Source organism: Nocardia sp. NPDC047654 (genome assembly GCF_043205035.1).
Taxonomy (GTDB): Bacteria; Actinomycetota; Actinomycetes; order Mycobacteriales; family Mycobacteriaceae; genus Nocardia.
Genome location: NZ_JBIDDF010000005.1, coordinates 57672 through 115016, shown reverse-complemented (window position 1 = coordinate 115016; position 57345 = coordinate 57672). Strand labels below are relative to the sequence as shown.

Sequence of the window (57345 nt, the reverse complement as noted above, 5' to 3'; positions counted from 1 at the left end):
TTGCCACTCGGGTCGGTGATCGACACGATCGTGTTGTTGAACGTGCTCTTGATGTGCGCGTGGCCGTGCGGGACGTTCTTCTTTTCCCGGCGACGCGACTTCTGGGTCTTCTTGGGGCCGGAGGCCCTGGACTTCGGAGGCATCGGTTATCCCTACTTCTTCTTGCCGGCGACGGTGCGCTTCGGGCCCTTGCGGGTGCGCGCGTTGGTCTTGGTGCGCTGGCCACGCACGGGCAGGCCACGACGGTGGCGCAGGCCCTGGTAGCAGCCGATCTCGATCTTGCGGCGAATATCGGCCTGCACCTCACGGCGCAGGTCACCCTCGACCTTGAACTCCGAAGCCTCGATGTAGTCACGCAGCTTCGTCAGATCGTCGTCGCTGAGATCCTTCGAACGCAGGTCCGGGCTGACGCCGGTGGCGTCGAGGATCTCCTTGGAGCGGGTACGGCCAATGCCGAAAATGTAGGTCAGTGCGATCTCCATGCGCTTCTCGCGCGGGAGGTCGACGCCCATGAGACGTGCCATCTGGCAGCTTCCTTAATCGTTGCGGAGGTCTGCTCCCTGTCCGTCCCCTCGTCTTGGTGGGGCACCGGCCTCCGAACCGGTGGTAGGCGCACACGCCCAGGGCGAACCCTGATATCCGCAGCGTGCGGCTGGTGCTGGGAGTTCTTCTTGCCAATCCGAACTGCGGTTCGGTGCTTGGCTGGTGTCGCGTCGAGCGGCGCCTTCGGCAAGCCTCGGGCGGGTGGGACGAGGTCTCCCTCGCCTCCGCTCAGCCCTGGCGCTGCTTGTGGCGCAGGTTGTCGCAGATCACCATGACCCGGCCGTGACGGCGGATCACCTTGCACTTCTCGCAGATCTTCTTGACGCTCGGCTGAACCTTCACGTCCGTCCAATCTGTTGTGGTTCACAGGGGTGTGAACACAGTTTTTCCCCAGTCGGCGACTGGGGAAGTTCTGTAGCGAGTCTTTCGACTCGGCCCCGGCTCACGCCGGGACTGCCGGGTTCGCATCGACCCGATCGCGCCGGGCGCGATCACTTGTAGCGGTATACGATCCGGCCGCGCGACAGGTCGTAGGGCGAGAGCTCGACGACAACGCGGTCCTCGGGCAGGATGCGAATGTAGTGCTGCCGCATCTTCCCGCTGATGTGCGCGAGAACCTTGTGCCCGTTCTCGAGCTCGATCCGGAACATCGCATTGGGCAGCGGTTCGACAACTCGACCCTCGACCTCGATGGCCCCGTCTTTCTTCGCCATGTCCTCCGCGATCCCGGTTACGCTCAACCTGGTTTGTTTGCCTGAGTCTGCTCGGATGGATCGACCGCCGGAGCGGACCGCTCGCACACAAACAGGCGGCGCGTAGGTGCACCGCCGCTCCAGCTTACCGATCCGTTCCGGATCGGGCAAAAATGCCTCCCTGTATACCCGTGTCGCCTGGGGTTTCGCAGCCGCCTTCCCACTCCTGGCGGGCCTCGGGCGCTGCGCCGCGACGGGGCCGGGTTGTCGCGTAAACTGGCCGCTGTCCAGGTATTTGGGTCGAGCAGATCGAGGGGGATGCGTGAGCCGGCGCAGCGAGCGAGCTACCGGCGGAGGCGCCCTCGGTCAGGGTCGAAGCGAGCGGCAGGGAGGCGAGGCCGTGAGTAAGCGTAGCGAGCGAGTCACCGGCAGAGCGCCCCTGGCCACGACCGAGCCGAGCGGCAGCGAGGGAAGTCGTGAGTGAACGCAGCGAGCGAGTCGTCGGCACGCCGAGCGGCAGCGAGGCGCAGTCGTGAGCCGTAGCAACGACGGCCTGCCCATGCTGCCGCCCTGGCTGTCGGAGAGCGAGGTCGGCCGGAGCGGCTACGAAGCGCCGGTACAGAACCTTCCGCACGAAGAACTCATCGAGGAAACCCCCGGCCGCAGGCGCGGACGTTTCAAGAACCGCGCGCCAGAGGCGGACCGCCCGGACGCCGCGCGCCCCGAGAAGCGCCGCAAAGGCTGGCGCCGCGACAAGCACGAGGGGGCCGCCGACGAGGAACAGCTTCAGAGCGAGGCGAACCGCGCGCCCGCGCCGGTCCCGGACGAGCCCGTGCCGGCTCAGGTCCCGCCCGAGTCCTGGCAGCACCCCGGCTACGACCGCACGCCCCCGGCGCAGGACAACTCGTGGCAGGCGCCGCCCCAGCCCGACCACACCCCCCAGCGCGACAACACTCCGCAGCACAGCCTGCCCACCCGCAACCCCTCACAGCCCTCCCCCGGTTTCCAGCCGCTGGGCAGCAGGGCCACGAACCCGGCCGGGTCGAATGACCAGCAGGCCGGCAGGCCGGATCTGCCGCCACCGCCACCGCCGCCGCGCCGATCGGCCGACGAGCGGCCCGGTCCGGCACCGGCCGACCAGCACGCCCGGCCCTCGCGGGGCGAGAGCGCGCCCGACCAGGCCGCTGCCGGCCGGCCTCCGCTCGGTCCACAGAACGGCGGATGGCCCTCCACCGGGAACCCTCGGCTCGACGCCGCGCTGTCGGCGGTGCGGCCGAGCCAGTGGCCCGCGTCCACGCCACCGGGCCAGACCCCCGCCGCGCCGGCGCCACCGGCCGAGGCGCCGCAGCCGGGTACCGAGTCTCGGGACATCCCGCCGACCGGCCCGAATCAGACGTGGCCGACCGGCCACCAGCCCGCGGCTCCTACGAGCAGCGACATATCCGCTCCGCCGCCGCACGGCGGATACCCCGCCGCGTCCCCGTCCGCCTCGGACAACATGGCATGGCAGAGCGGGTACTCGTCGACGCCGACGAGCGCACAACCCACGCCACCGCCCACCGTCGACCCGGCGACGGCACCCACCGGCGAAAGCCCGGCCGAGCGAGCGCACGACCAGGACACGGCGGCTCTGCCGATCCCGAGCACGTCACCGGTTCAGCACCCGACGGCATCATCGAGCGGCCCCACACCGGGCGCGAGCGACGCCACGCCCCCGATCGATGCCCACCAGACGCTCCGAGGTGACCGTCCGGCGCAGACCCCGCAGGCCGCGCCACACGGGCCCACCGCGGTAACTCCGGATGGGCCGCCACCCTGGCTCGGCGCGCCGCGGCCCGAGCAGGCCGAGGCATTCGCGACGGACACACCACACCGTCTTCCACCGCTGCCCGATCCGCCCGCGCCGCACGAGCGACCGCACAGCGGCGCGTCCGCACCGGCTCCGGCACACGACGAATACCGGTCGCCGCGCGGCACGGACGGCCCGCCACCCTGGCTCGGTCACACCGCGGCGGAACAGACCGGTCGTCCGGGTCGGCCCGGTCTCCCGCCCGCGCCGAACGACGCTGCGGCACAGATCGACAGCGCCGCGAAGGAATCCCGTCCGTCGGCCGATTCCGCACCGGCATCGCACCGGCGGCCCGCGGAGCACGGTGTCGTGGAAACCGCCCCCGCGCCGGCCGCGACCGGACCGCACGCCGAACAGGGTGGGGCAGTCCCGGTTTCGCCCGCACCACGCAGCGCCGCCGCGATCGGCGCTGCGCCTATCTCCGCCCCCGCGCCGGAAAGCGCCACGCAACCGGATGCGGCCGGGTGGGCGAACACGACTCGCGTCCAGGGTGATCCGGGCGCTTCGACCCCGAACTGGACCAGTGCGACCGAAGTAGGTCCGGCGTCGGCGCGCCCCGTGGCCGGCGGCGGGCGGCACCGGCTGTCCGCCGAGTCCAACGACCCGGCGGTTCCGCAGGCGCCGGTGGAACACGCACCGAACGTCGACCAACAACCGGTTCCGCAGCACCAGCCGGATACGGCCTACCACGCGGGCGCCCCGCACGCGGCGAGCGACATATATGCCGGTCCGCCAACGCAATTCGCGAGTGGTCAGGCGCCGGGTCTCCCACCTCGGGCCCCCGCCGCCCAGTGGGGCAATGCCGCCGCACCGGCCCCTGCACCCGAATCGGGTCCGGTAGGCCCGCATTCCGCGCCTCCGCAGTATCACCCCGAACATCAGGCAGCTGGGCAACCGGTACCGCAGCCCGGACAGTGGGGCACGCCGCCGGGCTACCCGCAGCCGCAGGCGCAGCCACCGGGCGCGCCGTTCCAGCAGCCCTCGCTCGACAACGTGCCGCTGCGCCGGGCCAAGAAGGCGCCGGGATCCGGGTGGCGCAAGGCGGTGCACCACGTGTCCGGCGGCTCGATCAACCCCGGCATGTCCGCCGAGGAGCGCAGACTCCAGGAACTGGTCGCGCGGATCAGGCAGCCCGTCCGCGGCGACTACCGGATCGCGGTGCTCTCGCTCAAGGGTGGTGTCGGAAAGACCACCACCACAATGGGTATCGGCTCCATCTTCGCCTCCATCCGGGGCGACCGCGTGATCGCGGTGGATGCCAATCCCGACTTCGGCACCCTGTCGCAGCGGGTGCCGCTGCAAACCAGGTCCACCGTGCGCGACCTGCTCCTGGATTCGTCCATCCAGCGCTATTCGGACGTGCGCAGGCACACCTCGCAGGCGACGAGCCGACTGGAAGTACTGGCCAGCGAACGCGATCCGGCCGCGTCGGAGGCGTTCAGCGAAGACGAGTACCGTGCGGTCGCCCGGATCCTGCAGCGGTTCTACAACATCATCCTCACCGACTGCGGTACCGGACTCATGCATTCGGCCATGGCAGGCGTACTGGACCTGGCGCACTCGCTGGTGCTGATCTCCTCGCCGGCCATCGACGGAGCGCGCAGCGCCGCAGCGACGTTGGACTGGTTGTCGCTGCACGGCCACGACCACTTGGTGCGCAACGCGGTGGTGGTGATCAACTCCCCGCGGGCCGGATCGCCGAATGTCGGTATCCAGCAGCTACGGGAGTACTTCCTGTCCCGGTGCCGCGCGGTGCACATCATCCCGTTCGACCCGCATATGTCCGAGGGCGCGGAGATCGATCTGCACCGGCTGCACAAGCAGACCAAGCGGGCCTACGTCGAGCTGGCCGCGACCGTCGCGGACGACTTCGCCACCGATCACCGCCGCTACCAACCCTGACACCCGCCGGGCCGTGGCCCGGCGGGCAAGAAGGGCGAACGGATCAGCCGCTCACCACTCGGGCAGACGCCGCCTGCCCGCCAGGACGTCGCGCACCAGATCGTCGTAGGCGTCCGCGAGTTCGGCGAGATGATGCCATGCGTTGTGCAACAGCTCGTCGTGTGCGTTCAGAGTCATCAACGCGTGGTGCGCGCGCACCGACGACTCGGCGAGGCGATCGATCACCGCGCCCACCGTTTCGGTGTGCAGCGTGGCGCCGAGCCGATGCTGCGGCACGCTGCGCATCACCCAGTCGTCGATGGCCATCACCAATTCGACTCTGCGACGCTCGATTTCGCGGATCACCGCCACGGCGGTATCCACCGATCCACCGCGGCCGACCAGGCGGCGCTCATGGAGCACTGCCAGATCACGAGCGAACCACAGGAGCGGGCCACCGACTACCCGGTGCCCGCGACACGCCCGGACCAATAGGTCGGACGTGGGAAGCAATCCCGGTGCCGGAGAGCGCACCGAAGGATCGACACACCTCGGTGTGCCAGGGAGGGTCATTACGACCGTTGTATCCGAACCTGCCACGTTGCCTCGCCGTCATCGCCGCACAACACCGGATCAGGACTTCATTACAATAAACCTCTGAAGGCACCTGTCAAGCGTTACCCGGCCGTAGGGAGTCACGGAGAGTACACTTCGTTACCTGCATGACCAACCGAGGAGCATGATGGCGGACGGTCCGACGTATCACCGGATCGCAGACCTCCTCCGCGAGGAGATCCGCGCAGCGAAGTGGAAACCGGGTGACCGACTGCCCAGTCATTCCGAGCTTGCCGATCAAATGCAGGTCTCGATAACCACCGCTCGCAACGCGATCCAGGTGCTGGTGACCGAAAATCTGGTCTATACAGCTACTTCCCGCGGGACGATCGTTCGAAACCAAGAAGTTCTGGAATCCGTGGTCACCGACTCTATCCGTCCCGACCGGCCGCAGACACCGCACGACATCTTCGAGGAGATCGCGCGGGCCGCGGGCCGGGAACCGTCGAAGGAGTTCAGCGCGAAGATGGAACCGGCCAGCCCCGAAGTCGCGAGTTGGCTGGGTATACCGCCCGAGTCCTGGGTGCTGGCCAGGACCGTTGTCCAGTTCCTCGACCACGAGCCGTGGTCGTGGGAGGTCAGCTTCTATCCCCGGGACCTGGCCGAAGCCACCGGGATCGACTCCCCGCACGACATTCCGGAGGGCACCACCCGCCGCCTCGCCGACCGGGGGCATGCCGAGACCGCGCACCGCGACACCCTCGTCGCACGGCCTGCCAGTGCGGAGGAAGCCTTGGTGCTCGGCGTCGCCACCGGCACCATCCTGCTCGACCACCTACGTATCGGCGCCACCCACGAGCGGGTCACCCGGGCCACGCGGCATCGCTCGCTGGCCACCGGCAATCGGCTCGCCTACGAACTCGGCGATGCCGAGGGCACCGCGGTCATCCGGAACACGCTGGCCAATCCGCCCGGGTCCGGTTCGGCCTAGCCCATGACGATCGTGCTGCGCCAGGCGACAATAGGAGATCTCGGCATGATCTGCCGCCTGCGCGTGCAGCGCACGGCATGGCTCACCGCGCGCGGCTCCGACCAGTGGACGGTCGCCGGACGCGGCCTGCCCATCGAGATCTTCGCCCGCGCCGTCGGACGCTCGCTGGACGCCGGTGAGACCTGGATCGCCGAGATCGCGGGCGAGCCGGCGGGAACCATCACGGTCAACGACCGCGCCGATGCCGGTCTGTGGTCGCGGTGGGAACTCGACGGCGCGGTGATCGTCCATTTCATGATCGTGGACCTGCGTTTCGCGGGCCATCGTGTCGGTCACCGGATGCTCGCCCACGCCGGCATGCTCGCCCGTCACCAGCAACGCGAGTGGGTCCGGCTGGACGCCTGGACCACCAATACCGACTTGCACGATTACTACCGCTCGGCGGGCTTCCGCTTGGCGCGCATCGCGGGGCCGCTCGCGGTGGGACCTTCTCGCGCGCTGTTCGAACGGCGGGTCGACAGCTGGGACGACGAACTGCCCGTGCCGGTTTCGGCGGTGGCGCATGCGGCACCCTCGGCGTTCCTGCGCACACCGCGGCCGAACAACTGACTCGAATGCGCGGGCCGTGCGCACGCGCTCCGGGTCATCGCGCGCCCGATGGTTGTCCAGGGCGCCATCAGATCCCGGGTCTTGCGGGCCACCTCGGCGCCGGCCTGCTGCGCGGCGTCGGTGATCGCCTTGGCGATCTCGGCAGAGCCGAGGTCTTCGATGTTCGGCCCGAATCGGCTCTCGATGACCGTGTTGTCGGCGTTCACGACCACCGTCACCCGCTTGCCGCGCACCGTCGCGCGGCCGGTCAACTCGGCGCGCTCCTGCTGCGACCGTGCGATGATCCGCATCTGCTCCTGGACGCCGTCGAGGATGTCGGCCAGATCCGGTTCACAACTCCAGCATGACGGTGACCGGGCCGTCGTTCACCAAGTCGATGTGCATGTGCGCGCCGAATCGCCCCGTAGCGACTGTTGCGTCGAGTTCGCGCAGCGCGTGCGCGAAGACGTCGACAAGAGGTTCGGCGATCGCGCCGGGAGCGGCCGCCGACCAGGACGGGCGCCTGCCTTTCTTCGTGTCCGCGTACAGCGTGAACTGGCTGACCACCAGGATCGGGGCGCGCAGATCCGCGGCCGAGCGCTCGCCGTCGAGGATGCGTAACCGCCACACCTTGTCGGCCAGGGCCCTCGCGGTCACCTCGGTGTCGGAGTGCGTCACGCCGACCAGGGCGACCAGGCCGTGCGGGACACCGTCGGCCGCCGGGTCGATCCGGCCGACGACCTGGTCGTCGACAGTCACCCGCGCCGAACTCACGCGCTGCAATAGGGCTCGCACAACCCTCGATCATGCCTGCCGCCGCGCCAGTAGCCGCCGCACGGGTGGCGGTCCGCCGAACGACCCCGCCTGCCTGGCCGGATACAGGTGCGCGCAGGCGGCAAGCGTGACAAACTCGGTGCGCAGAAGGTTATGTTGCGCGGTTGCCGCGCGTTGGCGGAGGATCATGCTGGAAACGAGGAGCGCGATGGATCTGGACGCGATGGAGCGCCAGATCGCCGCGGATCGGTATGCGGCACTCGACCGTACGGTCGAATCCGAATTGCGCTTGGCCACTTCCCTCGGCGAACTCGCCAAGGGACTGATCGCCACCAAGACCAATGGTTCGATGCGTGATCGCACGCGGGAGGCGCTGGCGCCCGCCGAGGAAGCGGTGGCGATCCGCTTGCGCCTGCTGTCCAGGGGCCAAGTGCTGACCGCCCGCCTGGCGGGTGAGTTGAACGACGCCCTGCGCTCCTTCGAGCAGGCGGCACGGCACAGCGGCCGCAGGGAACTGGCCACCACGACGATCCGTCGTGCCTGTGACGTCTACCGTCAAGTGGCGCGCGAGCATCCCGAGGTCGCGGGCCCGTGCGCAGACGGTCTGTCCAAATGCGGCGTCTGGCTGGGCAGGCTGGACCAGGACGCCGCCGTCGCCGCGACCGAGGAGGCGGCCCGCATTCGCGCCGCCCTGGCCGCGGCGAACCCGGAACTGTCCGGCAAGTACCTGGCCAGTTTGAGTACGCTGCTGCGGACGCTCATGGTCGGCCGGTCGCGCAAGCAGGCCATCGCCATGTACCGGGAGCGGTACGCCGCGTTCACCTCGACCACCATGTCGATCCGGCTGCGCGCGTGCGGTATCCAGGACCTCGATCTCACCCCGAAGTCGCACCGGGCGCTGGTGGAACTGGGCTGCCGCACGCTGGAACAGGCGGGACGGCTCACCCAGCAACAGGTCATGTTCAAGTCCTCCGGCGACCTGTCGACCGTCGAGGAGATCAACTGGAAGCTGGCCCTGGTCGGCCTGCGCCCGCTCGCGCCCGGTACCGAACAGGATCAGCCGGCCACGCCCGTGCAGATCGGCTCCACCTTCGGCGCGCTGAGCGTGTACTTGCCTGCACGAGACGCCATAGCCCAGGTACGCGCCGCGATCATCGCGGCCTATGCCGTCGACGACGCCTACCCCCTCGACCGGGAGAGTTACCTCGGTACGCACGAGTCGAAGTGGAAGATCCGCGAGCCCGAGCTGAACACCTCCCCCACCCTCGGCGACGACATCGTGCTGATCGACCAGCCCTACGGCGGCTGGGTGACGGTCATGAGCCTGAACTGGGAACTCACGCCGGTGGCGAAAAACCCGCTGGCACTGCGCCTGTCCCAGGACTGGCCGGTCGCGGCGATCACGGTGACCGAGAACGTGGCCTATGAGCTGTGCTGGTACGAGCACGGCGCGGCCACCCAGTACGCCGCGCTCGGCCGTCCGGCCGGGCAAGCGCCCCTCGAGAAACCGCTCGCGCCACTGAACTTCGAAACGCTGGCTCTGTACAACCCCGACCGGGCGACCGAGAGCAAGCTGCGCGCGGCCTTCGGCAACACCAAGGTGTTCGCCAACCTCACCTATCTGCCGGACTGTGGCCTGCGCCAGATCAGTGTCGACACGCCGCTGTCCGAGCACGGCGACCGCGTGCTGTTCTTCCGTACGACACCCTGAGGCCGGCTCCGGATACGCCTGTCGCGGCGCAGATTTGCGGCAAGGTAGCACATGCGTCCGCTGCGGCGGTGAACAAAATACCCGGCGCCCCGACCCCGCATCGCCACCGGTCATTTGACCAGGTCATGCGTATGCCGAAGTGAACGGGGAGCTGTGCCGCGCCCTCGGCCGGTCACCGCACCCGCCGGTAACCAGCACGCAAACGAATTTCTGGAGAACTAATTGAACGGAATGTTTGATCCGCTCCATGGAGTGCTCTACTGAAACAACGCTCGCACGGTGTACCGGATCACAGCACTGATGCCGCAGTACCGTCCGAGCGGCTTGGAAAAAGTCACCCGAAGCTACCCGAGGGCCCCATGGACCAACTGGCGTTGGCGGACACCCCGACCGCCCGATGCGCCTTCTATCGACACACCTGCGACCTGCCCGCCGGAGTTCATCCGGAGATCGGCCGAATCGTCTTACGCGCCGGATTCGTCGGCGCGATCACGATGCCCGCCGCATTGGGGCAGCGAGTGCGCGACGATCTCACCCATCGACGAATCGGTCTGGGTCCGATCATCTCGCACGTCCGGTCCAAACGGTGGACCTTTCTGACCCGCCCCGATCTACCCGACGACGTCCGGCTGTTCGCCGAGCTGTTCCGCCTGAACGTCTCGATCGTGCCCAGCGGCGGTGAGATCGCCCTGCCCTCCCCCGCTGCTGCCGACTCCGACTACCGGCACTGGATCGTGGCTCCGCAGAACGGTTTCCGGCCTTCCGGCTCGTCCATCGTCGACACCGTTCGTTCCTGCACGAGAACGGCTGCACGATGACGACCGGGGCACTGCCCGCCAAACATCAAGTACTGCAAGCCTGCCGAGGCGAACTGCCGGAGAGCAACCCGCTGCTGCGCAGTGCGCACGAACTCACCACGCTGCACGAACGCAGGCTCGGCGCGGCACAAGATTCGCTCGACGAGATAGACGCGTTGCGCGCGAGCTTGATTCGTGACATAGATCGCTGGATCACGGTGCAGCTGCCGCCCGCACATGGGGCGGCACACGTGCATACCGAGACCGTCGGCGCCGTGATCGACCGGCTGGCCCAGTTCACCGCGAACGCCTATGCGGCGCTGGCCAGCGCCTCCGAATGGGATCTGTGGGACGCCTGGCAGCGCTTGGCCGAACTGGCCGTCGGATACGACGACCTGGCCGCCGAAGTCTGCGCGGGCGTGCGCAGACTCCCTGGCGCATCGTAGGTTCCGCCGCGGCTCCCCATCCGTAAGCTGGGACGGATGGGGAGTCCGGACGACCATGCCGATGAGGCGCTCGCCCTGCACAACAGGAGGGCGGGTTCCTTCGGCGCTCGTGCCGCGGCCTACGCGGAGCACCGGCCCGACTATCCGGCCGCGGCTATCCGCTGGGCTTTGGCTCGCGTCGCCGATCGGAGACCACCGGTCGTCCTCGATCTCGGCGCGGGCACCGGCAAACTGACCCGCGGTCTTCTCGCCATCGGTGCGTCGGTGATCGCGGTGGAACCCGACACGCACATGCTCGCCGAACTGATCCGCCGGTGCCCGGACGTCACCGCACACACCGGTACGGCCGAAGCCATCCCGCTCCCGGATGATTCGGTGGACGCGATCATGGCCGGGCAGGCGTTCCACTGGTTCGACTTGGACCGCGCCTACCCGGAATTCCTCCGGGTGCTGCGGCCGGGCGGCGTTCTCGCGGCCCTGTGGAACACCGCCGACGACTCGGTGAAGTGGGTCGCCGGGCTGAAAGAGGTCGACCGGTCGAGCGTGTCGGAGGCCCAGCCACCGAGCGGACAAATCGTTCTGCCCACGCACCCGCTGTTCGATGAGCACGGGTTCGAACGATCGACATTCCCGCATCGGCATCGGCGCACGGCCGAGTCCCTGACGGCGACGATCGGCACGCAATCGCACACATTGGTGCTCCCGCCCGGGGAACGGGCCGAATTGCTCGACCGGATCATGGACTATCTGCGCAGGCAGCCGGAGACAGCAGAGGGCGAATTCGACCTGCCCATCGTCACTTCGGTACTGCGAACCACCCTGCGCACCGCGGACTGAACGGCTACTTACGCAGACGAAACGCCCAGGCCACAACGCTTCCGCCCGCCTTGCGGAGGCGACGAACCGGCCCGATCGCATCGAACTGCGGCGCGCGCCAAGCCGATTCGAGTAGCGGCCTACTCACGTCCGCGCCACCCGCACGGCCATACGCTGACGGCATCGTTCAGAACAGTATCGAACCAAGGAGAAAGTAACCGTTCCACCCCGCACGGGCCCCGCCTCGGGTCCACCGCTTCGGCTCAACGCGCAGGACGCGGGTGCAAGGAACGACGTCACCGATCCAGCGAAAGCTGGGTATCGCCCGATGGGCGTGTCGGCGCAAGGTGTCGACACGCGGAGACGCGGCGAGATCGACCAGGAAGCCTGGCGTCGGTGCGGCTCGTTTCCTCGCCGCGCAGTGTTACCGAACCGGGCCGCCCGACGGCCGCCCACCGTGCGCTACTCCGGACGCAGCGTCAGGATCCGGGGTCCGTCCTCCGTGACGGCGACAGTGTGCTCCCAATGTGCCGCACGACTGCCGTCCACGGTGACCACGGTCCAGTCGTCGTCGAGCACCTTCGTCTGGGTGGTGCCGAGCGTGAGCATCGGCTCGATCGCGAGCACCGACCCGACCACGAGCTTCGGGCCCTTACCCGGCTCGCCTTCGTTGGCGAGGAACGGGTCGAGGTGCATCTCGCGGCCGATGGCGTGCCCACCGTAGCCGTCGACGATGCCGTAAGCGCGCCCGTGCTCCTTCTCGGCCGCCCGGGTGCCGAGCTCGATCGCGTGCGAAACGTCGGTCAGCCGGTTACCGGGCAGCATCGCCGCGATTCCCGCCTCCATCGACGACTTGGTCGCCTCGCTGAGCAGGCGGTCGGCCTCGATGATCATCCCTACACCGAAGGTCCAGGCCGAATCACCGTGCCATCCGTCGAGAATCGCCCCGCAGTCGATGGAGACCAGGTCGCCTTCGGTGAGGATCTCCTCCGCCGTCGGGATCCCGTGCACCACGCGATCGTTCACCGACGCGCAGATCGACGCGGGGAAGCCGTGGTAGCCCTTGAACGACGGCACCGCGCCCGCGTCCCGGATCACCTGCTCGGCGACCTCGTCCAGTTCCAGGGTGGACACCCCGGGCTTCGCGGCCGCGCGCACGGCTACCAAGGCGCGGCCGACGATCGCGCCGGCCGCCGCCATGGCATCCAGTTCGCCTGCCGTCCGGAACGGCACGACCTTCTTCTTACGGTTGAAGACCATCCCGCCTCAGCGCTCCATCGTGAGCTGACTCAGTGGCCCAGCGCGCGAAGCGCCCGCGCGTTGACGTCATCGACCTCGCCGACGCCGTCCACCGAGACGACCAGGCCGTCGTAGTGCTCCAGCAGCGGTTCGGTCTCTTCGCGGTACACCCGCAGGCGGTTGCGGATCACACCCTCGTTGTCATCGGTGCGGCCACGGGCGAGCATCCGCTCGACCACGGTGTCCTCCGGCACGACGAAGCGCAGCACCGCGTCGAGCTTGGTGTTCATGTTCTTGAGGATCTTCTCCAGCGCATCGGCCTGATCCACCGTGCGCGGGTATCCGTCGAGTACGAACCCGTTGGCGGCATCGGGCTCGTTGACCCGCGCCTCCACCATGCGATTGGTCACATCGCTGGGCACCAGGTCGCCCGCGTCCATGTACTTCTGCGCCTCGCGGCCCAACGGGGTCTGCTGGCTGATATTCGCGCGGAACAGGTCCCCGGTGGAGATGTGCGGAACGCCCAGCTTCTCCGACAGCAGGACAGCCTGGGTGCCTTTACCGGCGCCCGGCGGACCGAGCAGTACAACTCTCACTTGAGGAACCCTTCGTAATTTCGATTCATCAGCTGGCTCTCGATCTGCTTCACGGTGTCCAAACCGACGCTCACCATGATCAGCACCGCGGTACCGCCGAACGGAAGGTTCTGGGTACCACCGGAGGCGCCGATGTCGAGGAACAGGTTCGGCAGCACAGCGACCAGACCGAGATAGATCGAGCCGGGGAGGGTGATACGGCTCAGGACGAAGTTGAGGTAGTCGGCGGTCGGCTTGCCGGGCCGGTAGCCCGGGATGAAGCCGCCGAACTTCTTCATCTCGTCGGCGCGCTCCTCCGGGTTGAAGGTGATCGCGACGTAGAAGTAGGTGAAGAACACGATCAAACTGAAGTAGATCGCGATGTACACCGGGTTGCCCGGGTTCACCAGGTATTTCTGGATGATCTCCTGCCACCAGCTCGGGTTCTGGTTGTTCTGCGCGCCGGTCAGCTGCGCCACCAGGTTCGGCAGATACAGCAGCGACGAGGCGAAGATGACCGGGATGACACCCGCCTGGTTCACCTTCAGCGGCAGGTAGGTCGAGGAGCCGCCGTACATCTTGCGGCCGACCACACGCTTGGCGTACTGCACCGGGATGCGGCGCTGGCCCTGCTCGACGAAGATCACCGCGGCGACGATCGCCAGCGCGGCGACGCACACCAGGCCGAATACCAGACCGCCCCGGCTGTCCAGAATCGCCTTGCCCTCGCTCGGGATGCGAGCGGCGATACCGGCGAAGATCAGCAGGGACATGCCGTTGCCGATGCCGCGCTCGGTGATCTGCTCGCCGAACCACATCACCAGCGAAGCGCCCGCGGTCATCACGAGCACGATGATGATCATGCCGAAGATGCTGGTGTCGGCCAGGATGTCCTTCTGGCAGCCCTGCAGCAGCTGACCGCGGGCCGCCAGTGCGACCAGACCGGTGGCCTGCAGGATCGCCAAGGCGACCGCCAGATATCGGGTGTACTGCGTCATCTTCGTCTGGCCTGCTTGGCCTTCCTTGCGCAGTTCCTCGAACCGCGGGATGACGACGGTGAGCAGCTGGATGATGATGCTCGCGGTGATGTAGGGCATGATGCCGATCGCGAAGACCGACAGCTGCAGCAGCGCACCACCGGAGAACAGGTTGATCAGCTGGTAGATGCCGCCCGATTCACCACCGGAGACCAGGTCGATACACTCCTGGACAGCCTTGTAGTCGACGCCGGGGGACGGCAGCGAGGCACCCAGCCGGTACAACGCGATCAACCCCAGCGTGAAGAGAATCTTCCGCCGTAAGTCCGGAGTCCGGAAGGCCGATACGAAGGCGGAAAGCACTGATCCTCCTGGCGAACGACATGGTCATGACATGGATGTTCAGCGATGTCCCTGCTCGACACAGAAGGGACGCCGAAAACCACGACGAGGCTTGGCAGACAACAATTGAACTCTAACAGTGGCACCGGACGAGCAGTTCACTCGTCCGGTGCCGCTGTCATGCAGAGTACCGTCAGCCCAGCTCGGTGACGGTGCCACCGGCGGCGGTGATCTTCTCTTTCGCCGAGCCGGTGACCTTGTCCACGGTCACCTGGACCGCGACGCCGATCTCACCATCGCCGAGGACCTTGACCAGCTGGTTCTTGCGAACCGCGCCGGCCGCCACGAGCTCGGCCTTGCCGACCTCGCCGCCCTCGGGGAACAGCTTCGCGATGGCACCGACGTTCACGACCTGGTATTCCGTGCGGAACGGGTTCGTGAAGCCCTTGAGCTTGGGCAGCCGCATGTGCAGCGGCATCTGCCCGCCCTCGAAGGCGGCCGGGACGTTCTTGCGCGCCTTGGTGCCCTTGGTACCACGGCCCGCGGTCTTGCCCTTGGAGCCCTCACCGCGACCCACACGGATCTTCTCGGTCTTGGCGCCGGGAGCCGGACGCAGGTGGTGCAATTTGATGGTCATGTCAGACCTCCTCAACGGTCACGAGGTGGCGCACGACGTTGATCAGCCCGCGGTTCTGGGCATTGTCCTCGCGGACCACGGTCTTGCGGATACCGCGCAGACCGAGGGTCCGAAGGCTGTCCCGCTGATTCTGCTTGGCGCCGATCGAACTCTTGATCTGGGTCACCTTGAGATCTGCCATTACTTGACACCTCCGGCAGCCTGAGCGCGCGCACGCAGCATGCCGGCAGGGGCGACGTCCTCGAGCGGCAGGCCACGACGGGCCGCGACCTCTTCCGGACGCTGCAGCTGCTTGAGGGCAGTGACAGTCGCGTGCACGACGTTGATGGCGTTGTCGCTACCGAGCGACTTCGCCAGAATGTCGTGGATACCGGCGCATTCCAGCACGGCACGAGCCGCGCCACCGGCGATCACACCGGTACCGGGCGAAGCCGGGCGCAGCATGACCACACCGGCGGCAGCCTCACCCTGAACCGGGTGGGTGATGGTGGAGCCGATCATCGGAACGCGGAAGAAGTTCTTGCGAGCCTCTTCGACGCCCTTCTGAATCGCCGCGGGAACTTCCTTGGCCTTGCCGTAGCCGACGCCGACCAGACCGTTGCCGTCACCGACGATCACCAGGGCGGTGAAGCTGAAGCGCCGACCACCCTTCACGACCTTGGAGACGCGGTTGATCGCGACGACCCGCTCGAGCTGGTTCTTCTCGGCGGCGTTGTCGCGACGGTCGCCGCCGCCCCGACGGTCGCCGCCACCGCGACGGTCGCCGCGGCCGCCCTCGGGGGCGCTGCCATTCTGTCCGGCGGGTCCGCTTCCGCCGTCACGCCTCTGACGTCCCGGCATCAGACGTTCCTTCCGTTCTTGTTATCGATCATCAGAATTTCAACCCACCTTCGCGAGCGGCGTCGGCCAGTGCGGCGATCCGGCCGTGGTAATCGTGGCCACCACGGTCGAACACGACGGCCTCGACACCGGCGGCCTTGGCCCGCTCGGCCAGCAGGGCGCCGACCTTCTTGCTCTTGGCCGACTTGTCGCCGTCCAGCGCCCGCACGTCGGCCTCGATGGTCGAGGCGGCGGCGATGGTCTTGCCCGCCGAGTCGTCCACCAGTTGCGCGTGCAGGTGCCGCGAGGAGCGGTTGACCACCAGGCGCGGACGCTCGGTGGTTCCTTCCACCTTCTTGCGCAGACGGAAGTGACGGCGCGTCTTCGACAGACGGCGCTGGGTCGACACGTCCTTGCCCAGGGGGATGCGCTTGGCCTTCTGGTTTTCGGTTTGCGCCATGATCACTTACCCGTCTTTCCGACCTTGCGGCGAACGACCTCGCCGGCGTAGCGGATGCCCTTGCCCTTGTACGGGTCGGGCTTGCGCAGGCCGTGGATGACCGCCGAAATCTGGCCGACCTTCTGCTTGTCGATTCCGGACACGGAGAACTTGGTGGGCGATTCCACCGCAAAAGTGATGCCCTCGGGCGCCTCGATCGGCACCGGGTGGCTGTAGCCGAGGGCGAACTCGAGGTTCTGGCCCTTCAGCGCGACGCGGTAACCGACGCCGAAGATTTCCATCTTCTTCTCGTAGCCCTGGGTCACACCGACGATCATGTTCGACACAAGGGTGCGGGTCAGGCCGTGCAGAGCGCGGCTGCGGCGCTCGTCGTCCGGGCGAACGACCTCGAGCTGGCCGTCCTCGCCCTTGGCGACGGTGATCGGCTCGGCGATGGTGAGCGACAGGGCGCCCTTGGGCCCCTTCACCGAGATGTCCTGGCCGTCGATGGCGACATCGACACCGGCCGGGATTGCGATGGGCTTCTTACCAATACGCGACATTGTCCTGACCTCCCTTACCAGACGTAGGCGAGGACTTCGCCGCCCACGCCCTGCTTGGCCGCCTGCTTGTCGGTCAACAGGCCGGAGGACGTGGAGATGATCGCCACGCCGAGGCCGCCGAGCACCTTGGGCAGATTGGTGGATTTCGCGTACACGCGCAGACCGGGCTTGGAGACACGGCGCACGCCTGCGAGGCTGCGCTCGCGGCTCGGGCCGTACTTGAGGTCGACGATGAGCGTCTTGCCCACCTGTGCGTCCTCGGTCCGGTAGTCGGCGATGTAGCCCTCGCGCTTGAGGATCTCGGCGATGTTCGCCTTGAGCTTCGAGTGCGGAGCCTTCACCTGATCGTGGTACGCCGAGTTGGCGTTGCGCAGACGTGTCAGGAAGTCTGCGATCGGATCAGTCATGGTCATGGTTCGACCTAGACACCTTTCTCGCCGCGGTTCCCATACAGCGCTGACATGCACATCGGCATGCCCAGCGGTGGGCCTACGACAATTCGGATGGTCCGGCCGACACTTGCCGACCGGAGGAGGTTCGATCGCCCGAGCGCACGCATGCGGACATGGAGGTGCCCAGGCAACCGCTCTAGTGTAGGCAAGGGGTTCACCGGGGCAAAATCCGGGTCTGTGAGCACGGCGTTTCATCCGGTTTGTGACCAGCGGAAATGAGCTGCCACCGGTCTACCATGAGGCTATGTCGAGCCCAGGCGTCGAACGACCCGATCTCCCGGAGTTCATGACCTGGGAGGAGCTCGAGCGGCTACCCGAGGAGATCGCCGCACAGATCGAGCTGCGGAACGGGCGCGTCGTCTGGCGACAGCGGGAATCTGCCGAACATCAAGCATTCACCTTCGCGCTGGCCGGCGCACTCAAGCGCTGCGCCCGCGATGGCATGGCCGAGCAGCCGCAAAGCTGGTGGCGCGTGGATTTCGAAACCAACGTCTTCTTCGGCACCACCGGCAAGTCGGACTTCGCCACCCCCGACGTCCTCGTCTACCGCCGCCTCGACGCTCCCTACCAGGACATCCGCGCCCAAGACGTGCTACTCGTGGGCCGAATCCATTCTCCGTCGAGCAACGAGATCGATCCTTTCGACGAGCAGAGGCGTTACGCCGATGCGGGCATCCCCTGGTACTGGGAGGTGACGCTCGCTCGCAGGACGAACACCATCGCAATGGTCCGCGCGCACGCACTGGAAACCTCCCCCGGCAAGCTCCCACACGACGTCCGACCGCTGCATCCGGCCAACTACCTCCTGATCGGCGAGTGGTCACCGAACGACTCCGACACCATCACCATCGACTTCCCGTTCCCGATCCACATCCCGTGGTCGGACCTGGAGTTCTGATTCGCGCGAGTTGATACCCCTCTCCCGATAGTCGGAGATCCGCCCGACCAGGGAGTCGCGGCCGCCGTTTACAGCCAACGCACCGAGCCCACATCGGTCCGAGTACTACCGGACGATCTCCAGCGGTGATGCCGCGCCGGAGCGCGCCGACGCGTACGAGCTTCGCGAGTGGCACACAGCCGGGGCGAAACGCGAGTAGACCTTTCGATGATGTGCCACTCACGGCTGACGATCAGCTATGCGTGAGGGTGTAGCGCCCGGGCGCTATCTCGCGGCAGTACCAGTCCGCCGCGGCATGGCGGACCATTTCGCAATCGTCCCAGCTGACGTTGCTCGGAGGAGTGACACAGCTTCCGTCCTTCGGTGAGGGGAAGCAGTGCGCCGCGATCGTTTCGAATTCCTGTACCGCCGACGCGGTCACCGCCGTTCCGAGCACCGCCCCCATGGCAATACCACCGGCGATGGCAGACTTCGTGACCATTCTCATCTCGACTCCCCTGATCGTTGTCAATGGTTCTCACGCAACCCGACCGAACGTGTCCCGCTGGACTTGGCCCGGCACCATACTTCGACGTCTCGATGCCGCATCCGGTTCCAACGACTTGCTATGGCTGAGGCCACTTCCCCTATCGGGTGACTCGAACGCTACTGCTCGCAGACCTATCGTTCCGCGTCGACGCACGTCACGGTTCCAGGTAGAGGCGTTCGCACGGCAATCGCGGCAACGCGATTGTGCTACCCGGAATCACGGTGAGGTCGGCAGCGGGCCGCACGGCGCGCCACTCGCGAATGAACCGCATGGCTGCGGTGTGGCAGGCGGCGAAGTCCAGACTCACGCCGTCGAGCAGGACGCGCAAGTGGACATCTGGCTCTTCCGGGCGTGGAGTCGTCACGTCTTCGGCTCCTGCGGTCCGGAAGAACCAGCCTGCGCGGTGCGCGAAGCACCGAGCCGTACTCGCCCCGCGGCCACCGCGTCCACCATGGCGTTGAACCCGTCCCAGTGCCGCACATGGTTGAGCACCTGGTCGTCGCTGATCCCGCCGAGTTGCCGCTCCTCGCGACGGCATCGCACGAAGTCCGCCGTGAGCAGGCTGACCATCTCGCCATAGGAGTAGTGCATTTCCTGCGCGTCAGCGGCGGGCCGGTAGCCCTTTCGGCCCGCCGCCGCGAGCAGATCCTCGACATGTCGGTCGATTGCCCAGATGTGGAGGTCCATCAAATAGGCGAGCCGTCGATCCATGGGACGACCCCGCTTGCCGCTCTCGTAATGCCGCACCCACACGCCGAGCAGTCCCACGGCCGACACCATCATCGCGTCCGCGGGCCGCGTCCGGCCGTTGAAGATATCGAAGAATGCTCGAGTGCCGGGCAGGCACAGCTCACGAGATCCGTTCTCGTGCAGATGCGTTCGCGGGTCGACGGTCATCGCACTTCCCCGGTGGGCGCGGAAGCTCCTGCGGCGCCGAGCACCGACAAGTCGATCGCTCGCGGCGGAAGGCATCGGCTGATCGCCGTGACCACGACCATCGCCGAGGGCCGGAAGCCGTCCCGAGGCCGCTCGACCCAATGCCGCACCGCCGGAGGACGGTCGGCCGGAGACGGCAAAGCGATCACCCGGCCGTGACCATAGACCGCGATACCGGCCCGATACAGCTGGGCGAACACCGTGGGAGAGTCCGGTAGATCGGGTCGCACAAGGAAGACCCAGCTTCGCGATCTCGGGTACGACACGATCGGTCCCGTCGCACATCCACGCCGCCGGAGTTCCTCGCGGACCTCATAACCGACATACCCAGCCATCCCCAGTCCCCATACGCTCCCGGCCGGGACCGTGATGCGTCCGGTGTGCGGGTCAACGCCCGCAGCGAGTCCGCCTATACGGCGGTAGAACGCGCACCGGGTGGTCGGGGTGTCTCGAAACGGGACTTCCTGCATGGTGATCCCCCTGCCGTCGAGTAGGTCGGAAGTGCGCCCTATCGCGGAATGCTTCGCCGCTTCGAACCGACAAAACCCTGTTCAGCGGCCTGGCGCACGCACAGCACACCAGCCGGACCACGGCCTCACAGACCAGATCCGCATATTCAGGACAACTTCTCCGAAAGCCCAAGACCGCATCGACTTTTGGGGTATCAATGGATGCAGTTCAGACCGAGTGCTGGATTCATTTACCTGGGGGAATACCGATGACCGAGATCGAGTCGCCGACGCTGCTGCGCCGCCAGCTCGGCAGATTTCTGCGCGAGGCGCGCGAAGGCCGTGGTCTGACGATCGCCATCGCCGCCAAAGAAGTTCAGCTCAGCTTCAACGGACTACAGCGCCTGGAAACCGGCCGCGCCGTGAAGCCCCGCCGCCAGGACGTGCGCGAGCTGTGCATGTTGTACGAGGTGAACCCCGAACAGACCGAACAGGCGGTGGGGTTGGCATCGCGCGCGGCAACGGCACGGGACGAGGACGGGATCACTCCGCTCGGCGGGTTGTTCTCGGATGCCTTCAACATGTACGTCGGCATGGAGCGGTCGGCTCGGCGGCTGACTTCTTACGCCGTGCAGGTGCCTGGATTGCTGCAAACCGCCGACTATGCACGGGCGCTGATCAGCGCTTTTCTGCACGACGGTCCCGCCGAGGAAATCGAACAACGCGTCCGGGTGCGCCTCAACAGGCAAGTGGCCGTCACCCGCAAGACGCGCCCTGTGGACCTGCACGTGCTCCTCGACGAATCAGCGCTATACCGGGTCGTCGGAGGACCGAAAGTGATGTCAGAGCAGCACCGCTACCTAGCCGATGTCAGCACACGGCCGAACGTCACCCTGCGCATCCACCCATGCTCAGCCGGATACACGCGCGGCATCCTGCACGGCTCGTTCGTGCTCCTGGACTTCGGCACTGACAACAAAGGCAGGCCGATCGAACCGCCGGTCGTCTACCTCGACGGTGGTATGAGCAGCGATCTCTACTTGGAAAGGCCCGAATTGGTGCAGCGTTACACTGAAATGGCCGACGCCATCCGGGAGACGGCCCTGGACGAGAAGACCACGCGCGACCTGCTCCGCCGGGCAGCAAGGAGTTTTGACGGTGACCGTTGACCTATCCGGAGCAAGCTGGTTCAAGAGCAGCTTCAGCGAGTCCAACGGCCAGTGCGTAGAGGTCGCCCACCTGGACGACGGCATGGTCGGCACACGCGACTCCAAGAACCCGACCGGCCCGGCCCTGACGTTCACCCCCGCCGCATGGGACACCTTCCTGGCCGGAACCAAAGAGGGCGAATTCGACCACAGCTGAACACGTTTCGATCCCTAAATCGCACTACACCCAACGGGCTCGATGATGAAGTCACCGGGCTCCGCGGTCGGAAGCACGCCCCGAACGAACCTCCCTCGGCAGCAACCCGTTCGGCGAGGGAGTCAAGTTTCAGCTGTGGGCGTTCCCGCAACCTGCACGACGGCTGTGAGTGGCACACGGCAGTGGCAAATCGCGAGTAGACCTCTCGGCGATGTGCCACTCGCGGGAGCATGGTTGGCGAGGCGGCTCGATTTCGGTCTTAGGCATGCAAGTAGGGATCATCTGCCCAAGGATCGCCGTAGTTCTCGTACGGATCACCCAATTCTTGCAGTCGACGTCGACCATCCTCAGTGAGCTTCGCCCTGAACACCTCATTGGAGCCGATCTCGTCGTCGCGTATGCCTAAATATCCAGGAACTCCGTTATAGCCGTGGGAGACACGCCTGATTGCTTCCTCCGTACCGACGGCCCACGCCTCCCACGACCGACCGCAGCCCGGGAATGCACCGAAATCGATGTAACCTTTGTCAGCCAACTCTCGGAGTATTGTGAGAACGTATGCACGCGAATATTCTTCGGGGGCGATCTTCTCAACCGTGCCGTCGAATTCACCGATGGCCGCCCAATCGTCGGAGACATTGTAGAGAAGAAAATTCTCCAGCTTCTCGATCACGGCAGATGCACCTTTACTGGCCTCTTACTTCCCGGATAAAGGATGTCGATGGTCACACCACCCGATTCGCTTTTGTCTCTGATTCTTATCTCCGTACCGTCTTCCAAGCGAGCACCCCTGCCGGGATAGTTACCGACATCCAGCGTATCAGCGCCCCTGGTCAAGTCCTCGTACAGCTGCCTGATCTCGGCATCGGAGTCCAGTTGCCTGTTCGGCTTGTTTCTCCCGGGCGCCGTTCTGGAATCGAGTTCATTTCTTACTTCGTCCGCATTCTTGGGCCCCACCTTCGGTGGCGCCTTCTCGACGTCGTCGATCTTCTTCCGCAGGCGATCGCGTAGGTCGGTGACAACTTTCCTGGCCTTGACAACGGCATCCTTCGCCTCCTGTCGGATGCCCGCGATCTGGAGCGCCTTACGGGCTCGCCAGGCGATTACACCGTCCTTGATCTTTCCGGCCCATTTCTGCACTGTGAGCAGAGCCTTGCCGGCGGTGACCGCTCCTGCCCCGAAGCTGATCAGCGAGAGGCCGACCGTGATCGCGGCGTCGATGGCGAGATCCTGAGCTAGAGACTTCAGGAAGCCCTTGATCTCGTCGCGGAGTTCCGTCAGCGCGTCCTTATACGCGATGCAGGACTGGCTGATCTGCGTGCAGGCGGTCAGCAGTTGATCAATCGAGTTCGCGAGGGATTTGAGGTCGTCTCGGATGTAGCCTGCGTCGTCGGCGGTGACGCTGTCGAACAAACTCGCCGCGATCGTGATCTTGTCGCGGGCATTCGTGTTCTGGTAGATCGTGCCGAGACGGTCCCAGGCATCGGCCGCCTTGGCGAGTTTCCCGGTATCGCCGTCAGGGACAGGTATGCCGATGTGGCTGATGATATTGATGCCTTTGTCCACGATGCCCTGGCCAGGGCCGCCTGCGGAGGCGGGGACCGAAAAGGGTCCGAAAACCGGCATGCCCGGGTCTGTGGGCCGGTCCGGTTGCGGCGCGCCCTTCACGGTGGCGTCGGCTCGAGCATGAGTGAAGCCGATGTCGTTGAGGGCGCTGCCATACGCGTACAGGGTGGAGTGGACATCCTGGAAGAAACCCACAGCCTCGTAGGCCGAGGTGTTGTACGAACGCGCCCACTCCTGGCCGTTCTCGTCCACGCCCGCCATCGATCCACATGCGGCCAGCTCCGCGAAGATGTACAGAAAACTGTCGCGAAGCGCTGACGCGGCGTCGAAGCAGTTGGTGGCCGCTTGATAGTAGGCCCTCGGATCGACAGCCAGAGCCGTCATATGCCGAGAATCCGCAGGCCCTCGGCTACAGCGCCGGTGTAGCCCTCATGGGCGAGCTTCACGGCCTCTTCCAAAGCGGTGAGCCCTTCTCGAATATCCGTAGCACCCGCTAGCCATTCGTCGTGCGCCTCGCGGTAGGCCCCCATCACGGCCCCGGCCGACGCGGCGTCGACCTCCTTGGCTTTCTGATCGATTGCCGCCAGCTGATCGGACAGCAGCCCGGCGAAGCCGCGGATGCGGGCAGCCAAGTTGTCGAGTTTGGCGAGATCCACCGAGAAGGCCTGTGCGTCGGACATGCGGTGCCCCACCTTTCAAGGAAGGTCCAACGAGCTGACGCCGGTGGCGAAAGCCTGGTCGGTCTCACGAACGGTGTCGGCAGTGACACCGAGCTTCTCCGCCAGCTCGAACAGCGCGTCCCACACCTGCACCGCCCCCTGGTGGAACTCCTCCCACCCGACCGTGAAAGCGCCGGAATTGTTCCCCGTCCAACTCTCCAACATGTCTCGCACGTCGGTCTCCAGCGCGGAGTACCCGTCCCGGCATTGAGTGGCAACATCGAATGCCAAGCGTCTCAATGCTTTGACCTCAGCGGTGTCGATCGACAGTGATGGCTGTTCCCCCGCCATGCCTCTGTCCCCCTCTACCAGCGGATGATTCAGACGAATGTACCCCAGTCGCGCAGCCGCCGTCATTCATCGGATCTGGCATCCGTCCGCACGAGGAGATTGTCGCGCGCCTCTGCAATGTGTCGTCGCCGCAACGTGCGAGGCCGACGCAGGCCTTGCTGTGGCAGTGTCCGCCGTCATGCCCCCAACTCCGCGGTGGCCCTCGGTCAGCGGTCGGGCGGCATATTCTTCGACGGCACCGGACGTGCTGGGTCGGATGTTTGCGTGTCTCCATCCGGGCTGGCGAGACGCCGTTCCAGGGCGGTGAAAGCACTGATCGCCTCGGGTGACTCGAAGGCCCTGTTGCGGCGGCCCACGCTGAGCTGGCGGAGAATTCCGGCTTCGGCCAAACGCTGCACGGCGGCGTTTGTAGCGGGAAAACTGCGTCCGATGAGTGCCGACGCCGTCGCTACGGTGAGGACCGGAGCTCCGACCAGTTTGGCGAGCAGCAGGTCCAGCGCGGAGTTCGCTCGTACCGGCGCCACTCGATCCCGCCACGACCTTTGCAACTCCGAAGCCTTCAGCTCGAAAGCGGTAGCGTCCTGCGCCGCACGAGTGCAGGCGGCGGCGAAACGCGCCACCCAAGTGTTCAGATCGTCGGTAGCCTGATCGGAATCGGGCGCACCCACGTGCCGAAAGCGAGTCAGACCGTCGATGTAGCTGTCGCTCCAGGTGGCGAGAATCAGCGACACAGGCGCGACGACACGTTCCGCCACGCCGCGGCGGCGCAGTATCAGGTGGATCAACGCGCGACCGGTTCGGCCGTTGCCGTCGATGAACGGGTGGATTGTCTCGAACTGCGCGTGCGCGATGGCGGCCTGCGCGACAGCGGGCAGATCGTCGCTATTGCAGAACGAGATCAAGTCCGCCATCAACTCGGGTACGAGCTCCGGCGGTGGCGGAACGAAGACGGCCGAGCAGGGATTGAAGGAGCTGCCACCGATCCAGTTCTGTACCTCTCGTAAACATCCGCGATGCTGTGCGAGCCTGGTGCCCGCGAGCAACCGTCGATGAATCTCGAGCAGAACATCTTCGGTGATCGGCTCACCACGGCCGACCGCATTGGCGGCCACAGCCATGGCATCGATATTCGCCAGCACCTCGGCGGCCGTCACATCCGATGATTCTCCTTCGAGCTGACGCGCCGCCTCCGCGCGCAACAGTCGACGCGCGCCGACCACCAACCCCTCGATCCGTGACGATGCGATGGCCTCGGCGCGCAGCAGCAACCGAGACAACGCTTCCGTCTCGACGAGCGCCACCGCCTCCGTATCGAGACGGGTGATCGCCACCTCCGCATCGACGACGTCGGCGGCGGTTTCGCAGTTCAAAACGATGCGGCGACCAGCCAACGAATCGGGCAGATACACGTGGTACGTGCCGGAGCCACGATCTCGTCGAGACAGGCCCCCGCCATCCGAGTTGCCAACCCACCGCCGCTGCGCAAACTTAGCCACGCCACCTCCTTATTAAAGGTTAACAGATAACCTTTAATAAGAGCCGGAGCTCCACCCAGGCCACACGCCGGGCTGACCGCGGTGGACCGACTCCCGACGCCCCGACGAAGATAGGGCGTCGAGCCGCCGCTCACGCGCGAGGTGAATGACAAGCTTATGCAGCAACGTTCACCTCCCACGGAATTCGGCACCGGTTCGCATGGCGGCCCCGGGAATCCCTCGCGCTGGTGCTGCCGAGGGTGGCCAGATGGGCGCCATCGACAGGCCGCCGACATCGGTCGAGGAAGATCGCCGAATGACTCTTCCGGCAACCTGTCGGTGTGACAGCGCTCGGCGTGCCATACGCCCTGCGGAGTCAACGGGAAGATCACATCGGGTACACCGGGTGCTTGCGCGGGTTGAACTCCGGCTTGACCGGCGGCTTGTCCCGCAACAGGCGCAGCGCGTTCCGGATCTCCAGACGGGTGCGCGCCGGTTCGATGACCGCGTCGATGTAGCCGCGTTCGGCGGCGATCCACGGGGTGGCGATCGTCTCGTTGTACTGGTTGATCATGAACTCGCGCGCCACTGCCCGATGCTCCTCCGGCACCGCCGCCAATTGCCGTTTGCCGATGAGGTCCACCGCGCTGTCGGCGCCGATCACCGCGATCCGGGCCGTCGGCCAGGCGAAACTGATATCGGCACCTACCTGCCGGGCCGCCATCATGCCGTAGGCGCCACCATAAGACTTGCGCACGACCAGGTTGATGATCGGGACCGTCGCCTCGATGATCGCACGCGGGACCCGCCCGCCGCGGATGATCACACCGTTGGCTTCCTGCTCGAGACCCGGCAGCACGCCCGGGGTGTCCGCGACGAACACCAGCGGGATATTGAACGCGTCGCAGAGCCGGATGAAGTAGGTCGACTTGTCCGAGCAGGCGGCGTCGATGGAACCACCCAGCACCAATGGCTGGTTGGCGATCACTCCGACCGGAGAGCCGTCGACCCTGGCGAACCCGGTGATCAGATTCGGGGCGAACGCGGCGCGGATTTCGTGGAATTCACCGTCGTCGAAGATCCGCAGCAGGATCTCGTGCATGTCGTAACCGGCGCGATCGGAATCCGGGATGATCGTGTCGAGCTCGCGATCGGTGGCAGTGATCTCCGGCTCCAGGCCGGGGTTCACGATCGGCGGTTGCTCGAGACAACTCGTCGGCATATAGCTCAGGTAATTGCGCGCCCACTCGTAGGCTTCCTGCTCGGTGTCGGCCACGTGATGCAGGGTGCCGCGTCTGGCCTGTACCTCGGCGCCACCGAGCTCCTCGGCAGTGACGTCCTCACCGTTGACGGCTTTGATCACCTCCGGCCCGGTGACGAACATGTAGGAATCCTTGGTGCCGATGAGCACGTCAGTGTTGATCGGCCCGTACACCGAACCCGCCGCGCACTTGCCGAGAATGATCGACACCTGTGGCACATACCCGGACAATTTCTCCAACACCCGGGAAATATCACCGAACGAAGCGATCGAACCCACCGCGTCCTGGATGCGCGCGCCGCCGGAATCATTGATCGTCACCACCGGGCATGCGTTGTCGAACGCGAGTTGCAGGGCCCGCATGAACTTGCGGGCGGACGTGATCCCGACCGACCCTCCGTACACGGTCTGATCGTGGGCGATCACCACCACCGGACGGCCCCCGATCAGACCGCGGCCGGTGACCAGCCCGTCACCGTAGAGAGCATCCGGCCGGTCGGGCTGACGAGCCAACGCACCGGTCTCGATGAACGTCCCGCGATCGAGCAGCATGTTCACACGCTGGCGAACGCTCGGAACGCCCTTCTTCTCCCGCTTGGCGGCACCGGCCTCACCCGCCGGTTCGGCAGCGATCGTCAGGATCTTGACCAGTTCGTCAAGCTTCGCCTCGGTACCTGTCACGCTCGCTGCCACCTTCCGAACCAACTGTTGTGCCCCCGCGACGTTAAGCGCTGTCGACACAAAAACGTTTCATCGAACTGGAAATCCGGTACAAATCACAGCCGAGATCGGCCACACATCGGATCATCGACAGTCAAAGGACCGCAGGTCTGGCAAGAAGCCGTTCCATGCGGTGATCGCCTCGGGCGACTCGAAGGCACGGTCGCGGCGGCCGACGGTGAGCCGGCGCAGGATTCCAGCTTCGGTCGAACACTCCACGGCGGCGTTGGCGGCGGGAAACCGTGTCCGATCAGTGTTGCCGCGGTGCAAGCGCCTCTATAGAAGGCGAGGGCACGGACTCAGTGTGAGTCCGTGCCCTCGGTGTCTTGCTATCCGGATGCGCTCACGAGGAGCGCGAGCTCACCAGGAGCTCTTGTGCACGCCCGGCAGCTCGCCCCGGTGCGCCATCTCGCGGAGGCAGACGCGGCAGAGGCCGAACTTGCGGTAGACCGCGTGGGGGCGGCCGCAGCGCTGGCAGCGGGTGTAGGCGCGGACAGCGAACTTCGGCTTGGCGTTGGCCTTGTTGACCAGTGCTTTCTTTGCCATGTGCTCAGTTCTCCTTGAACGGGAAGCCGAGGTGCTTGAGCAGGGCACGGCCTTCTTCGTTGTTGGTCGCGGTGGTCACCACGGTGATGTCCATACCACGCGGACGGTCGATCCGGTCCACGTCGATCTCGTGGAACATCGACTGCTCGCTCAGGCCGAACGTGTAGTTGCCGTTGCCGTCGAACTGCTTCGGCGACAGGCCGCGGAAGTCGCGGATACGGGGCAGCGCGATGGAGACCAAGCGGTCCAGGAACTCCCACATCCGGTCGCCGCGCAGGGTGACCTTGGCGCCGATCGGCATGCCCTCACGCAGCTTGAACTGCGCGATGGACTTGGTCGCCTTGCGGATCTGCGGCTTCTGACCGGTGATCAGGGCCAGGTCCTCGACGGCGCCGTTGATCAGCTTCGCGTCGCGGGCGGCGTCACCGACACCCATGTTGACGACGACCTTCACCACGCCCGGGATCTGCATCACGTTGGCGTAGCCGAATTCCTTGTTCAGCGCGTCCTTGATTTCTTCGCGGTAGCGCTGCTTCAGCCGGGGCTGCACTTTTTCCGTCGTGGTCATGTCAGATGTCCTTCCCGTTCTTACGGGAGATCCGGACCCGCTTGCCGCTCTCCTCGTCGGTCCGGTAGCCGATACGGGCCGGCTTGCCGTCGGAGTCGACGACCATCACGTTCGAGACGTGGATGGGGGCTTCCTGGGTCACGATGCCGCCCGAGGAGGCGCCGCGCTGGTTGGCGGAGTTCGCGACGTGCTTCTTGATCCGGTTCACGCCCTCGACGAGGACCCGGTTCTCCTTCGGGTAGGCCTGGATGACCTTGCCCTTGGCGCCCTTGTCCTTGCCCGAGATGACGAGCACGGTGTCACCCTTGTGCACCTTCATGTCAGAGCACCTCCGGAGCCAGCGACACGATCTTCATGAACTTCTTGTCGCGCAACTCGCGGCCGACCGGGCCGAAGATACGAGTGCCGCGCGGGTCGTTGTCCGCCTTGATGAGCACGGCCGCGTTCTCGTCGAACTTGATGTAGGAACCATCCGGACGACGGCGCTCCTTGGTGGTGCGCACGACGACGGCCTTGACGACGTCACCCCGCTTCACGTTGCCGCCGGGGATGGCGTCTTTCACGGTAGCGACGATGATGTCGCCGATACCGGCATAGCGACGCGACGAACCACCGAGAACGCGGATGCAAAGGATTTCCTTCGCGCCCGTGTTGTCGGCGACGCGCAGTCGCGACTCCTGCTGAATCACTTCAGCGTCCTCCTTGACCTGGACGTATGTGCACGCCGGATTGCCGACCCGACGGGCATGGTCGGTTGCCCTCCGGACGCGCGCCTGCCAGCGGTTTCCTCGGTTCGAGCAAGAAACGCGGAACCAACCACTGGGGGTTCACTGCCGGATTGCGGGCATAGCTCCCGCAGGCAACCGGTCTAGTGTATGGGAACCCGCAGGTCGTTCCCAAATCGGGGCCACACGGCGGTGCCCGATTCCCCAATCCCGGCCGACCCGGCGCCGCGCCGGTAGCCTCGTGTCCTGCAAGGCTGCCTTCGTACATCTGCGGCACCGCCGCGTCGGGGAGAGGATTCTCGTGACATCTACCGGTCGGCCAGCAAAGCTGGATCGTCGTGCCTTCCTGGTCGCCCTCGGGGCCGTGCCGGCCGCCGCAGCGCTGGTCGCGTGCTCGGAGGACACCGAACCCGCGAGCAGGACGCTCACGGGCGTCGATCTCAGCGGCGTGGACGAGACGATCCGGCCGCAGGACGACCTGTACCGGCACGTCAACGGGAAGTGGCTGCGGGACTACCAGCTGCCGCCGGACAAGGTCAGCTACGGCTCGGGCAGTGAGGCGGGCGAGCGCACCGAGCAGCAGTTGCGGGAGATCATCGACGGCATCAGAGACCCGAAACCCGGTTCGGAAGAGCAGCAGATCAGGGACCTCTACGACGCCAGGGTGGACTGGGACGAGATCGAACGGCTCGGCATGACGCCCCTGGCGCCGCTGTTCGCCAAGATCGACGGCGCCGCCACCAAGCCGGACCTGGCGAAGGTGATGGCCGAACTGCCGATCGACGGGTTGATCGGGCTCGGCATCGGCGTCGACCGGAAGAACTCGAACGCCTACATCCCTTCGGTCGGGCAGGCCGGACTCGGCCTCGGCGAGCAGTACTACCGGAAGCCGGAATACGCCGAGGTGCTCACGCAGTACCGGTCCTTCCTCGAGCGCATCGCCGCGGGCGCGGGGTTCGCCGATCCGGCCGGTCTCGCGCAGCGGGTGTTCGACCTGGAGAAGCGGATCGCGCCCGCGCACTGGGACAACGTGCGCAACCGCGACACCGACGCGACGTACAACGTGTACAGCTGGACCGATATGACCGCACTCGCTCCGGGCTTCGACTGGGACCCGTGGCTGTCCGGCAACACCGACCGCCCGCGCGAGCTGTTCGCGACGATGGTGGTCAACCAGCCCTCCTACATCACGGCGGCGGGCCAGTTGTGGACCGAAGTGGATATCGCCACCTGGCGGGACTACCTCAAGCTCTACGTGCTGCGTGAGTTCGCGCCCTACCTGCCCAAAGCCGTCAACGACGCGAACTTCGATTTCAAGGGCAGAGTGCTCAACGGGCAGGACGAGCGGCCCGAACGCTGGAAGTACGGGGTTTCGATCGTCGACGACAAGCTCGGCGAGCAGCTCGGAAAAGTGTATGTGGCCAAGCACTTCCCGCCGGAGGCCAAGGAGCGGGCCAAGGAAATGCTCGCCGACGTCCTCGCGGCCTACCGGGAGAACTTCACCAACTCGACCTGGATGTCGCCCGCGACCAGGGCGGCGTCACTGGCGAAACTGGACAAGATCGATCCCAAGATCGGCTACCCGGACAAGTGGGTCGACTACTCCAAGCTCCAGATCACCAGGGGCAAGCTGATCGAGTCGTTGCTCGCCATCAACGCTTTCGAGGTCAAGCGCGCGTTCGCGCGCCTCGGCACGCCGGTCGACAAAGACGAATGGGGGATGTCGCCGCAGACGGTGAATGCCTACTACTCGTCGAACTCCAATCAGATCGTCTTCCCGGCGGCCTACCTCCAGCCGCCGTTCTTCGACAAGGACGCGCTGCCCGCGGTCAATTTCGGCGCGGTCGGGTCGACCATCGGGCACGAGATCGGCCACGGTTTCGACGACCAGGGCTCCAAGTACGACGGTGACGGCAATCGCCGCGACTGGTGGACGCCCGAGGACCGCGCCGCGTTCGACGCCAAGGCCAAGCAATTGGTCGACCAGTACAACGCGCTCGTGCCGGAGGGACTGGAACCGAACCAGCACGTCAACGGCGAGCTCACCGTCGGCGAGAACCTCGCCGATCTGCGCGGACTCCAGATCACCTTGGCCGCTTTCCGCATCGCCGAGAAGCGCCGGGGTATCGACAATCCCGACTACCGCACCATGTTCCTGTCCTGGGCCCGCAGCTGGCGGGAGAAGCAGACGAAGGAACTCACCGTCCGCTACCTGAGCATCGACACCCACTCCCCCAACGAATTCCGCTGCAACCAGGTCGTCCGCAATCTCGACGAGTTCTACAGGACCTTCGAGGTGAAGGAAGGCGACAAGCTGTTCCTGCCCGCGGATCAGCGGGTGACGTTCTGAGTCTCACGGCGTCCGGAGCAGGCCCTCGATGAGGGCGTCCAGTCCGAGTTCGTAGGTGTCCTCGGCGGCGAGGGACACGTAGTCGGAGCCGAGCGCGGCGAGGCGGGGGTAGCTGTCGGCGTCGAGGTCGGCGAAGACCTGTGCCCGGAAGGTGGGGCGGTCCTCCGTAGCCCGGCGGGCGGATCGGGCGCGCACGATGAGGTTGCCCGCCGTGTAGTGCCAGACGGCGCGGTACGCCTGCACGGCGCGCTCCAGGGGTAGGCCCCCGGCGACGAACCCGTCCACGATCGATTCGGTGACCCACAGCGCGGAGACGCCCAAAAGGTCGTCGGCGGCGAGGATTTCGACGACCCACGGGCGCGTGGCGAGCACGTCGCGCATGGCCCGCGCCGCGACGCGGACGCGCTGTCGTGGCTCCTCCGGCAGATCGGGCCACACCACCTGGTCGGCATAGTCGTTGAGCAGCAGCCGCAGCAGGTCTTCCTTGTCGCGCACATGGTGGTAGAGCGCCATCGGCGTGCAACCGAGTTCGGTGGCCAGGCGGCGCATGGTCAGCTTCTCCACGCCGTCGGCCTCGATCACCGCGTTGGCCGCCGCGACGATGTCCGCGCGGGAGATACGCGCGGGTCGGCCGGTGCGCTGGGGCTGCGACGACGAGCTCGGCATGGGTCCATCTTCGCCCATCCCCCGAAAAGGGTGTGGACACGGGGCGAGGCGTACGGTTAGTTTTTATACATGTATAAAAACTCTGTAGGGCGGCCGGGCGTGGCGCTGACGGCGGTGGCCGTCGCGCAGTTCATGGTCGCGTTGGACCTCGCGGTGGTGAACGTCGCGTTGCCCGCCATCCGGGCAGATCTGGGCTTCGCGCCGGTCGATCTGGCCTGGGTGGTGCACATCTACGCGCTGACCTTCGGTGGGTTCCTGCTGCTGGGCGGGAAGGCGTCCGACCTGTTCGGGCGGCGAAAGTTGTTCACCGGCGGGCTCGTCGCGTTCGGGGTCGCCTCGCTGGCCGGCGGCCTCGCGCAGGAGCCGTGGCAGCTCGTCGCCGCGCGAGCGGTGCAGGGCCTCGCGGCGGCGGCCGTGGCGCCCGCCGCTCTGGCCACCCTGACCACGACATTCTCGGAAGGTCCCGCGCGGGTGCGAGCGCTCGGCGTGTGGAGCGCGGTGAACGCGGCGGGCGGCGCGATCGGCGTGCTGGTCGGCGGATTGCTGACCGAGTACGCGAACTGGCGCTGGGTCATGCTGATCAATGTCCCGATCGTGGTGATCGCGCTCGGTGCGGCGGTGGCCGGTGTCACCGCGGATCGGGTAGGCAAGCGAGGACGGATCGACGTGCCGGGCGCCGTCCTCGGCACCGCAGGAATCGGTCTGCTGGTGGTGGGCGTGGTGCGGACCGAACACCACGGCTGGCTCTCCGCCACCACGGCGATCACGCTCGGCGCGGGGGCGGTGCTGCTCGCGGCCTTCCTCGCCGTCGAGGCGCGGACATCGACTCCATTGGTTCGGCTCGGCTTGTTCGGCAATCGCTGGGTGTCCGGCGCGAATGTGTTCGTTTTCCTCGCCGGGGCCGGACAATTCAGTGCGTTCTATCTGCTGTCGCTGTATCAACAGCAAGTGCTGGGCATGAGCGCGGGCGCGGCGGGCGCGGCGTTCGTCCCGTTCTCGCTCAGTGTCATCGTCGGCACAGTGGTGGCCACTCGTCTCGGCGGCAGGCGATCACCGAAAGCGGCGCTGGTCCTCGGCGGAGTGCTGACCACGGTCGGTATCGGCTGGTTCGCCTTCATCAGCCCCGACGGCAGCTTCCTCGCCGACGTCCTCGGCCCCTCGCTGCTGGGCGGCTTCGGCCTCGGACTGTGCCTGGCCCCGGTGGCCGCGGCGGCGACCATGGGCGTCGCGCCCCATGAAGCGGGGATGGCCTCCGGCGTCTTCAACAGCGCGCGCCAACTCGGCGGCTGCGTCGGCGTGGCCGCGCTCGCCACCGTCGCGGCGGCGAGAACCGGCAACAGCACCGCGCCCGCGGCTCTGAACGATGGTTACTCCCTGGCGCTCTGCTGCGCGGCGGGACTCTTCGCGGTGGCGAGCATCGTCGCCGCGACCGTGCTGCCGACGACGCGCCGCACGATGCCCCTGGCGACGCCGAAGGGTGAGCAGGCCGCAGAACTTTCCGCCGCGCGCACCTGACGACGCCCCGTGTCGCCCGAAGCCGATCGGACTGCCGCGGCACGGTTGTCCACAGGGGCGAAGCATCCGTCGACGGAACAGCCATCGCGGAGTGGAGTTCACCGAGCGGCCCGGCACCGGCTCGCGGGCGATCGTCGAGCGGCTGTCGCCACCACAGTGCGGAGTGCATCGAAACCGGAGAGCCGAAAGTATCCCCACCCATCACATCGAAAGGACACACCATGAACCAGAACTCGATCGATTTGTTCAGCCGCGCCGTTCATTTCGGCCGCGACGGCCGGGTGGTGGCCGGTGAACGCCGGATGGCCACCGGCGACGGCGACTGGCAGCTCGCGACCTTCCACGTCGAATCCGACGCCGACGTGCACGCCGACCACTGGGAAGTCCATCCCGGCAGTGACGAAGCGGTGTGCTGCCTGACCGGCGCGCTGCGCCTGTATCTGCGACCGGAGCACGCGGACGACGACGAGACGATGGTCCGCCTCACGCCGGGCACCGCCTTCGTGGTCCCTCGGAACCGCTGGCATCGCATCGAACTCGACGCACCGTCCGACATCATGTCCATCGGCCTGCGCCACGACACCCGTCAGGAGCCGGTCGCCGCGCCCTGATCCGCCCTTCGGTTCCCGTGCCGCGGCGCGTGCGCGGGAACCGCCTCGGCGGTCATCGCGACGTCCGAATACCGCCGGTCCCGCCCGCCTCCGGCGGTCAGACTGGCCGCATGACGCGATCGACGACCGACCCGATGACCGTGCTGACCGGAATGTACGCGGCCGAAGCGGAATACCTGGCGGCCGGTGGGCCGGGCAACGCCTCGTTCGACCTGCTCGCGCCGTTCTTCCATCCATCGGTGGTCCTGCATCAAGCCGAGAACTTGCCCTACGGCGGGATCTGGCGCGGTCACGACGGCATGGAGCGGTTCTTCCGGGCGATGAGCGCGACGTGGGAAGCTTTCGATCTGCTCGAACAGCGTTTCCTCACGGCCGCCGAGACCGTCGTGGTGCATACGGAAGTCCACGCTCGCGCTCGCGCGACGGGCCGCGAACTCACTTTCCCGATCTTGCAGACGATCACCTTCGCCGACGGCCGTATCGCCGAGGTGCGGCCCTTCTATTGGGATACCGCGGCAGTGGTGGCCGTCTGTACCGCATCGGACCGGTAGTCGACGGCCGCGACAGCCTCCGGCCACGCACGGGCCAATTCGAGCAGAAACCGGAATTCCGCCGCACGATCGCGAGCTTCCGCCTGCGCCGCGCCCGCGGCGGCGACGCCCGACACCGGGGCGCTACCGCCGCGCTTGGCTCGCACGGCCAGCGCGACCTGGAGCGCATAGCGACGCGCGTCGGTGTCGATCCCGGCGGGCGAGCCGGGCGCATATGGTCTCAGGTGCAGCAGCGCGTCCCAGATCTCGACGGTCATCCGATAGAGCCGGGAGCTGGCCTCCCTCGGCGCGGAAAGATCCTCGGCCAGCACGACTTCCGGCACCACGGCGGTGAGATCCCGCCACAGCGGCCGCAGCCTGCGGCAGGCGCGCCCGGCGCGATCCAGGCCCGCGCGCGCCAGCAGCGCCGTGACCAAGGGGATCATGGTCACCAAGGTGATGGCGGAGAACATGAGGATCGCCGCGAGAGCCCACACCTTTCCCGGCTCGCTCGGCGGCGTACCGGCGAGCGCGCGACCGACCATGATCGTCATCGAGATCAACCAATAGATCGCGAACGCGAGCAACACCGCGAAAGTGAGCTTCTCCCTGATCGAAACGCCTCTGGAGCGCAGCTCGCGAACGCAGGCACGAGCGAAAAGCAACGCACAGACGCCCCCGGGTAGCGCCGACAGCGTCCATACGACTTCGACATAGTCGATCCGCCACGCCCACCGCAGGATCGGTGTGACGACGAACAGCGAAACGGCGACAGCGACCGCCGTCGTATCGTATCGCCGCTGACGCCGGTGAACGGTCGCCGCGTCGGCGCCATCGACGAGCCTGGCCAGCCCGTAGAAGCTGGCGACTGCCATGAGACCACCGCAGAGGTAGGCGCGCGGCCCGAGGTCGGGGCGATCCAACGCGACGGCCGCCTCGTGCAGCAGCAGACCTACGAGGTTCCAGCTGAAGGTGCGGTTGATCAGCCGATCGGTGGCCGTCTCGTCGACCAGCAGCCACCGCCCCGCGGTCATGAGCGCGACGAAGACGACAACCGACAGCACCACCGGAGTCGGGACAGCGTTCATCTCGATCGACGGTAAGTCCTCGCGCGGCGCGAGGCCAGCCCGGGCGCGAAACCCGTTGCGCCGATCACCGATCAGCGGACGGGTACCGCGGCGCTCAGATCCTCCGCCGCCGGTCCGGCCGCGGCGAGTTCGGCCGCTTCGTCGTAGACGTATTTCGTACCGATGAACCAGGAAGCCACGGCGGCCAGGAACATCATCACGGCGGCCGAGACGAACACCACCACCAATCCGGAATGGAACGGGCCGGTGAGCAGATCGGGAAAGAACTCCTGACCGGTGAGGGTTTGCGCGTCGACGCCCGGCTTGCCGAGTTCCCCGGTGGGACCGAGCAACTCCTGGATCGGGTTGTAGCCGAGGAACGCGGCGAACATGCTGGCCACCGGCGGCATCGCGGCCAGTTCGGCGGCGGCCCCGGCCGAGACGCCCTGCGCGCGCAGCCCGGAGTCCAGCGCGGACGGCAGATTCGCCGCCAGCCCGACGACCATGAGGGAGAAGAAGATTCCCATCGACAGCGCGTTGCCGCCGTTGAACAGGGTGCCGCGCATGCCGGAGGCCGCGCCGCGCTGGGCGGCGGGGACGCTGGACATGATGGCGGCGGTGTTCGGCGAGAAGAACAAACCGCTGCCGATACCGTTGAGCAGGGTGATCAGCGCGAACAGCCGGTAGTCGAAATCCACCGGGATGATCAGCAGCAGCAGGAACGTCGCGCCGGTCAGCAACGCGCCTCCGGTGGTGAACAGCCGTGGCCCGTAGCGATCGGACAGCCAGCCCGAAATCGGTCCGGCGGCGAGGAATCCGATGGTCAACGGCAACAGGTAGATGCCCGCCCACAGCGGGGTGGACTCGAAGTCGTACCCGTGCAGCGGGAGCCAGATGCCCTGCAACCAGATGATCAGCATGAACTGCATGCCGCCGCGTCCGATCGAGACCATCAGATTGGCGAAATTGCCGAGCCCGAAGGCCCGGTGCCGGAACAGCCCCAGGTGGAACATCGGGTCGGCGACGCGAATCTCCACCACGCAGAACACCGCGAGCAGCACGATGCCGCCCAGCACCGCGGAAAGCACCCAGGGGCTGGTCCAGCCGGTGGCGTGGCCGCCGTAGGGCTGGATGCCGTAGGTGATGCCGGTCAGCAGCGCGGTGAGACCGAGGCCGAAGGTGATGGTGCCCGCCCAGTCCAGCTTGCCCTCGGTCCGAATGCCGACCTCGTGCAGCGAGCGGTAGGACCAGACCGCCCCGAGGACGGCGATCGGGACGCTGACCCAGAACACCGCGCGCCAATCCCATTCCGAGAGCACGCCGCCGATGAGCAGGCCGAAGAACGAACCGGCCACCGCCGCGACCATGTTGATACCCAGCGCGGTGCCACGCTGACCGGCCGGGAAGGCATCGGTGAGGATCGCCGAGGAGTTGGCGGTCAGCATCGCGCCGCCGACACCCTGGACGACGCGCCAGACGATGATCCACATCGCGCCGGCGCCCCCGTGCCACGGGTCGAACGACAGCGCGACCGCCGACAGCGCGAAGATGGTGAAGCCGAGGTTGTAGACCCGTACCCGGCCGAAGATGTCGCCGAGCCGCCCGAACATCACCACCAGCACGGCAGTGGCGAGCAGGTAACCCATCAGCATCCACAGCAGGTATCCGACGTTGCCCGCCTCGAGCGGGTTGAGCCCGACACCGCGGAAGATCGCGGGCAGCGAGATCAGCACGATCGATGAGTTGACGGCCGTGAGCAGGACACCGAGCGTGGTGTTGGTCAGAACGATCCACTTGTAGCGCGGATGGTCCCGGTCGTAGCGCGACCGGCGCCGGATGGTCCGGACATCGCCCGGATCGACTTCGATGGGTGGATTCGTCACGGCGGCCCCTCACCAGATAGTTACCACCGCAAACTATATAGTTAGCGGATGTAACCATCAACCGGAGCCGTCCGCGCGGCCCACCATCCACCGGGTCGGCGCAGTGTCCGCTGATGTCGGCACGAGACCACACGGCGCGAACAGCGTCAGGATGAAGTGGTTCTCGCGCCATCCTGACGCTGTTCGGCTGGACTTCTCTCTGATCCGAGTCCGATCACTGCTCGGTCTGCTCGGATCTGTCTCGACAACTCCTACGTCCCCGCGGATTCGGCGGGCGCCGCCTCCGAGTAACGGGGTTGGAGATCAACTATGGGCGGGTCACCTCGGTGGCGCGGAGGTTGCGCAGAATGCCGTCACCGGCCTCGTACTGGGATGGGTAGAGCAGTTGCACGGCCACGGTCAGGGGTGCGCCGGGCTCGATGGTGTGGGTGTCATCCGGTGTGGTGATGACGACCGAGCCGTCGGTGCCGTCCTCGATCACCTTGTACCACTGACTCTGCTGGGGATTGACGCGGGTTCGCGGCGGGACGTCGAAGCGGATCTCCCACCACACCACCCGCTGCTGGTGCGCGGCCAGCGTGAGGTCGTAGCTGATGACCCACCCTTTCGCGTCCTCGGGCCAGGTCTGGGGCCACTGCCCGACGATCACGGGGGAGACGGTGACCGGGGGCCGATCGACCTCGGTGGTGACCGAGCCGGAGTGCCGTTCGGCGGTGTTGGCGCGTGAGGGTGAGGCGATGAGGCTGGTGCAGGTGAGCCGGCCCTCGTACTGCGGGTCGATGGTGCCGGCCAGGGTGATGGTCGCCTTGCTGCCCTTGGGCAGGTCGATCGGCATGTGTAAGCCGTCGCGGACCGAAGCGGTGCCGCAGACGGCCCCGTTCTCGGCCTGGCAGGTCACTTCCAGATCGGTCAGTTCGGTCGGGATGGCGGCGTCCAGCACGGCGTCGGGGGCGTCGTTGGGGCCGAGATTGCGCACGTCGATGGTGTAGGTGATCCGATGTCCCGACTGCGCTGTCTGCGGGCCGCTGATCTCCAAAGGCATTTCCGCGGGCAGGGTCACCTTGAGGTTCCTGATCCGGTGGTAGGCGGTCGCGGCGCCGGTTCCGGCTGCGAAGCCCAGCTTGAAGGTCTCGGGCACGGGCGGCTGACCGTCGGCGCCTGCGAGATCGAAGTTGTCGATGAGCAGGGTGCCGTTCGGGTTGACTTTGTCGGCGTGGCGAACGGTGAGCCGACCGCTGATGACGGAGACCTGGATATGGGCGCCGCGCTCCCAATCCGCGCGAAATCCACCCGGCACCTGAACGCCGGTGAGCCATCCGAACCCTTCTCGAAGATTGCCGGATCCGCGCACGCCCAGGGTATTGGGCCGCTGCGTACCGCCTCCGGTACCGGCCAGCGGCGTGGCGAAGTTCCCGAAGTTGTCGAAGCCGACGCCCACGAATCCGGCGGTGACTCCCGGCGCGACGATCTGCCCCGATCCCGTTTTCGTGATGGAGTAGCCGAGTGCGGCGCCGATGCCGCCGGGCTGGGTCGTGTGCGCGCCGTCGATCACATAGACGCTGAAGCCGTCGCCGAGCATCGCCGCTCCCTCGCAGGAGTAGTCGAAGTCGATGGTGACGCCGAGCGTGGAGGAGAACGCCTGATCGAGGAACGCCGTCCCGGCCTGGGAATTGGCGTTGGGGGTGAGTTCCAGGCTGCCGTCGTTCAGCCGCGCGCTGCCCAGCAACTGCCAATGCGGGTTGGTCGGGGTCTCCTGGGTGAACGACTCAACGATCGGGAACTGCGCCTGCTGGATGGTGACCGGTGCATACGTCGTCATTGTCGAATCCTCTCGGGCCGGATGTGCCTTGAGATGAGCGATTGCGCCACGCAGATCGACTCCGCCTCGGATTTGGCGAAGCCCCCGTCTACTGATGCGGCTCCTGGCCGAGCAGCGAGGGGCCGCACCGTCGACTCTAGGAACATCCGAGCGCGACCGATTCACCTCTTTCGAGTGAACCGGGCAGCCGCCGCCATCTGCGCTTCGGCGTCACCGCGCGACGCGATGCTGCGGCGGCGGGGATCATTCGGTGGCGGCGCGGCTTCCCGGAGCACCGATACCCGTCACACGGCGACATAGGTTAGCCTTGGCTGATTTGCTTTGAAGGAAGGTGCGACGATGAAGTTCGTTCGGACGCGCGGCCGTTGGCCGCGGGCGGCGCTGACGCTGATGGCGGGAGTTCTCGCCGTCACCGTCGCCGCGTGCGGATCCTCCGAGGACGACTCGGCGTCCGGCGGCGAGAAGGTGACCATCACCCACGCCCGTGGCGAGACCACCGTCGAAGGCAACCCGAAGAAGATCGTCGCCCTCGGCAACCAGTGGCTGGACACCACGCTCGCGCTCGGCGTCGTCCCGGTCGGATACCTCGACAATGTCGCGGTGGCCTCCAAGAGCACGCCGCCGTGGGAGCCCAAGAGCCTCGAGTCCGCGAAGGCGCTCACCACCACCGGAAATATCGCCGAACAGGTCGCGACCCTGGAGCCGGACCTGATTCTGGTCGACCCGTTCATCGCCGATCAGAAGACCTACGACGAACTGTCCCGTGTCGCGCCGACGCTGCCCGCTCTGAGCAAAGAGTCGGTGGCGCCCTGGCAGGACCAGGTCACCGCCCTCGGCAAGGTGCTGCACAAGACGGACGAGGCGAGCAAGGTGATCGCGAAGGTGGACGGCAAGATCGCCGCCATCGCCGCGGCGAACCCCGGCCTGAAGGGCAAGACGTTCGCCAGTACCTGGCTGGCCGGTCCGGCACAGCTGATGGTGTTGACCGACCCCGACGACGGGTCGTCGAAGGTGTTCACCCAACTGGGTCTCGGCATTCCGAAGAACCTCACCGACCTGCCCGCCAATCAGGGCAGGCTGGCCCTGTCACCGGAACGGGTCGACGAGCTGACCGCCGATCTGTTGCTGGCCGGCTACGCTCCGGGCTTGGACGAGAAGTACCGGCAGCTACCGGGATACGCCGACCTGCCCGCGGTCAGGAAGGGTTCGGTCGTCTTCCTCACCACCCAGGAGATCAGCGCGGTGAACACCCCCACGGCGCTCTCGGTGCCCTACATCCTGGACAAGCTGGAACCCGCCTTCGCCGCCGCCGCGAAATAGGCGCGCCGGTCAGCCGACAAGCGGAGGTACGCGGTCTATGCCCGCCGCCACATATCCACAGCAAACCAGATTCGCGTTCCGGCACGGCGTCACCTGCCTGACCGGTACGGCGGACGCGGTGCTGACCGATCCGCCGTGCGAGGAGAAGCTGACCGGCCTGACCGCCGGTCAGCTCCAGGCGCTGGAAACACTGAACCGCGGACCGGCGACCCTGGCGGAGATGGCTGCGGGCGGTGACGATGTCGCCGGACTGATGGGCAGGCTCGCCGACGACGGCTGGCTGTCGATCACGGTGCGGGACGGCGGACGCGACCTCTACACCATCCGCCCGTTCACGCGGTCCGCGCCGCGACCGAGCACCCCGCTCCCCTGGTCGGCGACGCTGTCGAAATTCGCCGTGCTGCATCGCGACTCGGAAGGCTTCGTGCTCGAACACCCGCGGGCGTGGTGCGATCTGCGCATCCACGACCCGCGCTTGCTGGCGTTGCTCGACGGGCTCGGCGCGGCCGACGCCGACGTGCCGATCGCCGTCAAAGCCCAGTTCGCCGACGACCTGCACTGGTGCGGATTCCTGGTCGCGGACGCGTACACGGAGGACGACGAGTTCCCACAAGCGGAAGGCGCATGCCCGTTGTGTGGTTCCATCGCCGCGGCACGCTCGGCGAACACGCCGTAAACCGGGGCACATTCCGGTCCCGCCACGAGGACCCCATCGCCCGATGCTCGTGCGCACCCGCCACCGACGGTCGTGCGCGCCTGCGACCGGAATGCGGACGACTTGCCGCGCCGCCCGCTCGTCGGACCGTGACAGACTCCGCGGCGCGGCCGGGCCCTCGTTACGTCTGGGCGAGGATCTCCTCGTCCGTCATCGATGCCACCTCGAGGTAGAGCCGGGCGACCGCGGGCAGCCTGCCGTCCTGCCCTTCGCGTTCCTGTAGCCGCTCGGCGAACCGCGCGACGGTACGGGTGGCGAACAGGTCCGCGACCAGTGCGTGGTCGGCTTGCAACCACTCACGTACCCGGGCGATGACGGTGGTGGCGAGCACGGAATCGCCACCGCGACCGAAGAAGTCGTCGTGCACGCCGATCGCGTCGATCCCCAGGACGGTCGCGACGATATCGGCCAGCGCGGCCTCCACGTCGTCGCGCGGGGCGGTGGCCTGATCCGCCTCGGCCTCCGGTTCGAGGAGGCGGACCACGGCGCGGCGGTCCAATTTGCCGTTGGCGGTCAACGGCATCCGCGCCAGGAATTCGACGCGAGCGGGGACCATGTAGCCGGGCAGCAGATCCGAGACCGCCGCGGTGATGTCGCCGATCTCGGCCACGTCGCCCGCGACGGCGGCGACCAGCTTGGGCGCGCCCGCACCGACGACCGCCGCGACGGCGTGCCGCACGCCGGGCACCGTGCGCAGCGCGCTCTCCACCTCGCCCAGCTCCACCCGGTACCCGCGAATCTGGACCTGGTGGTCGGCGCGGCCGAGGAATTCGATCGTGCCGTCGGGCCAGTACCTGGCCAGATCACCGGTCCGGTACCAACGGATACCGTCGTGCTCGACGAAACGCTCCGCGGTCCGCTCCGGGTCGTTGCGGTAGCCCGCGGCGACGCAGACACCGCCGACCCACAGTTCGCCGGGCACCCAGTCGGGGCAGTCCCGGCCCGCGGGACCGACGACACGGCACCTGACATTGCGCAAGGGAACGCCGAACGGCACGGTCGCCCAGTGCGCCGGCGGTTCGCCCTTCACCTCGCAGATGGTGGTGTGGATGGAGGTCTCGGTCGCGCCGCCGAGACCGGCGAAGCGGCAACCCGGCACCTGAATCGACAGCCTGCGGGCCAGATCAGCGCCGACCCAGTCCCCGCCGAGGATGACCGCGCGCAGCGAATCGCCCAGCTGGTCACCGCCGATCTCCAGAATCATGTCCAGCATGCTCGGCACGCAGTTGAGGATCGACACCCGATGCGTGCGCAGCAGTTCCACCCACGTGGCCGGATCGGCGCGTTGCTCGGGATCGACGGTCACGACCGATCCGCCCGCCGCGAACAGGCCGAAGATGTCGTAGACGGAGAGGTCGAATTCCAAGGCGGACAGTCCCAGCGCGCGACCTGCGCTGTCGACCTCGAACCATTCGTTCAACGCGTCGATGGTGTTCATCGCGCCGCGATGCGGGATTTCGACGCCCTTCGGCACACCGGTCGATCCGGATGTGAAGAGCACGTAGGCGATCTCGCCGGTATCCGGGTAGACGGGCCCGGCCAGCGGCCGCGGGTAGTCGCGGGCCGCGTCGATGGACAGACACGCGATCGGCGCCCCCAGGTCCGCTCCCTCGACCGTCAGCGCCGCGGCGATACCGCCGGTGCGCAGGATCTCCGCGCGTCGCCCGACCGGCTGATCGAATCCGATCGGGACGTAGGTCGCCCCCGCGGCGAGCACACCGAGCACGGCCAGGACCTGCTCCGGCCCCTTCGGCAGCTGAACCGCGACCGCGTCGCCCGGCTGCACGCCCTCGGCGCGCAAGGCGCCCGCCACGGCCAGCGCCCGGGCGGCCAATTCCCCGTAGTTCCACACCCCTCGCCCGTCGCCGAGACCCCACAGCACCGCGGGTGCACCGGGATTCGCCGCCGCGTGCTCGAAGAAGCCCTGGTGCAGACAACGCCCACTGACCGGGCCGTCGGTGGCGTTCACCGCGGCGCGGACCTCGGCCTGGGCGACCGGCAGCCGCACGGCGGCCTCCGCGTTCCACCCTGCCGCGCCTTCCCCGAGCCGCCCGATGGCCGCGCAGTACCAGGCGAACATGGCGTCGATCATGCCCTCGGGAAAGGCCGACGCGCGCACGTCCCAGTTCAGCAGCAGCCCACCACGGACCTCGGTGACCTGCGCGTCGAGCAGCACCTGCGGTCCCTGTGAAATGATCCACACCGGCTCGCCGAAGGTTTCGGTGACCTTGTCGGCGAACAGTTCGCCCAGATTCAGAGCACTGGTGTAGACGACCGGGGCCAGCACCGGCTCGCCGCGCTGCCTACCCAGATCGCGCAGCACCTCGAGCCCGGAATAGGCGGTGTGCGCGCCGCTTTCGTGCATGCCGCGCTGTAGCGCGCGGGCGCGGTCGGTGACCGACATGCTCTCGGTGACGTCGACCTCGAGCATGATCGAGGAGGTGAAATCGCCGATCACGCGATCGATGTCGGGGTGCACCGGATCCCGGTGGAACAGCGGCACATTCAGCAGGAAGCGGCTCTGCGCCGACCAACCGCCGATGGTCTCGGCGAACACCGCCGCCAATGCCATCGCCGGCGTGATGCCGCGCTCGTGCGCGGCGGCGAGCAACCGCCGCTTGGCTTCCGGCGGCAGCCAGTGGTCGTAGCGCACGGTGCGGTTCGGGTCGGTGCGCTCGCTGACCGGAACGGTGGGAAGCTCCGGTGCGCCCGGCAATTTCGACAGCCGCTCCTGCCACCATTGCCGGTCGCGGTCGCGAGTGGTGACGTCCTCTTGATGCTCGGTGCGGTGGCGACGGTAGGTATAGCCGGGGGCAGGCACGGCCGCTCCGTGGTACAGCTCGGCCAGATCGGAGATCAGCACGCGATAGCTCATGGCGTCGCCCGCGAGCATGTCGACATCCAGGTGCAGCCTGCTGCGGTCCGGGTCGCGCAGGGTGAGTGTGATGTCGATGGCCTGGCCGTCTTCGATGGCGAGGCGCTGATGGGTCTTGCGCTCACGCAACTCGGTCAAGGCGGCCTCGGTCTCCTCGGGCGACCGATCGCGCAGGTCGACGACGCCGAACACCGGTTTGCCCGGGGCCGTCATCGTCTGCTGGGTGCCGTCCGGCAGGAATCTGGTGCGCAGCATCGGATGTGCGGCGACAAGCTCGGCCACCGCGCGCTCGAGTCGCACGGGATCGATGCGGCCGCCGTCGAATTCGACGTACAGGTGCGCGGCGACTCCGCCGAGTTCTTGCTCGTCGGAGCGGCCGATCCAGTACGCGTGCTGCATGGTGGCCAGCGGGAACGGAGCCGACTCGTCGTCGGCGGCCGCGAGCGGTGCCACCGTATCGACCGGCACCGGCTCTGCCGATCGCCCGGCGGCGTCGTTCACGCCCAGCAGACCGTGCCACGAAGCCACCGTGGGACTGGCGGCCAGCTGAGCGAAGTTGATGTCGGCGCCGCGCTTGCGCCAGCCGCCTGCGAGTTTCATCGTGCGGATCGAGTCCAGCCCGAGTTGGATGAGGTCGTCGTGATCGGCGATGTCCGCGGCGGTGAGCCCCAGTTGACCGGCCACCGCGGCCCGGATCTCCTCCAGGCCGATGTCCACCATTCCTTCTGCCCGACGCTGTGTCGACTCCATCGCGCTGCCACTCCTTGTCTGCCGCCGGATCGGCGGACCGAGACTGCTGCGGCATAGCTTAGCCGAGCCTAAATAGGTTTGCCTAACCTACATCGGCGCGCGCTTTCGGCCATTCCTGAGCCAATTCGAGCAACTGGCGCAGACCGTGGGCGCGATCGCGGCTACCGGACGGCAGCGCGGCGAACGGGGCCGTCTGCGCGACCGGCCGGAGCCCGGCGGCTCTGGACCGGACGGCATGGGCGATCCGACGGGCATGATCACCCGCGCCGGGACCGGAGGCGGTCTCGCGTTCCGGCGCCGGGGACGGCATGTACGGCTTCAAATGCAGGAGGGCGTCCTGGATCTCCACCGTCATCCGATAGAGCCGTGACGCCGCGCCGCTGTCCTCCTGGCTCAAGACGACTTCCGGGACGGCGGCGGTCAGGTCACACCACAGAGGATGCAAGCGGCGACAACGCCGGCCTGCCCGATCCAGCCCCGCTCGCACCAACACGGCGGTGAACAGTGGTATCGCCGTGAGTGTCGCGATGACCAGCAGGCAGAAGAACGACGAGACCGCCAAGACATTCCCCGGATGACTCGGCGGCACGCCACCTATCGCGCGGACGACAGTGAGGAGTGCCGCCACCGCCCAATACACCGCGAGGAACAGCAGAACCGAATAAGTCAGCTTCTCCTTCACCGAACGCGCCGCGGTCCGCAACTCCCGGACACTGGCCTGCGCCACCAGATACCCGCTGGCGGCCATGGGCAGCTCGGACAGCGTCCACACGATCTCGTCCAGACCGACGTGCAGCACGTCCCGGACGGCAGGCGCAATCAGCAGCGTCACCGCCGAAGCGACGGCGGCGACGGCGTTGTAGATCCGCTGCCGCCGCGACGTCACTTCGGGCCGCGCACCCGCGACCAGTTCTGCGAGCACCAGAACGACGGCGGTGGTCATCAATCCGCAGCACAGGAACAGCCGCTGGCCGAGTACGGGGAACCCCGCCGCGCTGACGGTGACATAGAGCGCGAGGCCACCGACATTCCACGCCCATGCCCGGTTGATCATGCGATCGGTGATGGTGTCCGCGACGAGAAACCATCGCCCGGCCGCGATAGCCGCGACAACCAGGATGACCGGGAACATGAACCACGCAGGCACGGAATCCATCGCCGTAGACCCTAATCGCCGCGGCCCCGCGGGCCAATCGCGAGCCGGTCGCGGTCCGCCCACCACGACCGGCTCTCTCGGATCATCGTTGCGCGGACCAGGATTCGCGCAGCATGGCCAACGCGTCACCGGACAGGCCCGAGGCCGACATCGGCTCGTACCGATGTTCCTCGGGTGCCCGCGACGCCTGCGCGGCCTGATCGGTGGCCGCGTCCACCGCCGCCGCCAGCTCGTGGAGGGTGAAGTACTCGAAGATCATCTGCGGGGTCAGCGCCAGGCCCGCCTCGCCCGCTCGCGCCGCCCACTGGATCGCGATGACGCTGTCGCCGCCGAGCGCGAAGAATCCGTCCGTGCGGCCCACGTCGGTGATCTCGAGCAATTCCTCCAGGAGCGCGGCCAGCGTGCGCTCGGTCTCGGTTTGCGGCGGGCCTGGTTCGGCCTCGCCGACGGCGACCTCCGTGGTCGAGTAGCGCACCACGGTGCGCGCGGTGTCCCAGCCCTCCGGCGCGAGGTTCGATTCCCGCACCGCCGTATCGGGTTTCGTGGCGAACGCGGACAAGATCCGCACCAGCGTGTCGACGAAGACCTCGCCGGAGGCCGGGTCGTAGAGCTCGGAGTTCACCACGACCCGCACCAGCAGTTCGCCACCGGGTTGCACCAGGAAGTCCAGGTGGAAGTCCATGAACGCGGCGTCGTACTGCGGCGTGAGCGGGGTCAGCGTCGCCTCCCCGCGCGCGGCGAAATCGACCGTCGGCGCGGTGTGCCCGAACTGCATGATCACCTGGAACAGCGGGTTGCGGCCGAGTACCCGGGGCGGGTTGAGCGTCTCGACGATCCGCTCGAAGGGCACGTCCTGATGGCCGAGGGCGCTGAGCGCGGACTCGCGCACCCGCTCGAGCACGGTGCGCAACGTCGGTTCGCCCGAAAGGTCGTTGCGCAACACCATCATGTCGGCGAACAGCCCGATCAGCCGGTCCACCGATCGCCCGGGCCGGTTGGCGACCGTCGCGCCGATCGGCACGTCGTCACCACCGCCGAGGGTGTGCACCAGCACCGCGGCCGCCGCCTGGCACAGCATGAATTCCGTCGCGCCGGACGTCTCGGCCAGCGATCGCAATGCCTGCCACGTCTCGGCGGGAACGATGCGGGTCGCGCTCACGCCGGCGTGGCCGAGCCGCGCGGGCCGCGGGCGATCGTGCGCGACCGCGATCTCCACCGGCAGCCCCGCCAGGGCGCCACGCCAATAGTCGAGCTGTCTACGGCCGTATTCACTGAGATCGTCGCGGCCGGGTGCGTGGTCGAAGGTATCGCGCTGCCACACCGCGAAATCGGCGAATTGCAGCGTCAGCTCCGGCCAGGACGGAGCGGCGCCGCCGACCCGCGCCCGGTAGGCGACGGTGAGGTCCTCGATGAATACCCGGCACGATTCCCGGTCGGTGACCATGTGATGCGCCAGCACCGACAGCACATGGGTTCGCTCGTCCAGGACGAACAGGCGCAACCGGACCAGCGACTCCGCCGCCAGGTCGAAGACGTGGCTCGCCTCGGCTTCCAGAGCTTCCTCCAACCGGGCCGCCACCGTGTCCGGATCACCGTCGAGCACAGTGCGCGGCAGCTCGACCGGGCCGGCCGGGGCCACCCGCTGATACGGCGTCCCCTCGTGTTCCGGGAAGCTCGTGCGCAGCGACTCGTGGCGGCCCATGACGTCGGCGAGGGCGTCGGAGAGCGCGTCGATGTCGAGCGCACCGTCGAAACGGATGGCGAACCGGAAGTTCTCCCAGCCGAACGGTCCCTCCAGCTTGCGGCGCAGCCACAACGCACGCTGCGAGTACGACAGCGGAACCCGCTCGGGGCGTGCTTGTTTCGTCGGCATCGCGGCGTCGTCGCCTGCCGTGCGTCCGGTGGGGGTGACCTCGTCGAGGTTCTCGCCGAACTGATCGTGATACCGGGCGACCAGATGCGCGGCGAGTCCCGCGACCGTCGGGGTGTCGAACGGCGCGCGCACGTCGATGTCGACCCCGAAAGTGTCGCGCACCAGCGCGACCAGCCGGGCCGCGAGCAGGGAGTGGCCGCCGAGTTCGAAGAACGAGTCGTCGACGCCCACCCGCTCGGCGTCGAACAGCTCGCCGTACAGGGCGGCGAGCCGGATCTCGGTGGGTGACTCCGGCTCACGATAGCCGTGGGTCTTCGCCAGCACGGGCTCCGGCAGCGCGCGGCGATCGAGCTTGCCGTGCGCGCTCAGCGGCACCTCATCGATCACCGCGAACGCCGCCGGGACCATGTGCTCGGGCAGTGTCGCCGCGACCGTCGCGCGCACCTGCTGCAGATCGATCTCGGCTCCCGGCGCGGGTACCAGGTACGCGGCCAGGATGGGGCCGAGCCGCTCGTGGTCGGTGACGATCGCGACGCACTGCGCGACGCCGGGGTGGTCGGCGACCGCCGCCTCCACCTCCCCGAGCTCGATCCGGAACCCGCGCACCTTCACCTGTTCGTCGGCGCGCCCGACGAATTCGATCTCGCCGTCGGCGGTGCGCCGTGCGAGGTCACCGGTGCGGTACAGCCTGCCGCCGGGCAGGAAGGGATCGGCGACGAACCGCTCCGCGGTCAGGGCGGGCCGGTCCAGATAGCCACGGGCGAGCTGACGGCCGCCGAGGTAGATCTCCCCGAGCACGCCCGGCGGCACCAGCCGCAACGAGTCGTCGAGCAGGTAGACGTAGACGTTGCGGTTCGGGAATCCGATCGGCACGATCCTGGTGCCCTGCGGCCCGTCGACCGGCATGGAGGTCGAGCACACGACAGCTTCGGTGGGTCCGTAGTGGTTGCGCAGATCGGCGTCGAATTGCGCGGCGAAGCGGTCGGCGATCTCGCCGGGCAACGCCTCACCGCCGACCGGCACGTGCCGCAACGCCCGCCAGTCGTTCGCCTCCGGCAGCATGAGGAAGGTCGCCAGCAGCGACGGCACCATGTGCAGCACGGTGATCCCGTGCCGGGCGATCAGCTCGGCGACATAGGGAATGTCCCGGTAGGCGTTCGGTTTCGGGACCACGATGCTCGCGCCCGCGATCAGCGGCAGGAAGATGTCGGCCAGCGACGCGTCGAAGCTCACGGAGGTCGCCTGCAGGACCCGCTCCGGGATGCTCGCGTCCCAGTCGGCCGCGAAATTCACCAGGTGGTCGGCGATCGCGTCGTGCGGGACGGGCACGCCCTTGGGCTGACCGGTGGAGCCCGAGGTGTAGATGACGTAGGCGATGTTCGACGGGCGCAGCGGTGCGGTGCGGTCGGCGTCGGTCGGTTCCGTGTCCGGCAGGGCCGCCGCCTCGGTCATCGCCGCGGCGATCGCGTCGGCGTCGAACGACAGCGTCGGCCGGGCGTCGGACAGCAGATATTCGATACGATCCGCAGGATAGGCCGGATCGATCGGCAGGTACGCGGCGCCCGACTCGAGCACCGCGAGGCTCGCGACGATGAACTCGATGGAGTTCGCCATGCGCAGCGCGACGAGCTGCTCGGGTCCGGCACCGCGGCGAATCAGCCAGTGCGCCAGCCGGTTCGCCCGCCGTTTCAACTCGGCGTAGGTGAGTTCGGCGTCGTCGGATACCACCGCGACGCGATCCGGGGTCGCCGCCACCTGCCGCCGCACCAGGTCGACCAAGGTGGTCGCCGGTGCGTCGACGAGCGGACCGTGCGACGCCGCGACGATCTCGGCGCGGTCGGCGGCGCCGAGGATGTCGATCGCGCGGACCGGTTGCCCCGGATCCCCCACCGCGCCGGCGAGCAATACCAGGTAGTGCCGCAGCAATTGATCCACCACCGACCGGTCCAGCTCGTCGACGAGATAGGTGGCTTCCACGCGCGCACCCGCGTCGTCGAGGACGACCATCAGGCCGAGGGGCTCCTGCGCGACCGCGCTTCCCCACGGCAGCTCGGTGGATCCGACATCGGCGAGATCGAAGCCGTTCGCCCCGCCGCGCACACTGAAGCTCAGCTGCACCAGCTGGGCCAGGCCGTCGCTGCCCGCGATGCGGTCCGAACTCACCTCGCGGACGACCCGTTCGACGCCGACGCCTTGGTGCGCGAACGCGTCGCGGGCGGCGTCCCTCGTCGCGTCGACCAGCCCGGCGAACGTCTCCGCCGGATCGATGCGGGCCCGCAACAGCAGCGTGTTGCCGAAATAGCCGATCAGTGCCTCGGCGTCGCGGCCTCGGCGGTCGGTCACCGGCACCGCGACGAGGAAGTCCGTCGCCGCCGTGTACCGATTGACCAGCGCCTGGAAGGCGGACAGCAGCACCATGAACGGGGTCGCCGAACGTTCGCGCGCGACCTCGGTGACCCGGTCGAGCAGTTGGGGCGGCAACGGCAGCACGCACTTGTCGGCGTTGCGCGTGGCCCCGGTCGCGCCGAGCGCCCCGGGCAACTCGAGTCGTTCCGGCAGCGGAGTCAGCCGGGCGCGCCAGTACGCCAGGTCGGCGTCGTCGTCGGCGGACCGCTCGGCGAGCGACACGTCGACGTACTGCGCCCGGATCTCCGCCGGCGCGTCACCGCGATAGGCGGCATTGAGCTCGGCGAAGAAGACCGACCAGGAATCGTCGTCCCAGCCGATGTGGTGGATCGTGAGCACCAGCACGTGTTCGGCCGGGCCGGTGCGCGCCAGCGTCACCCGCAGCGGAGACTCCGAGGTCAGGTCGAACGGACGCGTGAATTCCCGCCTCGCCAGGACTTCGAGCCGCCTGCCTCGCCCTTCCTCGGACAGGTCGGTGAGATCGTGCTGCTGCCAGGCGATTCCCAGATCGGTGTGCGCGATCTGATACGGGTCGCCGTCCGCGCCCGCGTGGTAGGTGGTGCGCAGGATCTCGTGCCGCGCGACGACGGTGTCGAAGGCGGCGCGCAGTCGCGCGCTGTCCAGCGGACCGTCGAGACGGTAGCCGACGCAGACGTTGAGCGTGGTGTCCTCCGGCGCGACCGTCTGCAGGAACCACATCCGCTGCTGCGCGGACGAGAGCGGAGCCGGTTCGCCGGGGCGCCTGCCGCGCTCGGGTGTCGCCTGGGCGGGCGCGAGTTGCTGTTCACGCAGTCGCTGCTGGAGCAGCCGCTTGCGCCGCTCGAGGATCTCGTCTGACATGGGGGTCCTTCAGGCTGGGAATTCGAATGGGCTGGGTGGCTCGGAGATCGCGGTCAGTCGGCGCCGACGGTCACCACGGAGACGGCGCGCTCGAGCGCCGCGACGGCGTCGTGCCACAGCTCGGCGAGCCGGGCCACCTCGGCGGCGGTGAACACCGCCTCGCTCCAGCGGAGCATGGTGACCAGCTGCGGCCCGTCGGCGGTGGTCCGCACCGCCGAGACGACATCGAGCGCGTAGCGAAGCGGGAAGTCGGGCTCCGCGACGAGCGGAAGACACTCGTGCAACGCCAGATCCGGGATCGGCGCCCATGGCCGCCCCGCGCCGGCCATGTCGAACCGGCCCAGGTAGTCGAAGAGCACCTGCGGCTGCGGCGCGCCGGCCAGCTCGGGCGCTCGGTCGAGGTAGCGCAGCACGCCGAAGTCCACACCGCCGTTCGGCAGTTCGGCCAGGTGCTTCGCGATGTGCTCGAGCAGTGCGGCGGCACGAACCGGATCCGCCAGAGCCGTCGACACATCCACGCTCTCGGCGCCCGCGCCGAGCCGGGCGGGCACGATGCTGGTGAACCAGCCCACCGAGTGCGCGCTGTCGACGTCGGCGCCGAGGACCTCGTCCTCCCGGCCGTGGCCTTCCAGCGCGACATACGCGCCCGCGGCGGGGTCCTGACCGCGTTCCGCGCGCCAGCTCGCCAGCGTCATCGTCAATGCGGCCAGCAGGAATTCGCGCACCCCCGCCGCGCCGCCGCCGAGGCTGTCCAGGATCGCCGCGCTCGTCTCGGCCGAGGTCGGCACCGGGTGGACCCGGTAGGAAGCCCAGGTGTCGGACGTCGGATCGGGCAACCGGGCGCCGAGCACCGGATCCGGAGCGGCGACCTGGCGCGTCCAGTAGTCGCGCTGAGCCGAAACCGCCTCGGAGCCCACCCGTTCGCGCAGCAGCCGGGCCCACTGCCGGTAGCCGGTGTGCTCGACGGCCGGGGTCGGCGTGCGTCCCGCGGCGACCTCCGCCCAGCACGCTTCCAGGTCGGCGGAGATGATGTACCAGGAGACCGGGTCGACGGCCAGGTGGTGGATGGTGAGCAGCAGCACGTCAGGGGCGGCGGATCTGGCGAACCACACGGCGCGCACCAGATCGCCGGTGAACGGATCGATCTCGTCCGCGACCGCATGGCCGCGACCTGCCAGCGTCGCGTGGAAGTCGTCGCCTTCGTCGACCCGGGACAGGATGTCCTGCGCGCGTACGCTGCCCGGAGCGCGGGTATGGAGTTCGTAGCCCTCCGAGGTGGTGACGAAACGGGCCCGCAGCATGTCGTGGCCGTCGAGCAACGCCTGCAACACGGCGGTGAGCCCGTCCTGATCGATGCCGTCGGGCAGTTCGAGCAGGTTGCTCAGGGCGAGCCTGCGGTAGCCCCCGTACTCGTGCATCCAGGACACGATCGGCGTCGGACCGACCGGGCCGTAGCCCTCGGATGTCGACGCCCGTTCGCGGCCTGCTTCCGCGTCGATCCGCGCGGCGAGCTCCCGGATGGTCGAGGAGCTCAGGACCGCCTTCGGGCTGATCGAAAGGCCGTCGCGCCGTAGTCGATTCACCAGGGAGATCGCCACGATGCTGTCCATGCCGAGGCCGACCAGGTCGTCATCGATACCGGGGACGGGACCGCCGGACAGCTCGGCCACCGCGGCGCACAGCCTGCGTTCGGTGCCGGTCCGCGCGAGGGCCGCCCCCGCTCCCGCACCGGCGGCCCGATCCTCGGCGAGCACCGCGAGCCGCTTCGCGTCGAGCTTTCCGTTGCTGGTCACCGGCAGCTGCTCGACGACCAGAATCCGGTTCGGCACCATGTAACCGGGCAGCCGCTCGGTCAGCGCGGCGCGCAACTCCACCGCGTCGAGACCGTCACCCACGGCGAACGCGGCCAGGCTGGGACGACCCGCTCGGCGCACCACGACCACCGCGGCGGCCTGCACGTCCGGCAGCGCGAGCAAGGCCGTCTCGATATCGCCGATCTCGATCCGGTAGCCACGAATCTTCACCTGGTCGTCCACCCGGCCGACGTAGGCCAGATCGCCGGAGGGCAAGCGGCGCACCAGATCACCGGTGCGATACATCCGTTCGCCCGCGCGGTGCGGATCGGCGACGAACCGGCCCGCGGTGATTCCCGGCATGCCGATATAACCGCGGGCGATCTGAGCGCCGGCGAGATACAGCTCGCCCACGACGCCCACCGGCGCCTGCCGCAGCCGCGAATCCAGGACGTAACCGGTCATCCCGGTGACCGGCGCCCCGATGGCCGGTTCGGCATCGCCGTCGACCACCGCGGCGACCACCGCCTCCACCGTCGTCTCGGTGGGGCCGTAGCAGTTGTGCACGGCGGTATCGGGCAGCGCGCACAACTGCTTCCACAGCGGAACGCCGATGGCCTCGCCGCCGAGCGCGAGCACGGACAGCGGCGTGGCGCCCGCGTCGACCAGCCCGGCCGCGGCGAGCTGGGCGAACATCGAGGGGGTCGTGTCGATCATGTCCAGTCCGTACCGGATGATGCCGTCGACCAGACGTCGCGCGTCGCGCATCTCCTCGGCGTCGAACAGGTGGATGGCGTGTCCGTCGAGCAGTCCGATCAGCGGCTGCCAGGAGGCGTCGAAACTGAGCGACCAGGCGTGCGCGATCCGCAGCGGCCGCCCGAGCCGCGCCACGGCGGGCCGGTAGACCCGGTCGCGGTGGTCGGCGAAGTACGCGGCCAGCGCGGAGTGGGTGCCCACGACGCCTTTGGGTTCCCCGGTGGAACCGGAAGTGAAGATCAGGTAGGCGGACTGGTCCGGGCGGCGGACAGGCGCGGGTCCGAACGCAGGCAGATCCTCGGAGAGCTGGTCCATCAGCAGTATCTGCGGGCTGTCCCCGATCTCGTGGAGCGCGGGCAGGCCCCAGGCGTCGACCAGGATCAGTCGCGGACGGGACCGGCGCACGATCGATTCGATGCGGGTGGCGGGCAGTGTGATATCGACGGGCACATAGGCCGCGCCGGTGGCGAGCACGGCGAGGATGGCCACGATCGACCGAGCCGACCTCGGCAAGGCCAGGGCGACGACATCTTCCGGACCGGCGCCGTAGGCAGCGATGACACCCGCCAGACGCACTGCGGCATCGGACAACTCGCGGTAGGTGTACCGCTCGTGCTCGGTGCTGAGCGCGAGCGCGTCCGGCGTGGCGGCCACCTGGCGCGCGAACAGCTCCCAAATGGTCGCGCCGCGCGCGTCTTCGGCGGTGGCTGCCGGTGGCCGCGCGCTCTCGCCCGGTAGCAGCACGTCCAGAGCGTCGGGCCCGCGCTCGCCGATCTCGGGTAACTGCCGCAGCACCGAGATCAACCGCGCCGCGACGTCGGGACCGGACAGGGTGCGCAACGCCGCCTGCACCGCCTCGACCGTCACCACCAGCTGCCCCTCGTACAGGAACGACGTCACCGCGAGCGGGTAGTGCGTCAGGCTCTCCGACGTGATCGGCCGGAATCGAACGCCGTCGGCCGCGTCGATGGGGCGCAGCACATCGGACATGGGCGCGTTCTCGTACACGAACAGCGTGTCGAACAGCGTGCCGGAACCTACCGACCGCTGAATCGCGGACAGGCTGACGTAGGCGAGATCACGCATCGGAGCCGCCTCGCGTTGCAGCCGCGCGCAGTCGCGCACCACATTGCCCGCGCCGATAGCCACGCGGACGGGGACGGTGTTGATGAACAACCCGATCATGGTCTCGACGCCGGACAGCTCGTCCGGCCGCCCCGAGACGGTGGTGCCGAAGACCACGTCGCTCCGGTCGGTCAGCCTGCCGAGCACGACCGACCAGGCGTACTGCACGACGGTGTTCATCGTCAGCGCGTTCGCCCGCGCCCATGCCGTCAACCGGCTGGTGTCGGCCGCGTCCAGCGTCAGCGTGTCGATCGTGGGCACGATGGTGTTGACCGTGGCATCGCCGCGGTCGGCGATGATCAGCGGATCGAGATCACCGAGGTATTCCCGCCAGGCGCGCAGTGCGACGTCGTTGTCGCGGGCGGACAGCCAGCCGATGTAGTCCCGGTAGGGCCGGGGTGCGGGCAGCGCGTCCGCCGCGCCGCCCGCCTGGTACAGGGCGAACAGTTCCCGGAAGAACACGCCGAGCGACCAGCCGTCCAGCAGGATGTGGTGCGCGGTCAGGACCAGACGCCGGGTGTCGTCCGGCAGCCGCAGCAGCAGCACGCGCAGCAGCGGGCCTCGGGCCAGGTCGAACGGCGTCCGTGTTTCGGCGGCGATGACGGCGTCGAGGTCGTCGGCCGGGTCGATCGCGCGTTCGGCCCACGGCAGCTCCGCCGCGACGGGCACGATCTGCACCGGCCGGGGAAGGTCGCGATCCCAGAACGACGCGCGCAGGTTCGCGTGCCGCCGCAGAATCGTCTCGACGCTGCGGCGCAGCAGTGCCACATCGACGGGTCCCGCGATCTCGTAGACGAATTGCAGTGCGTACAGATCGCCTTCTCCGGCCAGCCTGGCCAGTGAGAACAAGCCCTCCTGCAACGGGCTCAGCGCGAGCACGTCCTCGATCTCCGGCATGGGCGCCTGGGTGTTCTCCGACATGAAGCGGCCTCCTGAGCCTGTGTTCTCGGCCACCATCAGCCTCGGTTCTCGGACATGAGCAGCACGACGTCGTCCAGGGACGCGCCGCCCAGGACGGCCGCGACCGGCAGCTCGCGGTGCAGCGTCGTCTTCAACCGGGCGCGCAGATCGACCGCCTGCAACGAGTCGAAGCCGAGCGCGACCAGCGGGACCGAGCCGTCGATGTGGTCGGGACCGTCGAGGAGCATCACTTGTCCGAGTTCACGCCGGATGATCTGCGCGAGATCGTCTGTCACGTTCGCTTCCGGCTCGGCTGCGGCCGGCGGCGGCGCGGACGATGCGGCCACGGGCGCCGAAGGCTCGGGAGCCGGGAGGGCGGGTGCGAAAACCGTTGTCATGCCGACGAGTTCGACCGTCTCACGCAACCGCTCCCAGTCCGCGGACAGCACAATCCCGTTCCCGGTGCGATCGGCGAAACCCGCCGCGATCGCGGGCGCGGCGGGCATCGGCTGCAAACCCGCACCGAGGATTCGCGCCTCCACAGCGGCGTGTTCCGCACCGGGCAACCCCCACAGTCCCCATTGCACCGACACGCAATCCCCGCCCTGCGCCCGCAGCCGTACGGCGAGGCTGTCGAGCATGCGATTCGTGGCCGCGTACA

53 protein-coding genes and 1 pseudogene (2 of these 54 running past the window's edge) are annotated in these 57345 nt (G+C 67.6%); 16 read left to right on the top strand and 38 right to left on the bottom strand.

The window, feature by feature from the left end; all coding sequences use genetic code 11:
• The 4 genes from rpsK to infA all read right to left on the bottom strand — a co-directional run.
• Window positions 1-143, bottom strand: the start of a protein-coding gene (gene rpsK / locus ACGF7Y_RS17670) for a 30S ribosomal protein S11 (protein WP_014349147.1). 271 nt of this gene lie to the left of the window's left edge; 143 of the gene's 414 nt are visible here — the first part of the coding sequence; its start codon is at window positions 141-143; its stop codon lies beyond the left edge, outside the window.
• 9 nt (window positions 144-152) lie between these two features.
• The gene (gene rpsM, locus ACGF7Y_RS17665; RefSeq protein WP_040864911.1) at window positions 153-524 is read right to left on the bottom strand and encodes a 30S ribosomal protein S13; all 372 of its coding nucleotides are present in this window, start codon (window positions 522-524) and stop codon (window positions 153-155) included.
• 247 nt (window positions 525-771) lie between these two features.
• Complete coding sequence (rpmJ, locus tag ACGF7Y_RS17660; protein WP_011207363.1) at window positions 772-885, bottom strand: 50S ribosomal protein L36; 114 nt, start codon at window positions 883-885, stop codon at window positions 772-774.
• Between the two features lie 149 nt (window positions 886-1034).
• Complete coding sequence (infA, locus tag ACGF7Y_RS17655) at window positions 1035-1256, bottom strand: translation initiation factor IF-1 (RefSeq protein ID WP_003418601.1); 222 nt, start codon at window positions 1254-1256, stop codon at window positions 1035-1037.
• Window positions 1257-3393: 2137 nt separating this feature from the next.
• On the opposite strand from infA, the gene ACGF7Y_RS17650 reads away from it, so the two are divergent.
• Entirely contained in the window at window positions 3394-4986 is a 1593-nt protein-coding gene (locus tag ACGF7Y_RS17650; protein WP_393235157.1) for an AAA family ATPase, read from the top strand.
• Window positions 4987-5037: 51 nt separating this feature from the next.
• On the opposite strand, the gene ACGF7Y_RS17645 is transcribed toward ACGF7Y_RS17650, so the two are convergent.
• Window positions 5038-5349: a DUF4254 domain-containing protein gene (locus ACGF7Y_RS17645; protein ID WP_393234855.1), complete on the bottom strand. Its 312-nt coding sequence runs from the start codon at window positions 5347-5349 to the stop codon at window positions 5038-5040.
• 355 nt (window positions 5350-5704) lie between these two features.
• On the opposite strand from ACGF7Y_RS17645, the gene ACGF7Y_RS17640 reads away from it, so the two are divergent.
• Together ACGF7Y_RS17640 and ACGF7Y_RS17635 are read left to right on the top strand one after the other, a co-directional pair.
• On the top strand, window positions 5705-6511 hold the full coding sequence (locus ACGF7Y_RS17640) for a GntR family transcriptional regulator (RefSeq protein WP_393234852.1): 807 nt from the start codon (window positions 5705-5707) through the stop codon (window positions 6509-6511).
• A gap of 3 nt (window positions 6512-6514) precedes the next feature.
• On the top strand, window positions 6515-7120 hold the full coding sequence (locus ACGF7Y_RS17635) for a GNAT family N-acetyltransferase (RefSeq protein WP_393234850.1): 606 nt from the start codon (window positions 6515-6517) through the stop codon (window positions 7118-7120).
• A gap of 65 nt (window positions 7121-7185) precedes the next feature.
• Here ACGF7Y_RS17635 and ACGF7Y_RS17630 read toward each other — a convergent pair.
• Both ACGF7Y_RS17630 and dtd read right to left on the bottom strand, forming a co-directional pair.
• Window positions 7186-7410: pseudogene (locus tag ACGF7Y_RS17630) on the bottom strand (YbaB/EbfC family nucleoid-associated protein); the annotation flags it as partial.
• 40 nt (window positions 7411-7450) lie between these two features.
• Window positions 7451-7894 (bottom strand): D-aminoacyl-tRNA deacylase, encoded by a 444-nt coding sequence (gene dtd / locus ACGF7Y_RS17625; RefSeq protein WP_393234847.1) that lies wholly within the window; start codon window positions 7892-7894, stop codon window positions 7451-7453.
• Between the two features lie 166 nt (window positions 7895-8060).
• Here dtd and ACGF7Y_RS17620 point away from each other — a divergent pair, with 166 nt between their 5' ends.
• The 4 genes from ACGF7Y_RS17620 (at window position 8061) to ACGF7Y_RS17605 (ending at window position 11664) form a co-directional block, all read left to right on the top strand.
• Window positions 8061-9584 (top strand): hypothetical protein, encoded by a 1524-nt coding sequence (locus ACGF7Y_RS17620; RefSeq protein ID WP_393234844.1) that lies wholly within the window; start codon window positions 8061-8063, stop codon window positions 9582-9584.
• A 359-nt stretch (window positions 9585-9943) separates the two neighbouring features.
• Window positions 9944-10402, top strand: coding sequence for a DNA-directed RNA polymerase subunit beta (locus tag ACGF7Y_RS17615; RefSeq protein WP_393234841.1), 459 nt, complete (start codon window positions 9944-9946; stop codon window positions 10400-10402).
• Complete coding sequence (locus tag ACGF7Y_RS17610; protein WP_040864902.1) at window positions 10399-10827, top strand: DUF4254 domain-containing protein; 429 nt, start codon at window positions 10399-10401, stop codon at window positions 10825-10827. The genes ACGF7Y_RS17615 and ACGF7Y_RS17610 overlap by 4 nt, the downstream gene beginning before the upstream one ends.
• 36 nt (window positions 10828-10863) lie before the next feature.
• Window positions 10864-11664 (top strand): class I SAM-dependent methyltransferase, encoded by an 801-nt coding sequence (locus ACGF7Y_RS17605; protein ID WP_393234837.1) that lies wholly within the window; start codon window positions 10864-10866, stop codon window positions 11662-11664.
• Window positions 11665-12105: 441 nt separating this feature from the next.
• Here the strand turns inward: ACGF7Y_RS17605 and map are convergent, their stop codons facing one another.
• From map to rpsH, 9 genes are all read right to left on the bottom strand, one after another.
• Window positions 12106-12903: a type I methionyl aminopeptidase gene (gene map, locus ACGF7Y_RS17600; RefSeq protein WP_393234834.1), complete on the bottom strand. Its 798-nt coding sequence runs from the start codon at window positions 12901-12903 to the stop codon at window positions 12106-12108.
• Between the two features lie 29 nt (window positions 12904-12932).
• Window positions 12933-13478 (bottom strand): adenylate kinase, encoded by a 546-nt coding sequence (locus ACGF7Y_RS17595; RefSeq protein WP_062971841.1) that lies wholly within the window; start codon window positions 13476-13478, stop codon window positions 12933-12935.
• Entirely contained in the window at window positions 13475-14797 is a 1323-nt protein-coding gene (gene secY, locus ACGF7Y_RS17590) for a preprotein translocase subunit SecY (RefSeq protein WP_040864899.1), read from the bottom strand. The genes ACGF7Y_RS17595 and secY overlap by 4 nt, the downstream gene beginning before the upstream one ends.
• 172 nt (window positions 14798-14969) lie before the next feature.
• Window positions 14970-15413 (bottom strand): 50S ribosomal protein L15, encoded by a 444-nt coding sequence (gene rplO, locus ACGF7Y_RS17585; protein ID WP_051168540.1) that lies wholly within the window; start codon window positions 15411-15413, stop codon window positions 14970-14972.
• Between the two features lies 1 nt (window position 15414).
• Window positions 15415-15594, bottom strand: a complete 180-nt coding sequence (rpmD, locus tag ACGF7Y_RS17580) for a 50S ribosomal protein L30 (RefSeq protein WP_040864898.1) — start codon at window positions 15592-15594, stop codon at window positions 15415-15417.
• Complete coding sequence (gene rpsE, locus ACGF7Y_RS17575; RefSeq protein WP_039795557.1) at window positions 15594-16253, bottom strand: 30S ribosomal protein S5; 660 nt, start codon at window positions 16251-16253, stop codon at window positions 15594-15596. Before rpsE ends, rpmD begins: the two co-directional genes overlap by 1 nt.
• Window positions 16254-16284: 31 nt before the next feature.
• Window positions 16285-16692, bottom strand: coding sequence for a 50S ribosomal protein L18 (gene rplR, locus ACGF7Y_RS17570; protein WP_051174870.1), 408 nt, complete (start codon window positions 16690-16692; stop codon window positions 16285-16287).
• A gap of 2 nt (window positions 16693-16694) precedes the next feature.
• Window positions 16695-17234, bottom strand: a complete 540-nt coding sequence (gene rplF / locus ACGF7Y_RS17565; RefSeq protein WP_181722761.1) for a 50S ribosomal protein L6 — start codon at window positions 17232-17234, stop codon at window positions 16695-16697.
• 14 nt (window positions 17235-17248) lie between these two features.
• Window positions 17249-17647 (bottom strand): 30S ribosomal protein S8, encoded by a 399-nt coding sequence (rpsH, locus tag ACGF7Y_RS17560; protein WP_039795549.1) that lies wholly within the window; start codon window positions 17645-17647, stop codon window positions 17249-17251.
• A 283-nt stretch (window positions 17648-17930) separates the two neighbouring features.
• Between rpsH and ACGF7Y_RS17555 the strand changes: the two genes are divergently transcribed.
• The gene (locus tag ACGF7Y_RS17555) at window positions 17931-18584 is read left to right on the top strand and encodes a Uma2 family endonuclease (RefSeq protein WP_393234826.1); all 654 of its coding nucleotides are present in this window, start codon (window positions 17931-17933) and stop codon (window positions 18582-18584) included.
• A 232-nt stretch (window positions 18585-18816) separates the two neighbouring features.
• Here ACGF7Y_RS17555 and ACGF7Y_RS17550 read toward each other — a convergent pair whose 3' ends face one another.
• From ACGF7Y_RS17550 to ACGF7Y_RS17540, 3 genes are all read right to left on the bottom strand, one after another.
• Window positions 18817-19065, bottom strand: coding sequence for a hypothetical protein (locus ACGF7Y_RS17550; RefSeq protein ID WP_393234823.1), 249 nt, complete (start codon window positions 19063-19065; stop codon window positions 18817-18819).
• Window positions 19066-19267: 202 nt separating this feature from the next.
• Window positions 19268-19477, bottom strand: coding sequence for a hypothetical protein (locus tag ACGF7Y_RS17545; protein ID WP_181722764.1), 210 nt, complete (start codon window positions 19475-19477; stop codon window positions 19268-19270).
• Window positions 19474-20010: a hypothetical protein gene (locus tag ACGF7Y_RS17540; protein WP_393234819.1), complete on the bottom strand. Its 537-nt coding sequence runs from the start codon at window positions 20008-20010 to the stop codon at window positions 19474-19476. The genes ACGF7Y_RS17545 and ACGF7Y_RS17540 overlap by 4 nt, the downstream gene beginning before the upstream one ends.
• A 757-nt stretch (window positions 20011-20767) precedes the next feature.
• Between ACGF7Y_RS17540 and ACGF7Y_RS17535 the strand changes: the two genes are divergently transcribed.
• Both ACGF7Y_RS17535 and ACGF7Y_RS17530 read left to right on the top strand, forming a co-directional pair.
• Window positions 20768-21667, top strand: coding sequence for a helix-turn-helix transcriptional regulator (locus ACGF7Y_RS17535; protein ID WP_195150509.1), 900 nt, complete (start codon window positions 20768-20770; stop codon window positions 21665-21667).
• On the top strand, window positions 21657-21863 hold the full coding sequence (locus ACGF7Y_RS17530; protein WP_393234816.1) for a DUF397 domain-containing protein: 207 nt from the start codon (window positions 21657-21659) through the stop codon (window positions 21861-21863). The genes ACGF7Y_RS17535 and ACGF7Y_RS17530 overlap by 11 nt, the downstream gene beginning before the upstream one ends.
• Before the next feature lie 259 nt (window positions 21864-22122).
• Here the strand turns inward: ACGF7Y_RS17530 and ACGF7Y_RS17525 are convergent, their stop codons facing one another.
• From ACGF7Y_RS17525 to rplN, 10 genes are all read right to left on the bottom strand, one after another.
• On the bottom strand, window positions 22123-22536 hold the full coding sequence (locus ACGF7Y_RS17525; protein WP_393234814.1) for a hypothetical protein: 414 nt from the start codon (window positions 22534-22536) through the stop codon (window positions 22123-22125).
• Window positions 22533-23813 carry a hypothetical protein gene (locus ACGF7Y_RS17520; protein WP_393234811.1) on the bottom strand — a complete coding sequence of 427 codons (1281 nt, stop codon included), beginning with the start codon at window positions 23811-23813 and terminating at the stop codon, window positions 22533-22535. The genes ACGF7Y_RS17525 and ACGF7Y_RS17520 overlap by 4 nt, the downstream gene beginning before the upstream one ends.
• Window positions 23810-24109 (bottom strand): WXG100 family type VII secretion target, encoded by a 300-nt coding sequence (locus tag ACGF7Y_RS17515; RefSeq protein WP_195098883.1) that lies wholly within the window; start codon window positions 24107-24109, stop codon window positions 23810-23812. The genes ACGF7Y_RS17520 and ACGF7Y_RS17515 overlap by 4 nt, the downstream gene beginning before the upstream one ends.
• 15 nt (window positions 24110-24124) lie before the next feature.
• Window positions 24125-24439 (bottom strand): WXG100 family type VII secretion target, encoded by a 315-nt coding sequence (locus ACGF7Y_RS17510; protein WP_393234809.1) that lies wholly within the window; start codon window positions 24437-24439, stop codon window positions 24125-24127.
• A 206-nt stretch (window positions 24440-24645) separates the two neighbouring features.
• Complete coding sequence (locus ACGF7Y_RS17505; RefSeq protein WP_393234806.1) at window positions 24646-25935, bottom strand: Fic family protein; 1290 nt, start codon at window positions 25933-25935, stop codon at window positions 24646-24648.
• Between the two features lie 367 nt (window positions 25936-26302).
• On the bottom strand, window positions 26303-27856 hold the full coding sequence (locus ACGF7Y_RS17500; RefSeq protein WP_393234804.1) for an acyl-CoA carboxylase subunit beta: 1554 nt from the start codon (window positions 27854-27856) through the stop codon (window positions 26303-26305).
• A gap of 399 nt (window positions 27857-28255) precedes the next feature.
• Window positions 28256-28441 (bottom strand): type Z 30S ribosomal protein S14, encoded by a 186-nt coding sequence (locus ACGF7Y_RS17495; RefSeq protein WP_014981705.1) that lies wholly within the window; start codon window positions 28439-28441, stop codon window positions 28256-28258.
• 4 nt (window positions 28442-28445) lie between these two features.
• Window positions 28446-29009, bottom strand: coding sequence for a 50S ribosomal protein L5 (gene rplE / locus ACGF7Y_RS17490; RefSeq protein WP_040864866.1), 564 nt, complete (start codon window positions 29007-29009; stop codon window positions 28446-28448).
• Window position 29010: 1 nt separating this feature from the next.
• Complete coding sequence (gene rplX, locus ACGF7Y_RS17485) at window positions 29011-29328, bottom strand: 50S ribosomal protein L24 (RefSeq protein WP_040864865.1); 318 nt, start codon at window positions 29326-29328, stop codon at window positions 29011-29013.
• Between the two features lies 1 nt (window position 29329).
• On the bottom strand, window positions 29330-29698 hold the full coding sequence (gene rplN, locus ACGF7Y_RS17480; RefSeq protein WP_039795505.1) for a 50S ribosomal protein L14: 369 nt from the start codon (window positions 29696-29698) through the stop codon (window positions 29330-29332).
• A 337-nt stretch (window positions 29699-30035) separates the two neighbouring features.
• On the opposite strand from rplN, the gene ACGF7Y_RS17475 reads away from it, so the two are divergent.
• On the top strand, window positions 30036-32084 hold the full coding sequence (locus tag ACGF7Y_RS17475; RefSeq protein ID WP_393234800.1) for a M13 family metallopeptidase: 2049 nt from the start codon (window positions 30036-30038) through the stop codon (window positions 32082-32084).
• Between the two features lie 3 nt (window positions 32085-32087).
• On the opposite strand, the gene ACGF7Y_RS17470 is transcribed toward ACGF7Y_RS17475, so the two are convergent.
• Window positions 32088-32750 carry a TetR/AcrR family transcriptional regulator gene (locus ACGF7Y_RS17470; RefSeq protein ID WP_393234798.1) on the bottom strand — a complete coding sequence of 221 codons (663 nt, stop codon included), beginning with the start codon at window positions 32748-32750 and terminating at the stop codon, window positions 32088-32090.
• 69 nt (window positions 32751-32819) lie between these two features.
• On the opposite strand from ACGF7Y_RS17470, the gene ACGF7Y_RS17465 reads away from it, so the two are divergent.
• The 3 genes from ACGF7Y_RS17465 to ACGF7Y_RS17455 all read left to right on the top strand — a co-directional run bounded on the left by ACGF7Y_RS17465 (window position 32820) and on the right by ACGF7Y_RS17455 (window position 35427).
• Window positions 32820-34265, top strand: coding sequence for an MFS transporter (locus tag ACGF7Y_RS17465; protein ID WP_393234795.1), 1446 nt, complete (start codon window positions 32820-32822; stop codon window positions 34263-34265).
• Between the two features lie 221 nt (window positions 34266-34486).
• Window positions 34487-34876 (top strand): cupin domain-containing protein, encoded by a 390-nt coding sequence (locus ACGF7Y_RS17460; protein ID WP_393234792.1) that lies wholly within the window; start codon window positions 34487-34489, stop codon window positions 34874-34876.
• A 110-nt stretch (window positions 34877-34986) separates the two neighbouring features.
• Window positions 34987-35427: a nuclear transport factor 2 family protein gene (locus ACGF7Y_RS17455; RefSeq protein WP_393234791.1), complete on the top strand. Its 441-nt coding sequence runs from the start codon at window positions 34987-34989 to the stop codon at window positions 35425-35427.
• On the opposite strand, the gene ACGF7Y_RS17450 is transcribed toward ACGF7Y_RS17455, so the two are convergent.
• The 3 genes from ACGF7Y_RS17450 to ACGF7Y_RS17440 all read right to left on the bottom strand — a co-directional run bounded on the left by ACGF7Y_RS17450 (window position 35376) and on the right by ACGF7Y_RS17440 (window position 40175).
• Complete coding sequence (locus ACGF7Y_RS17450; protein ID WP_393234788.1) at window positions 35376-36494, bottom strand: DUF6545 domain-containing protein; 1119 nt, start codon at window positions 36492-36494, stop codon at window positions 35376-35378. The genes ACGF7Y_RS17455 and ACGF7Y_RS17450 overlap by 52 nt on opposite strands.
• Before the next feature lie 71 nt (window positions 36495-36565).
• Window positions 36566-38356, bottom strand: a complete 1791-nt coding sequence (locus tag ACGF7Y_RS17445) for an MFS transporter (protein WP_393234786.1) — start codon at window positions 38354-38356, stop codon at window positions 36566-36568.
• 307 nt (window positions 38357-38663) lie between these two features.
• Complete coding sequence (locus tag ACGF7Y_RS17440) at window positions 38664-40175, bottom strand: hypothetical protein (RefSeq protein ID WP_393234784.1); 1512 nt, start codon at window positions 40173-40175, stop codon at window positions 38664-38666.
• Between the two features lie 339 nt (window positions 40176-40514).
• Here ACGF7Y_RS17440 and ACGF7Y_RS17435 point away from each other — a divergent pair, with 339 nt between their 5' ends.
• Both ACGF7Y_RS17435 and ACGF7Y_RS17430 read left to right on the top strand, forming a co-directional pair.
• A complete protein-coding gene (locus ACGF7Y_RS17435) occupies window positions 40515-41495 on the top strand; it encodes an ABC transporter substrate-binding protein (RefSeq protein ID WP_393234782.1) in 981 nt (326 codons plus the stop codon).
• Window positions 41496-41532: 37 nt separating this feature from the next.
• On the top strand, window positions 41533-42171 hold the full coding sequence (locus ACGF7Y_RS17430) for a hypothetical protein (protein ID WP_393234779.1): 639 nt from the start codon (window positions 41533-41535) through the stop codon (window positions 42169-42171).
• Window positions 42172-42331: 160 nt separating this feature from the next.
• Here the strand turns inward: ACGF7Y_RS17430 and ACGF7Y_RS17425 are convergent, their stop codons facing one another.
• The 5 genes from ACGF7Y_RS17425 to nbtC form a co-directional block, all read right to left on the bottom strand.
• Entirely contained in the window at window positions 42332-45805 is a 3474-nt protein-coding gene (locus ACGF7Y_RS17425) for an amino acid adenylation domain-containing protein (RefSeq protein ID WP_393235154.1), read from the bottom strand.
• A 112-nt stretch (window positions 45806-45917) separates the two neighbouring features.
• Window positions 45918-46991, bottom strand: coding sequence for an MAB_1171c family putative transporter (locus ACGF7Y_RS17420; RefSeq protein ID WP_393234776.1), 1074 nt, complete (start codon window positions 46989-46991; stop codon window positions 45918-45920).
• Window positions 46992-47073: 82 nt separating this feature from the next.
• Window positions 47074-52110 carry an amino acid adenylation domain-containing protein gene (locus ACGF7Y_RS17415; protein WP_393234773.1) on the bottom strand — a complete coding sequence of 1679 codons (5037 nt, stop codon included), beginning with the start codon at window positions 52108-52110 and terminating at the stop codon, window positions 47074-47076.
• Window positions 52111-52163: 53 nt separating this feature from the next.
• Complete coding sequence (locus ACGF7Y_RS17410; RefSeq protein ID WP_393234770.1) at window positions 52164-56705, bottom strand: amino acid adenylation domain-containing protein; 4542 nt, start codon at window positions 56703-56705, stop codon at window positions 52164-52166.
• Between the two features lie 35 nt (window positions 56706-56740).
• Window positions 56741-57345 carry the 3' portion of a nocobactin polyketide synthase NbtC gene (gene nbtC / locus ACGF7Y_RS17405; protein WP_393234768.1) on the bottom strand. The gene runs 2440 nt beyond the window's last position, so the window shows 605 of its 3045 coding nt (coding positions 2441-3045); the start codon falls outside the window, past its right edge; it ends in the stop codon at window positions 56741-56743.

Bases quoted from the DNA above. Each gene is read 5' to 3' on its own strand.
- ACGF7Y_RS17610 (WP_040864902.1), top strand. From the start codon at position 10,399: ATGACGACCGGGGCACTGCCCGCCAAACATCAAGTACTGCAAGCCTGC.
- ACGF7Y_RS17615 (WP_393234841.1), top strand. From the start codon at position 9,944: ATGGACCAACTGGCGTTGGCGGACACCCCGACCGCCCGATGCGCCTTC.
- ACGF7Y_RS17510 (WP_393234809.1), bottom strand. From the start codon at position 24,439: ATGGCGGGGGAACAGCCATCACTGTCGATCGACACCGCTGAGGTCAAA.
- rpmD (WP_040864898.1), bottom strand. From the start codon at position 15,594: ATGGCAGATCTCAAGGTGACCCAGATCAAGAGTTCGATCGGCGCCAAG.
- rplX (WP_040864865.1), bottom strand. From the start codon at position 29,328: ATGAAGGTGCACAAGGGTGACACCGTGCTCGTCATCTCGGGCAAGGAC.
- ACGF7Y_RS17550 (WP_393234823.1), bottom strand. From the start codon at position 19,065: ATGGTCACGAAGTCTGCCATCGCCGGTGGTATTGCCATGGGGGCGGTG.
- ACGF7Y_RS17425 (WP_393235154.1), bottom strand. From the start codon at position 45,805: ATGGTGGACATCGGCCTGGAGGAGATCCGGGCCGCGGTGGCCGGTCAA.
- map (WP_393234834.1), bottom strand. From the start codon at position 12,903: ATGGTCTTCAACCGTAAGAAGAAGGTCGTGCCGTTCCGGACGGCAGGC.
- rpsH (WP_039795549.1), bottom strand. From the start codon at position 17,647: ATGACCATGACTGATCCGATCGCAGACTTCCTGACACGTCTGCGCAAC.
- rplO (WP_051168540.1), bottom strand. From the start codon at position 15,413: ATGACCATCAAATTGCACCACCTGCGTCCGGCTCCCGGCGCCAAGACC.
- ACGF7Y_RS17540 (WP_393234819.1), bottom strand. From the start codon at position 20,010: ATGACCGTCGACCCGCGAACGCATCTGCACGAGAACGGATCTCGTGAG.
- rplR (WP_051174870.1), bottom strand. From the start codon at position 16,692: ATGGCGCAAACCGAAAACCAGAAGGCCAAGCGCATCCCCCTGGGCAAG.
- ACGF7Y_RS17410 (WP_393234770.1), bottom strand. From the start codon at position 56,705: ATGTCGGAGAACACCCAGGCGCCCATGCCGGAGATCGAGGACGTGCTC.
- ACGF7Y_RS17460 (WP_393234792.1), top strand. From the start codon at position 34,487: ATGAACCAGAACTCGATCGATTTGTTCAGCCGCGCCGTTCATTTCGGC.
- infA (WP_003418601.1), bottom strand. From the start codon at position 1,256: ATGGCGAAGAAAGACGGGGCCATCGAGGTCGAGGGTCGAGTTGTCGAA.
- rpsE (WP_039795557.1), bottom strand. From the start codon at position 16,253: ATGCCGGGACGTCAGAGGCGTGACGGCGGAAGCGGACCCGCCGGACAG.
- ACGF7Y_RS17640 (WP_393234852.1), top strand. From the start codon at position 5,705: ATGATGGCGGACGGTCCGACGTATCACCGGATCGCAGACCTCCTCCGC.
- ACGF7Y_RS17435 (WP_393234782.1), top strand. From the start codon at position 40,515: ATGAAGTTCGTTCGGACGCGCGGCCGTTGGCCGCGGGCGGCGCTGACG.
- rpsM (WP_040864911.1), bottom strand. From the start codon at position 524: ATGGCACGTCTCATGGGCGTCGACCTCCCGCGCGAGAAGCGCATGGAG.
- ACGF7Y_RS17430 (WP_393234779.1), top strand. From the start codon at position 41,533: ATGCCCGCCGCCACATATCCACAGCAAACCAGATTCGCGTTCCGGCAC.
- ACGF7Y_RS17605 (WP_393234837.1), top strand. From the start codon at position 10,864: ATGGGGAGTCCGGACGACCATGCCGATGAGGCGCTCGCCCTGCACAAC.
- ACGF7Y_RS17635 (WP_393234850.1), top strand. From the start codon at position 6,515: ATGACGATCGTGCTGCGCCAGGCGACAATAGGAGATCTCGGCATGATC.
- ACGF7Y_RS17515 (WP_195098883.1), bottom strand. From the start codon at position 24,109: ATGTCCGACGCACAGGCCTTCTCGGTGGATCTCGCCAAACTCGACAAC.
- ACGF7Y_RS17415 (WP_393234773.1), bottom strand. From the start codon at position 52,110: ATGTCAGACGAGATCCTCGAGCGGCGCAAGCGGCTGCTCCAGCAGCGA.
- ACGF7Y_RS17535 (WP_195150509.1), top strand. From the start codon at position 20,768: ATGACCGAGATCGAGTCGCCGACGCTGCTGCGCCGCCAGCTCGGCAGA.
- ACGF7Y_RS17555 (WP_393234826.1), top strand. From the start codon at position 17,931: ATGTCGAGCCCAGGCGTCGAACGACCCGATCTCCCGGAGTTCATGACC.
- ACGF7Y_RS17450 (WP_393234788.1), bottom strand. From the start codon at position 36,494: ATGAACGCTGTCCCGACTCCGGTGGTGCTGTCGGTTGTCGTCTTCGTC.
- ACGF7Y_RS17440 (WP_393234784.1), bottom strand. From the start codon at position 40,175: ATGACGACGTATGCACCGGTCACCATCCAGCAGGCGCAGTTCCCGATC.
- ACGF7Y_RS17455 (WP_393234791.1), top strand. From the start codon at position 34,987: ATGACGCGATCGACGACCGACCCGATGACCGTGCTGACCGGAATGTAC.
- ACGF7Y_RS17470 (WP_393234798.1), bottom strand. From the start codon at position 32,750: ATGCCGAGCTCGTCGTCGCAGCCCCAGCGCACCGGCCGACCCGCGCGT.
- rplE (WP_040864866.1), bottom strand. From the start codon at position 29,009: ATGACCACGACGGAAAAAGTGCAGCCCCGGCTGAAGCAGCGCTACCGC.
- ACGF7Y_RS17420 (WP_393234776.1), bottom strand. From the start codon at position 46,991: ATGGATTCCGTGCCTGCGTGGTTCATGTTCCCGGTCATCCTGGTTGTC.
- ACGF7Y_RS17620 (WP_393234844.1), top strand. From the start codon at position 8,061: ATGCTGGAAACGAGGAGCGCGATGGATCTGGACGCGATGGAGCGCCAG.
- ACGF7Y_RS17495 (WP_014981705.1), bottom strand. From the start codon at position 28,441: ATGGCAAAGAAAGCACTGGTCAACAAGGCCAACGCCAAGCCGAAGTTC.
- ACGF7Y_RS17465 (WP_393234795.1), top strand. From the start codon at position 32,820: ATGTATAAAAACTCTGTAGGGCGGCCGGGCGTGGCGCTGACGGCGGTG.
- ACGF7Y_RS17520 (WP_393234811.1), bottom strand. From the start codon at position 23,813: ATGACGGCTCTGGCTGTCGATCCGAGGGCCTACTATCAAGCGGCCACC.
- rplF (WP_181722761.1), bottom strand. From the start codon at position 17,234: ATGTCGCGTATTGGTAAGAAGCCCATCGCAATCCCGGCCGGTGTCGAT.